56 protein-coding genes, 1 tRNA gene and 1 pseudogene (1 of these 58 cut by a window edge) are annotated in these 56,272 nt (G+C 67.9%); 18 read left to right on the top strand and 40 right to left on the bottom strand.

Annotated elements, in window-relative coordinates:
* Together HNR40_RS45860 and HNR40_RS45855 are read right to left on the bottom strand one after the other, a co-directional pair.
* Positions 1 to 581, bottom strand: partial view of a PIG-L deacetylase family protein gene (locus HNR40_RS45860; protein WP_184973218.1) — the 5' portion only. It extends 112 nt beyond the left edge of the window; 581 of the gene's 693 nt are visible here — the first part of the coding sequence; its start codon is at positions 579 to 581; its stop codon lies beyond the left edge, outside the window.
* Positions 578 to 1,519 (bottom strand): GNAT family N-acetyltransferase, encoded by a 942-nt coding sequence (locus HNR40_RS45855; protein ID WP_184973216.1) that lies wholly within the window; start codon positions 1,517 to 1,519, stop codon positions 578 to 580. Before HNR40_RS45855 ends, HNR40_RS45860 begins: the two co-directional genes overlap by 4 nt.
* A gap of 173 nt (positions 1,520 to 1,692) precedes the next feature.
* On the opposite strand from HNR40_RS45855, the gene HNR40_RS45850 reads away from it, so the two are divergent.
* Positions 1,693 to 2,574, top strand: coding sequence for a hypothetical protein (locus HNR40_RS45850; protein WP_184973214.1), 882 nt, complete (start codon positions 1,693 to 1,695; stop codon positions 2,572 to 2,574).
* Positions 2,575 to 2,586: 12 nt separating this feature from the next.
* Here the strand turns inward: HNR40_RS45850 and HNR40_RS45845 are convergent, their stop codons facing one another.
* Entirely contained in the window at positions 2,587 to 3,339 is a 753-nt protein-coding gene (locus HNR40_RS45845; protein ID WP_184973212.1) for an SDR family oxidoreductase, read from the bottom strand.
* An 18-nt stretch (positions 3,340 to 3,357) separates the two neighbouring features.
* On the opposite strand from HNR40_RS45845, the gene HNR40_RS45840 reads away from it, so the two are divergent.
* Together HNR40_RS45840 and HNR40_RS45835 are read left to right on the top strand one after the other, a co-directional pair.
* Positions 3,358 to 3,891, top strand: a complete 534-nt coding sequence (locus HNR40_RS45840) for a hypothetical protein (protein ID WP_184973210.1) — start codon at positions 3,358 to 3,360, stop codon at positions 3,889 to 3,891.
* A gap of 9 nt (positions 3,892 to 3,900) precedes the next feature.
* On the top strand, positions 3,901 to 4,662 hold the full coding sequence (locus HNR40_RS45835; protein ID WP_184973208.1) for a sulfite exporter TauE/SafE family protein: 762 nt from the start codon (positions 3,901 to 3,903) through the stop codon (positions 4,660 to 4,662).
* Here the strand turns inward: HNR40_RS45835 and HNR40_RS45830 are convergent.
* The 7 genes from HNR40_RS45830 to HNR40_RS45800 form a co-directional block, all read right to left on the bottom strand.
* The gene (locus tag HNR40_RS45830) at positions 4,659 to 5,987 is read right to left on the bottom strand and encodes a dipeptidase (protein ID WP_184973206.1); all 1,329 of its coding nucleotides are present in this window, start codon (positions 5,985 to 5,987) and stop codon (positions 4,659 to 4,661) included. The two genes, HNR40_RS45835 and HNR40_RS45830, sit on opposite strands and share 4 nt — an antisense overlap.
* Positions 5,988 to 5,991: 4 nt before the next feature.
* Positions 5,992 to 6,429: a hypothetical protein gene (locus tag HNR40_RS45825; RefSeq protein WP_184973205.1), complete on the bottom strand. Its 438-nt coding sequence runs from the start codon at positions 6,427 to 6,429 to the stop codon at positions 5,992 to 5,994.
* 10 nt (positions 6,430 to 6,439) lie between these two features.
* Positions 6,440 to 7,903: a glutamate/gamma-aminobutyrate antiporter GadC gene (gene gadC, locus HNR40_RS45820; RefSeq protein ID WP_184973203.1), complete on the bottom strand. Its 1,464-nt coding sequence runs from the start codon at positions 7,901 to 7,903 to the stop codon at positions 6,440 to 6,442.
* A gap of 51 nt (positions 7,904 to 7,954) precedes the next feature.
* Positions 7,955 to 8,425: a P-loop nucleotide/nucleoside kinase family protein gene (locus HNR40_RS45815; protein ID WP_221341639.1), complete on the bottom strand. Its 471-nt coding sequence runs from the start codon at positions 8,423 to 8,425 to the stop codon at positions 7,955 to 7,957.
* Between the two features lie 19 nt (positions 8,426 to 8,444).
* Positions 8,445 to 8,894, bottom strand: coding sequence for a HEPN domain-containing protein (locus HNR40_RS45810; RefSeq protein WP_246510593.1), 450 nt, complete (start codon positions 8,892 to 8,894; stop codon positions 8,445 to 8,447).
* Entirely contained in the window at positions 8,894 to 9,466 is a 573-nt protein-coding gene (locus tag HNR40_RS45805) for a helix-turn-helix domain-containing protein (protein ID WP_221341638.1), read from the bottom strand. The genes HNR40_RS45810 and HNR40_RS45805 overlap by 1 nt, the downstream gene beginning before the upstream one ends.
* A 294-nt stretch (positions 9,467 to 9,760) precedes the next feature.
* Complete coding sequence (locus tag HNR40_RS45800) at positions 9,761 to 10,213, bottom strand: MarR family winged helix-turn-helix transcriptional regulator (RefSeq protein ID WP_184973196.1); 453 nt, start codon at positions 10,211 to 10,213, stop codon at positions 9,761 to 9,763.
* Positions 10,214 to 10,276: 63 nt separating this feature from the next.
* On the opposite strand from HNR40_RS45800, the gene HNR40_RS45795 reads away from it, so the two are divergent.
* Entirely contained in the window at positions 10,277 to 10,645 is a 369-nt protein-coding gene (locus HNR40_RS45795) for a VOC family protein (protein ID WP_184973194.1), read from the top strand.
* 673 nt (positions 10,646 to 11,318) lie between these two features.
* Here the strand turns inward: HNR40_RS45795 and HNR40_RS45790 are convergent.
* Positions 11,319 to 14,021: a tetratricopeptide repeat protein gene (locus tag HNR40_RS45790; RefSeq protein ID WP_184973193.1), complete on the bottom strand. Its 2,703-nt coding sequence runs from the start codon at positions 14,019 to 14,021 to the stop codon at positions 11,319 to 11,321.
* Between the two features lie 590 nt (positions 14,022 to 14,611).
* Between HNR40_RS45790 and cutA the strand changes: the two genes are divergently transcribed.
* A complete protein-coding gene (gene cutA, locus HNR40_RS45785; RefSeq protein WP_184973191.1) occupies positions 14,612 to 14,881 on the top strand; it encodes a divalent cation tolerance protein CutA in 270 nt (89 codons plus the stop codon).
* An 11-nt stretch (positions 14,882 to 14,892) separates the two neighbouring features.
* On the opposite strand, the gene HNR40_RS45780 is transcribed toward cutA, so the two are convergent.
* Positions 14,893 to 15,597, bottom strand: a complete 705-nt coding sequence (locus HNR40_RS45780; RefSeq protein WP_221341637.1) for a haloacid dehalogenase-like hydrolase — start codon at positions 15,595 to 15,597, stop codon at positions 14,893 to 14,895.
* 142 nt (positions 15,598 to 15,739) lie between these two features.
* Here HNR40_RS45780 and HNR40_RS45775 point away from each other — a divergent pair, with 142 nt between their 5' ends.
* From HNR40_RS45775 to HNR40_RS45760, 4 genes are all read left to right on the top strand, one after another.
* The gene (locus tag HNR40_RS45775; RefSeq protein WP_184973187.1) at positions 15,740 to 16,948 is read left to right on the top strand and encodes a helix-turn-helix domain-containing protein; all 1,209 of its coding nucleotides are present in this window, start codon (positions 15,740 to 15,742) and stop codon (positions 16,946 to 16,948) included.
* 107 nt (positions 16,949 to 17,055) lie between these two features.
* Entirely contained in the window at positions 17,056 to 17,571 is a 516-nt protein-coding gene (locus HNR40_RS45770) for an ATP-binding protein (protein WP_184973186.1), read from the top strand.
* A complete protein-coding gene (locus HNR40_RS45765; protein WP_184973184.1) occupies positions 17,564 to 17,860 on the top strand; it encodes a hypothetical protein in 297 nt (98 codons plus the stop codon). Before HNR40_RS45770 ends, HNR40_RS45765 begins: the two co-directional genes overlap by 8 nt.
* Positions 17,861 to 17,961: 101 nt before the next feature.
* A complete protein-coding gene (locus HNR40_RS45760) occupies positions 17,962 to 18,177 on the top strand; it encodes a hypothetical protein (protein ID WP_184973182.1) in 216 nt (71 codons plus the stop codon).
* Positions 18,178 to 18,405: 228 nt separating this feature from the next.
* On the opposite strand, the gene HNR40_RS45755 is transcribed toward HNR40_RS45760, so the two are convergent.
* The gene (locus tag HNR40_RS45755; RefSeq protein WP_246510589.1) at positions 18,406 to 19,161 is read right to left on the bottom strand and encodes a GntR family transcriptional regulator; all 756 of its coding nucleotides are present in this window, start codon (positions 19,159 to 19,161) and stop codon (positions 18,406 to 18,408) included.
* Positions 19,162 to 19,330: 169 nt separating this feature from the next.
* On the opposite strand from HNR40_RS45755, the gene HNR40_RS45750 reads away from it, so the two are divergent.
* From HNR40_RS45750 to HNR40_RS58035, 7 genes and pseudogenes are all read left to right on the top strand, one after another.
* Positions 19,331 to 19,681 carry a hypothetical protein gene (locus HNR40_RS45750; protein WP_184973178.1) on the top strand — a complete coding sequence of 117 codons (351 nt, stop codon included), beginning with the start codon at positions 19,331 to 19,333 and terminating at the stop codon, positions 19,679 to 19,681.
* 7 nt (positions 19,682 to 19,688) lie between these two features.
* Positions 19,689 to 19,901 (top strand): hypothetical protein, encoded by a 213-nt coding sequence (locus HNR40_RS45745; protein ID WP_184973177.1) that lies wholly within the window; start codon positions 19,689 to 19,691, stop codon positions 19,899 to 19,901.
* Between the two features lie 164 nt (positions 19,902 to 20,065).
* Entirely contained in the window at positions 20,066 to 20,254 is a 189-nt protein-coding gene (locus tag HNR40_RS45740) for a hypothetical protein (RefSeq protein ID WP_184973175.1), read from the top strand.
* A 19-nt stretch (positions 20,255 to 20,273) separates the two neighbouring features.
* A complete protein-coding gene (locus HNR40_RS45735) occupies positions 20,274 to 20,615 on the top strand; it encodes a hypothetical protein (protein ID WP_184973173.1) in 342 nt (113 codons plus the stop codon).
* Between the two features lie 38 nt (positions 20,616 to 20,653).
* Positions 20,654 to 22,399, top strand: coding sequence for a cell division protein FtsK (locus HNR40_RS45730; protein ID WP_246510570.1), 1,746 nt, complete (start codon positions 20,654 to 20,656; stop codon positions 22,397 to 22,399).
* A gap of 336 nt (positions 22,400 to 22,735) precedes the next feature.
* Positions 22,736 to 23,062, top strand: a complete 327-nt coding sequence (locus HNR40_RS45725; protein ID WP_184973169.1) for a helix-turn-helix domain-containing protein — start codon at positions 22,736 to 22,738, stop codon at positions 23,060 to 23,062.
* Positions 23,059 to 24,069, top strand: a pseudogene (locus HNR40_RS58035) (recombinase family protein); the annotation flags it as partial. The gene HNR40_RS45725 and the pseudogene HNR40_RS58035, both read left to right, overlap by 4 nt.
* A 258-nt stretch (positions 24,070 to 24,327) precedes the next feature.
* Here the strand turns inward: HNR40_RS58035 and HNR40_RS45710 are convergent.
* The 3 genes from HNR40_RS45710 to HNR40_RS58200 all read right to left on the bottom strand — a co-directional run bounded on the left by HNR40_RS45710 (position 24,328) and on the right by HNR40_RS58200 (position 25,912).
* Positions 24,328 to 24,627: a hypothetical protein gene (locus HNR40_RS45710; RefSeq protein ID WP_184973167.1), complete on the bottom strand. Its 300-nt coding sequence runs from the start codon at positions 24,625 to 24,627 to the stop codon at positions 24,328 to 24,330.
* A gap of 58 nt (positions 24,628 to 24,685) precedes the next feature.
* Positions 24,686 to 24,758 (bottom strand) — tRNA-Ala (locus HNR40_RS45705).
* Positions 24,759 to 24,823: 65 nt separating this feature from the next.
* Positions 24,824 to 25,912 carry a GntR family transcriptional regulator gene (locus HNR40_RS58200; protein WP_512699321.1) on the bottom strand — a complete coding sequence of 363 codons (1,089 nt, stop codon included), beginning with the start codon at positions 25,910 to 25,912 and terminating at the stop codon, positions 24,824 to 24,826.
* 324 nt (positions 25,913 to 26,236) lie between these two features.
* On the opposite strand from HNR40_RS58200, the gene HNR40_RS45695 reads away from it, so the two are divergent.
* The gene (locus HNR40_RS45695; RefSeq protein ID WP_184973163.1) at positions 26,237 to 26,764 is read left to right on the top strand and encodes an FAD-dependent monooxygenase; all 528 of its coding nucleotides are present in this window, start codon (positions 26,237 to 26,239) and stop codon (positions 26,762 to 26,764) included.
* Here the strand turns inward: HNR40_RS45695 and HNR40_RS45690 are convergent.
* From HNR40_RS45690 to nadD, 4 genes are read right to left on the bottom strand one after another with little or no spacing between them, the layout of a single operon-like run.
* The gene (locus HNR40_RS45690) at positions 26,761 to 27,381 is read right to left on the bottom strand and encodes a histidine phosphatase family protein (protein ID WP_184973161.1); all 621 of its coding nucleotides are present in this window, start codon (positions 27,379 to 27,381) and stop codon (positions 26,761 to 26,763) included. The genes HNR40_RS45695 and HNR40_RS45690 overlap by 4 nt on opposite strands.
* Positions 27,378 to 27,773 (bottom strand): ribosome silencing factor, encoded by a 396-nt coding sequence (rsfS, locus tag HNR40_RS45685; RefSeq protein ID WP_184973159.1) that lies wholly within the window; start codon positions 27,771 to 27,773, stop codon positions 27,378 to 27,380. The genes HNR40_RS45690 and rsfS overlap by 4 nt, the downstream gene beginning before the upstream one ends.
* A gap of 38 nt (positions 27,774 to 27,811) precedes the next feature.
* Entirely contained in the window at positions 27,812 to 29,683 is a 1,872-nt protein-coding gene (locus HNR40_RS45680) for an ABC transporter ATP-binding protein (protein WP_184973157.1), read from the bottom strand.
* 25 nt (positions 29,684 to 29,708) lie between these two features.
* Positions 29,709 to 30,323: a nicotinate-nucleotide adenylyltransferase gene (gene nadD, locus HNR40_RS45675; RefSeq protein ID WP_184973155.1), complete on the bottom strand. Its 615-nt coding sequence runs from the start codon at positions 30,321 to 30,323 to the stop codon at positions 29,709 to 29,711.
* 87 nt (positions 30,324 to 30,410) lie between these two features.
* On the opposite strand from nadD, the gene HNR40_RS45670 reads away from it, so the two are divergent.
* Positions 30,411 to 31,433 (top strand): M48 family metallopeptidase, encoded by a 1,023-nt coding sequence (locus HNR40_RS45670; protein ID WP_184973153.1) that lies wholly within the window; start codon positions 30,411 to 30,413, stop codon positions 31,431 to 31,433.
* Positions 31,434 to 31,585: 152 nt separating this feature from the next.
* Here the strand turns inward: HNR40_RS45670 and HNR40_RS45665 are convergent, their stop codons facing one another.
* The 20 genes from HNR40_RS45665 to HNR40_RS45570 all read right to left on the bottom strand — a co-directional run bounded on the left by HNR40_RS45665 (position 31,586) and on the right by HNR40_RS45570 (position 55,702).
* Entirely contained in the window at positions 31,586 to 33,409 is a 1,824-nt protein-coding gene (locus tag HNR40_RS45665; protein ID WP_184973151.1) for a serine/threonine-protein kinase, read from the bottom strand.
* Positions 33,410 to 33,491: 82 nt separating this feature from the next.
* On the bottom strand, positions 33,492 to 33,743 hold the full coding sequence (locus HNR40_RS45660; protein WP_184973150.1) for a hypothetical protein: 252 nt from the start codon (positions 33,741 to 33,743) through the stop codon (positions 33,492 to 33,494).
* Positions 33,744 to 33,769: 26 nt separating this feature from the next.
* Positions 33,770 to 35,068, bottom strand: coding sequence for a glutamate-5-semialdehyde dehydrogenase (locus tag HNR40_RS45655; protein WP_281395835.1), 1,299 nt, complete (start codon positions 35,066 to 35,068; stop codon positions 33,770 to 33,772).
* A gap of 4 nt (positions 35,069 to 35,072) precedes the next feature.
* Complete coding sequence (proB, locus tag HNR40_RS45650; protein WP_184973146.1) at positions 35,073 to 36,191, bottom strand: glutamate 5-kinase; 1,119 nt, start codon at positions 36,189 to 36,191, stop codon at positions 35,073 to 35,075.
* Positions 36,192 to 36,671: 480 nt separating this feature from the next.
* On the bottom strand, positions 36,672 to 38,024 hold the full coding sequence (gene obgE, locus HNR40_RS45645) for a GTPase ObgE (protein ID WP_184973144.1): 1,353 nt from the start codon (positions 38,022 to 38,024) through the stop codon (positions 36,672 to 36,674).
* Positions 38,025 to 38,483: 459 nt separating this feature from the next.
* Positions 38,484 to 38,741, bottom strand: a complete 258-nt coding sequence (gene rpmA / locus HNR40_RS45640) for a 50S ribosomal protein L27 (protein ID WP_184973142.1) — start codon at positions 38,739 to 38,741, stop codon at positions 38,484 to 38,486.
* 19 nt (positions 38,742 to 38,760) lie between these two features.
* Positions 38,761 to 39,063 (bottom strand): 50S ribosomal protein L21, encoded by a 303-nt coding sequence (gene rplU / locus HNR40_RS45635; protein WP_184973140.1) that lies wholly within the window; start codon positions 39,061 to 39,063, stop codon positions 38,761 to 38,763.
* Between the two features lie 231 nt (positions 39,064 to 39,294).
* On the bottom strand, positions 39,295 to 42,066 hold the full coding sequence (locus HNR40_RS45630) for an Rne/Rng family ribonuclease (protein ID WP_184973138.1): 2,772 nt from the start codon (positions 42,064 to 42,066) through the stop codon (positions 39,295 to 39,297).
* A gap of 141 nt (positions 42,067 to 42,207) precedes the next feature.
* Complete coding sequence (locus HNR40_RS45625) at positions 42,208 to 42,972, bottom strand: TIGR03936 family radical SAM-associated protein (protein ID WP_184973136.1); 765 nt, start codon at positions 42,970 to 42,972, stop codon at positions 42,208 to 42,210.
* A gap of 311 nt (positions 42,973 to 43,283) precedes the next feature.
* Complete coding sequence (locus HNR40_RS45620; RefSeq protein ID WP_184973134.1) at positions 43,284 to 45,194, bottom strand: TIGR03960 family B12-binding radical SAM protein; 1,911 nt, start codon at positions 45,192 to 45,194, stop codon at positions 43,284 to 43,286.
* A gap of 20 nt (positions 45,195 to 45,214) precedes the next feature.
* Positions 45,215 to 45,394 (bottom strand): hypothetical protein, encoded by a 180-nt coding sequence (locus HNR40_RS45615; protein ID WP_184973132.1) that lies wholly within the window; start codon positions 45,392 to 45,394, stop codon positions 45,215 to 45,217.
* Between the two features lie 4 nt (positions 45,395 to 45,398).
* A complete protein-coding gene (rodA, locus tag HNR40_RS45610; RefSeq protein WP_184973131.1) occupies positions 45,399 to 46,565 on the bottom strand; it encodes a rod shape-determining protein RodA in 1,167 nt (388 codons plus the stop codon).
* Positions 46,562 to 48,604 (bottom strand): penicillin-binding protein 2, encoded by a 2,043-nt coding sequence (gene mrdA / locus HNR40_RS45605; RefSeq protein WP_184973129.1) that lies wholly within the window; start codon positions 48,602 to 48,604, stop codon positions 46,562 to 46,564. The genes rodA and mrdA overlap by 4 nt, the downstream gene beginning before the upstream one ends.
* Positions 48,601 to 49,065, bottom strand: a complete 465-nt coding sequence (mreD, locus tag HNR40_RS45600) for a rod shape-determining protein MreD (RefSeq protein WP_184973127.1) — start codon at positions 49,063 to 49,065, stop codon at positions 48,601 to 48,603. Before mreD ends, mrdA begins: the two co-directional genes overlap by 4 nt.
* Positions 49,062 to 49,940: a rod shape-determining protein MreC gene (gene mreC / locus HNR40_RS45595; protein ID WP_184973125.1), complete on the bottom strand. Its 879-nt coding sequence runs from the start codon at positions 49,938 to 49,940 to the stop codon at positions 49,062 to 49,064. Before mreC ends, mreD begins: the two co-directional genes overlap by 4 nt.
* Entirely contained in the window at positions 49,940 to 50,971 is a 1,032-nt protein-coding gene (locus tag HNR40_RS45590) for a rod shape-determining protein (RefSeq protein WP_184973123.1), read from the bottom strand. Before HNR40_RS45590 ends, mreC begins: the two co-directional genes overlap by 1 nt.
* A 593-nt stretch (positions 50,972 to 51,564) precedes the next feature.
* Positions 51,565 to 51,975, bottom strand: coding sequence for a nucleoside-diphosphate kinase (gene ndk, locus HNR40_RS45585; RefSeq protein WP_184973121.1), 411 nt, complete (start codon positions 51,973 to 51,975; stop codon positions 51,565 to 51,567).
* A 145-nt stretch (positions 51,976 to 52,120) separates the two neighbouring features.
* On the bottom strand, positions 52,121 to 53,968 hold the full coding sequence (locus HNR40_RS45580) for an ICP22 family protein (RefSeq protein ID WP_184973119.1): 1,848 nt from the start codon (positions 53,966 to 53,968) through the stop codon (positions 52,121 to 52,123).
* 11 nt (positions 53,969 to 53,979) lie between these two features.
* Complete coding sequence (locus tag HNR40_RS45575; RefSeq protein WP_312896778.1) at positions 53,980 to 54,321, bottom strand: DUF4233 domain-containing protein; 342 nt, start codon at positions 54,319 to 54,321, stop codon at positions 53,980 to 53,982.
* A 61-nt stretch (positions 54,322 to 54,382) separates the two neighbouring features.
* Positions 54,383 to 55,702 carry a bifunctional folylpolyglutamate synthase/dihydrofolate synthase gene (locus tag HNR40_RS45570; protein ID WP_184973117.1) on the bottom strand — a complete coding sequence of 440 codons (1,320 nt, stop codon included), beginning with the start codon at positions 55,700 to 55,702 and terminating at the stop codon, positions 54,383 to 54,385.
* Positions 55,703 to 56,272: the final 570 nt, after the last annotated feature.

Below are 56,272 nucleotides of genomic sequence, written 5' to 3'. Positions count from 1 at the left end.
TCGACGTACGGGAAGCCGTAGGTCTCCCCGCGGGCGTAGGCGTAGCCGGTGATCGCCCGCGACCAGATCTCGTAGGCCTCCTCGGCGATCTCGACGAACACGTCGGGCCGGAAGCCCTCGGCGTCCTCCCGGTTGTCGGCGTAGTAGAGCTGCGCGGCCCAGTGCGCGGGCAGGTCGCGCTCCAGCGTCTTCAGCCCGCCGTAGAAGCGGGCGTCCTCGACGACGCGGTGGGTGCGGGCGTGGTCCTTGTGGATCGAGGCGCTCCAGTGGGTGAGGAGCACGTCCGGCTTCAGCTCTCTGATCAGGTCGCCGACGCGCAGCTTGACGTCCTCGTCCTCGGGCAGCAGCCCGTCCTCGTAGTCGAGGAACCTGGCCCGCGCGCCGATCGCGTCCGCGAACGCCTCCGCCTCCTCGCGCTTCTGCGCCGCGTAGTCGGGCACGGCCATCCGAGGGTGCCCGCGCTCGCCGAGCGTGAGGTGCAGGAGCGTCGCCTGGTGCCCCTCAAGGACATGCTGCGCGAGTACGGCTCCCGCCGTCAGGTCCATGTCGCCGGCATGCGCGCCGACGGCCAGGATGTTCACGTGCTCCACCTCATGACGTGGAAGCGCCTGGTCACCTCGTAGCCCGCCTTGGTGTAGAGCACACCTGCGGGGCTGGCCTCGCCGGTCCACAGGAACCACGAGGAGTGCAGGCCCTCGGCGCGCTTGGCGGTCATCGTGAGGTGGAGCAGGATCTTGCCGAGGCCGGTGCCGCGCTCGCCCGGGTCGACGCCGAAGGGGCCGAAGCGCTCGGGGATGCCGCGGTAGGCGGCATAGAGCGCAAAGCCCACCAGCTTTTCCCGCTTTTTCGCGATAATCATGCGTTCGACGGATTTATGGTGGCGGATCGCCTCGCCCCAGTCGGGGTTGAAGACGTCGGCCGCGAAGCGGATCAGCTCCGGCAGCTCGCCGGCGGTGGGGTGGCGGAAGCCGTACCCCTCGCTCTCGCGCTTCTCGCGCAGGGCGTGCACCTCGGGCGGGGTCGCGTAGCCGACGAGCGTGCGGTCCATCGCGACCGGCGAGTAGAGCGTGGTGAAGCCCATCGCGCCGAGCAGCGCGAACGCGCGCGGGTAGAGCTCGGCGTCGACGCCGGGCAGGACGTAGTTGGGGGTGTAGGAGGCGAAGTCGACGCGGGTGCGCCCCTGACCGCGCAGGAACGCGAGCGCCTCGCCGACCAACCGCCGGCCGAGCCCGGAGCCCCGGTGACCGGGGGCCACGAAGAAGAACGGGATCCACCCGGTCTCCGGCTCCAGGTCGGTGCCGGGCGCGAGGGGCGTCCGGCGGCGTACCGCATAGGCGCAGCCCACCACCCGGCCGTCCGCGACGGCGACGCGCAGCCCGTCGGGGTCGAAGTTGGGGTCGAGCAGGACGCAGTCGCGAAACCACGTCGCGGTCGTCGGGTCGGCGGGCAGGCTCTGGTTCCAGCAGTCGATCAGTGAGGGCTCATCCCCCGCGACGAACGCGCGGACTGTGACCGTCATGAACAAGAGCTTTCCGACTGGTAAGCGCTCTGGTCAATAAGTTCGGGAAGAAATTTTCTCTGTGCCCGAACCTCTAGAAACTTTCCTTCGTCTCCGGTAAGTATGGAACGTTGCCCGACTGATTAGGCATGACAACCGACACACGCGGCGCGAAGGCGTCTAGCGTCAGGTGTATGGACCCAGACGAACCTGACATCCTGGGAACCCCCGGCTACGACTTCCGCGCCCACCAACTCTGGCGCTGGACCGACTCCCCGTGCGACGCCGCGATCCGCGCCGCACTCGACACCGGCCTCACCTCGGGCCGGCTGAGCCTGGACGACTTCTACTTACTCATCACCTTCGCCCGCCGCTGCACTCTCGCCGCGGCGAGGACCGCCGACCCCAGCCACGTGCGGTACGCCTACGCCGCCCTGGCCACCCTCGACCTGAAACGCGTCGACTGGCGCGACGGAACCTGGGCGGCGCACCTCGCCACCTGGGCCGCCCAGCGCCTCGGCCTGGACGCCCCCGCGCTGGCCGCCGCGGCCGCCGAGCACGCCCACCCCGAGACCGGCGAGGTGCTGGTGAGCTCCACGACCCAGCACGTCGACATCAGCGCCGACTGGGGCTACGTGCCCTGGGAGACGCCCGGCGGCCTCGTCCTGCTCAGCACCGAGCACGAGCCGTACTCCCCCGACGCCGACCTGGCCGCGGTGGGCATCGCCATGGCCATCGAACTGGAGAACGCCGGCTACCTGGTCGGCGAGGTCACGGTCGCCAGCGACCTGCCCGCCGTCTGGGTGGACGACCGCGAGAAGCTCACCAAGAAGCTCGCGGGCTGCGCCTACCTGCGCGGGGAGCAGTCGGGCGTCGACGACGGCGTCCTCGTCTTCTTCGCCGAGGCGCGCGGCCCGTCGCGGGCCAGGGCGATCGTGTCGGCCGCCGGCGCCTACGAGCGCGCGCTGGCCTTCGCCGAAGGGAAGGTCGCCACCATCCTCATCGCCCAGCCAGGCCACGACCTGCCGCTCATCCACTTCGAACCGGCGCTCAGAAGGGCCCTCGAAAGCGCGTGACGTCGTGTGACCTCAACCTCGGCCGACGAACGGCATCGTGGTCGCCATCACGGTCATGAACTGCACGTTCGCCGCCAATGGCAGCCCCGCCATGTAGAGGACGGCGCTCACCACGTGTTCCACGTCCATGCGTGGCTCGGGCGCCGTCGTCCCGTCCGCCTGCAGCACGCCCTGCGCCATCCTGGCCGTCAGCTCGGTGGCGGCGTTGCCGATGTCGATCTGCGAGCACACGATGTCGTACGGCCGGCCGTCCAGCGACAACGCCTTGGTCAGCCCGGTGATCGCATGCTTGGTGGCGGTGTAGGGCGCGCTGAACGGCCGCGGCGCGTGCGCCGAGATCGACCCGTTGTTGATGATCCGCCCACCCCGCGGACCCTGCCGCCGCATGATCCCGAACGCCTCCCTGGCACACAGGAAGGAGCCGGTGAGGTTGGTGTCCACCGCCGTACGCCACTGCTCGACGTCGAGCTCGTCCACGGGCACCGCGGGCGTACCGGTGCCTGCGTTGTTGAACAGCAGGTCCACCCGCCCGAACCGGTCCAGCACGGCCCCGAACAGCGCCGCCACCGACCCCTCGTCCCGCACGTCAGTGGGAACGACCAGCCACCCGCCGCCGTCCGGCGAACCCGCGGTCTCCCGCAGCCTTTCCTTCCGCCGCCCCGCGACGACGACCGCGTAACCGGCCCCGCGCAGCCCCCTGGCGACGGCCCGCCCGATCCCGGACCCGGCCCCGGTGACGACGGCGACCTTGGATGCCTCGATCATGCCCGGCAAACTACCATCATGACCTGGGACGAGTACCTCTACAGGAACCACACCCCCGAGCAGTTGAGCGCATGGGCGAACAGCCTGGCCTACTTCCACTTCTGCCGCGCCTACGGCGGCCACAACAACGACGGCGACCGCCTGCTGGCCGCCCTGAGCACCGAGGACCCGGCCGAGGTCCTGACCGCGCTGGGCCTGCCGGTCAAGCGCATCCCGCCCGGCACCCCGCTGGCCGTGCCCGGCCAGGGCTACACCGTCCAGGAGTACGCCCAGTTCCGGAACCCGGTTCCCGGCCACCCCGACCTCGACCAGCCCGGCTGGGTGACGCTGGCCGGCCACCCGGCCCACATCTGGGCGACGGCCACCACCCTCACCATCAGCGTCCACGACGCCGACGACGTCTACGAGGTCAGCGAGTCCGCGGTGGCCGCCGCCCGTGAGATGGAAAAACTCCTCGCCCCGCTGTCCGCCCACGTCATCGACCCTCCCCAGAACGACCGCAACTGCATCTGCGTCCATGCTTCGACCACGGGTGAACTGTCGGGTTCCTAGGCTGCTCGTGTGACATTTGGGGAAATGCTGGCCGTGTTCGTCGCCGGCGTCGGGGCGGGGGCCATCAACACCGTCGTCGGCTCCGGGACACTGATCACGTTCCCGGTGCTGCTGGCCACCGGCCTGCCCCCGGTCACCGCCACCGTCTCCAACGCGCTCGGCCTGATCCCCGGCTCGATCAGCGGCGCCATCGGCTACCGCGCGGAGCTGCGCGGGCAGCGGCGGCGCATCCTGCGGATGAGCGTGGGCGCGCTGCTGGGCGGCGTCACCGGGGCGGCGCTGCTGCTGGTGTTGCCGGCCGCCGCGTTCGAGACGATCGTGCCCGTCCTGGTGGGCCTCGCGCTCGTGCTGATCGTCCTGCAGCCCTGGATCGCCAAGGCGGTACGGCACCGCCGCGGGCGAAGCGGCGACCCCGACGGCGGCCCGGTGCTGCTGACGGGACTGACGCTGGCCAGCGTGTACGGCGGCTACTTCGCCGCCGCCCAGGGGATCATCTACATGTCCCTGATGGGCATGCTCCTCGACGAGGACATCCAGCGGCTCAACGCCCTCAGGAACGTCCTGGTCGCCGTGGTCAACACCGTGGCGGCGCTCTTCTTCCTCCTCGCCGCCGACTTCGACTGGACCGCCGTGGGACTGCTGGCGGCGGGTTCGGCGATCGGCGGCCGGGCGGGCTCGGCGCTGGGCCGCCGGCTCAGCCCCGCGGTGCTGCGGACCCTGGTCGTGGCCGTCGGCACCGTGGCTCTCGTCCAGCTGCTGGCACGCGCCTAGTACCTCTGCAGGAAGAGCGCCTCGGTGAGTGCCATGCGGGCGATCTCGTCCGGGTCCACGCTCTCGTTGGGCGCGTGCATGAGCGTGAGCGGCTCTTCCACGCCCATGAGGATGATCTCCGCGTCCGGGTAGGTGTCATGGAAGACGTTGCACAGCGGGATGGATCCGCCCTGGCCGAGGCTGGCGGACTCGACCCCGTAGGCGTCCTTCATCGCGCCGCGCAGCGCGGTGTAGGCGGGCCCGCCGGTCTCGGCCAGGAACGGCTGGCCGGAGGCCTCCCGCTCCACCGTCACGTGCACACCCCACGGAGCGGCCGCCTCCAGGTGCGCGATCAGCGCGTCCTGGGCCCGCACCGCGTCCATGCCGGGCGGCACCCGCAGGTTGAGCCGGGCCCTGGCGTGCGGCTGGATGGCCGAGGCCGAGCCGACCACGGGCGGGCAGTCGATGCCGAGCACGGTCAGCGCGGGCCGCGCCCACAGCATGTCCGAGACGGTCCCGTCGCCGAGCAGCGTCTCGCCGTTCAGGACGTGCGCGTCAGCGGCGAACTGCCCGGCCGGGTACTCCGCGCCGCTCCACGTCTGCGTGTTGTCCAGCCCGTTGACGGTCGTGTTGCCCTGCGCGTCGCGCAGGGACGAGAGCATGTGGATGAGCGCGGCCAGCGCGTCCGGAGCGGCGCCGCCGAACATCCCGGAGTGCATCTCGCTGCTGAGCGCCTTGACCGAGACGACCACGTTGGCCAGGCCGCGCAGGCTGACGGTCAGCGCGGGCCGGCCGACGGCCGCGCCGCCGGTGTCGCAGACCAGGATCGCGTCGGCGCGCAGCAGGTCGGCGTTCTTGGGGACGAAGTCCTCCAGCCCGCCGGTCCCCTGCTCCTCCGAGCCCTCCACGATGAGCTTCAGGTTGACCGGCACGTCGTCGCCGAGGGCGCGCAGCGCGGTCAGGTGCATGAGGATGTTGCCCTTGCAGTCGGCCGCGCCCCTGCCGTACCAGCGGCCGTCGCGCTCGGTCAGCTCCCAGACCGGGCTGTTCCAGGCGTCCTCGTCCAGGGGCGGCTGGACGTCGTAGTGGGCGTACAGCAGCACGGTCTTGGCGCCGGGCGGGCCGGGGCGCTCACCGTACACGGCCTTGCTGCCGTCGGCGGTCTCGACCAGGCGCGCATCGCTGAACCCGACCTGGGCGAAGGCGTCGAGCACCCACTGGGCGGCCTTCTCGCACTCCTCGGGCGGGAACTGCCGCGCGTCGGCCACCGACCGGAACGCCACCAGCTCCGCCAGATCCTTCTTCGCCCGCGGCATCAGCGCGGCGACGCGCTCACGCAACTCCATCGGATCACCCTTCCAAGTGGAGCCCGGCCAGCGCCTGGGCGAACTGTTCCTGCTTGTCCGGGCAATACACCTTCACCACCAGCCCCGCGCCCTCGATCAGGCGCTGCGGGGCGATGACCGGCCGCTGTCCGGGCCCGGCGGCGCCGGTGGTGAGCGCGGCGACCTTGGCGACCGTGCCGGCGGGGTCGGCGCACAGCTGACCGCCCTTGGTGCCCAGCGCCTTGGTCAGCACGTCGGGATCGACCGGACTCAGCCCCGCCGCGACAAGCTGCTCGTTGAGCTGCTTGGCCTTGCTCTGCGCTGTGGCCGTGGCGTTGGCCGTGCGGGTGCCCCACATGATGGCCATGATGATCAGCACCACCACCACGAGCAGACCGGTCGCGGTGTAGGTGATCCACCGGCTGCGCCGCTGCCCGTCGCTGACGCGCGCGTGTGCCCCCATGACGTTCCCCTCACTCGCCCTCTGCGGCGGCCCGCTCGGGGTCGCGCCAGGAGGGCCTGCTGAGCTTGATGAGCAGGTATGGCACCGCCAGCCCGACCAGGATCAGCCCGCCGCCCACGATCAGGACGTAGACCAGCGGGTTCCCGGAGCCGAACTGCGACGGCGGCACGAAACCGATGATCATCGCGGCGGCCGAGGCCAGGAAGCCGACCACGCAGAGCAGGCCCAGGGCCGGGGCGCGGAAGCCGCGTGGGTGGTCGGGCTGGGTTTTGCGCAGCCGTACCGCCGCCACGAACATCAGCAGATAGACGATCAGGTAGATCTGCGTGGTGATCACCGACAGGATCCAGTAGGCGCTGGAGACGTCCGGGATGAACGCGTACAGCAGCGCGATGACCGTCGTGACGACGCCCTGGGCGACGAGGATGTTCTGCTGGATGCCGTGCTTGTTGAGCTTCTGCAGCGACGGCGGCAGCCAGCCCTCCTCGCGGCTGATCATCAGCACGCCCTTGGACGGCCCGGCCAGCCAGGTGAGCATGCCGCCCAGCGACGCCGCGATGATCATCAACCCGAAGACCGGCGTCAGCCACTGCACGCTGAAATGGGCGAACATGGTGTCGAACGCCTGCATCACCCCGGCCGTCAGGCTCGTGCTGTCGGCCGGGACCACCCAGCTGATCGCCAGCGCGGGCAGAATGAAGATCAGCAGCACCAGACCGACCGCGAGGAACATCGACCGGGGGAAATCCCTGGCCGGGTTCTTGAGGCTGGAGACGTGGACCGCGTTCATCTCCATGCCCGAGTACGACAGGAAGTTGTTGACGATCAGCACCAGGCTGGCGATCCCCGCCCACGGCGGCAGGATGTGCGCCGCGTCCATGGGCGCGGCAGACGGGTTGCCCTGGCCGAGAAAGACCATCCCGAGCAGGATCAGCACCGTCCCCGGGATGAGCGTGCCGATCACCAGCCCCGCGCTGGACAACCCCGCCACGGTCTTCGTCCCCTGACTGGAGACCCAGACGCCCGCCCAGTAGACGACCACGATCACGATCGCGGTGTAGAGCCCGCTGCCGGCCAGTTCGGGGTTGATGACGTAGGCGAAGGTGCTGGCCACGAAGGCGAGCAGCGTCGGGTAGTAGAAGATCGTCATCGCGAACTGGCACCACACGGCCAGGAACCCCAGGGGCTTCGACAGTCCCTGGCTGACCCAGTTGTAGACCCCGCCGCTCCAGCCGGAGGCGAGCTCGGCCGAGACCATGGCCGTGGGCAGCAGGAACACGATCGCCGGAACCACGTAGAGAAAGATCGCCGCCAGCCCGTACACGGCCATGCTGGGCGATGAGCGCAGGCTGGCGACCGAGCTCGTGATCATGAACGCCAGCGCGACCCACGAGATCCACGCGGTGGCGGGCTTGGCCGCGACCGCCGCCTTCGGCACCGCCCCCGAGTCCCCCGGAACATCGACAGAGCTCATTCGACTACCCCCACCGTGACATAACCATCACAATGGGTAACCAAACGCCGTTCAGCCCGGCGGCGCGTCGAAGAGGGCGTGTTCGTCCTGGTCAGGGGCCTCGATCTGCCCGGCCCACTGCTCGATCATCGCCCTGGTGACGACGGCGGTGTCCGGCGTTCCCGTGCCGTTACGAACCTCCAGGCGCCGCCACAGCTCATCGAGCGGCACGTCCAGATACCGCAGCTCAACCGCGGCCCCGATCGCACGGGCCCGGAGCCGGACCTCGTCCCTTTCCTCGCGGGCCCAGAACCCGAACTCCAGGATCACCGTCTGGCCCAGGCTCAGCAGCTCGTACGCGTGCTCCCGGAGAACGGCCTCCAGCCGCTCCCGCGCGCTCTCGTCGAAGAGGTCGATGCCCAGCTTCGCCAGCCACTCATCCGGACACAGGCGAACTCCCGGCGATTCGGCGGCCAGCTTCTTGGCGAGCGTCGTCTTTCCCGAACCCGGCAGCCCGCACAACACGATCAGCCGCGCCTTCATCTCGCCTCCTCGCATCGCATCAGTAGAGAGACAGGCTGGGAAGGAGCTTGCGTGCCGCTTCGATCAGCTTGTCCGCCGTGGTGGTCGCCGCCTCGGCCTCGTCCTGTGCGACGTCGTCGCCGGGCCGTACCGGATATTCGATCTCGTTACGGCGACGCCGCAGCGCGCCGAAGTCCCTGAAGGCATGGCCGAACTGAGCCCGCAGCACTTCCTCCACCACGTAGTGCCCGCCCGCGGTGGTGGGACGGAGGCCCTGATGCGCCAGCACAGCCGTGCAAGCATGCCGCGCCGCGTCATAGGCGAGGATGAACGCGCTGTCCGGGTCGTCGGTGATCCCGTGCGCCGTCCGTAAGGTGCGCCGGGCGCGTTCCACCCAGTCGGTGCCGTCCGCGGCGGAACCCGTGACCTTCTGCAGCCGCCCCTCGGCGAGAAGCCGCTCCACCACCGCCTCCCCCTGGCTCCAGCGCATCACTCCCCCTCCCCGGCCAGTTCCCGAACCCAGACCAGCGGCGCGGACCGAACTTGATCGACCAGCGGATCAGCCGCCTTTTCCCAGCGCTCACGCGTCATCAGAACCGGATTGACCGGAATCCCCAGCCCGCCTTCCACTCGCTCGGCGGCCTCATACACATCGGCCCGCGAAATGCCGCCCACCACCAGGACGTCGATGTCGTTCGGCGGCGGGCCCGGCTCACCGAGATACCGGCTCGCCCAGGACCCGAAGACGGCCACCCCGTCCACGCCCGACAGGTTGGAGAATTCGCGCTCGACGAGAAGGTGCGGCCCGAACGCCAGCGTCAGCAGCTCGGTGAGCGGCCGGGCATAGCGGCCCGGGACCATGGCCCTAATCAGATGAGCCCGCCCGACCCTGCGACCACTTAGCAGTCCGGCTTCCAGCAGGCGCCCCACTTCCCGCTGCATCGTGGTCAGCGGCACCCCGACCTTCTCGGCGAGTTCGGTCACGGTGAACTCGCGGTCGGGGTGAAGGTAGAGCAGGGTGAGCAGGTCCGCCTGATGCCGCGACCGGAAGATCGGCAGCAACTTGGGCGACTCACTACGCATAGATGAAAGTTATCACCCATCTATGCGTAGCGTCATGACCTCAGCCCCAGGCGGCGACACTGAAGGCCCACGCCGCCGACACACGCCACCACGCACACGCCCACCGGAGGCGCGCCCTCCGGCCACGCGACACCCTTGAGGATCGGGCCCTTGACCGCCTGGCCGCTCCCATGTTGCCCGTATGGAGGGTGTAGCCGGGCCTGTCGGTTTCAACGGATTTCCCGCTCGGCCGCCTTCCCGTCCGGGCACGGCGAGACGTACGCCGGGAACGAGCTAGGCACCGTCCTCGCCGTCGCGCAGAGAATGGATCATGCTCTTCAGAATCCGGAACGCGGCAGATTGCTCGGCCTCGGTCATGCCGGCCAGCATTCTGACCTCGACGGACCGGACCGCCGCGGTCGCCTTCTCCAGGCTCCGTCGGCCGCGAGGCGTGAGCCGCGCGGGAAGAACCTTCCCGACGGGCGCCTCAGCGGGCCTGGTCACGTAACCCTCTCGTTCCAGGGCCTGGAGCAGCACGTTCATCGTCTGCCGGGTCACGAACGCTCCCCGGGCGAGCTCGGAGTTCGACAAGCCCGGTCGCTGAGCCAGGAGCTCAAGACAGGAGTAGTGCGTCACGCTCATCCCGAGCGGCCGCAGCACCTCCTCCATGGCTGCGCGCAGCGCGCTCGACGCCTCTTTCAGCAGGTAGCCCAGTGACGTCTCCAGGTCGACACCGCTTTGACTCATGTCAGTATTCTGACATAGATTGACCCGTGTCAGAAACCTGACACGACTAGAAGGAGCCCCATCATGCCCGCCACCGGCCCCGACTTCATCTCGCTCCAGGCGCGCGACCTCAACGCTTCACAGGCGTTCTACGAGCAGTATCTCGGCCTCGTCCGCTCACCGGCCGGACCTCCGCACGCCGTCGTCTTCGAGACGAAGCCGATCGCGTTCGCAATCCGCGACATCGTTCCCGGCACCGATCTCGCATCCGTCGCCCAGCCCGGCATCGGCGCCGCGATCTGGCTCCACGCCACAGACGTCCAGGCCATCCACGACGCTCTCGCCGCCGACGGCCACACCATCGTCTCCGCACCGATCGACGGCCCCTTCGGCCGGACATTCACCTTCGCCGACCCCGACGGCTACCACATCACTCTCCACGACCGCACCTGACAAGCCCCTCGGACAATCACCGGCCCCCGAAGACCGCGGTCGTGCCCAAGGCTCGAGAACCCGGGTGACTCCGCGCACCGAAGGCGCGCACGATCGTAGCGCCCGAGTGGAGCGAGGACCGTTGACCTGGGCTCCAACCGGCCTACCACCCAGCCGGGTAACAGGTAGGTGCTCAAGAACCCCCGCGGAGCGAGGACCGCTGGTCAGGGTGGGATCCAACTGACCAACCACTTAGCTGGGCAACGGGTGGGCTTGAGGGGGACAGCCCGAGCGCAGCGAGGACGCCAGAGGTCGGGGCCATACCGCGACTGGAAGGACGCGCGAAGCACCATGCCCTTGGCCCGGGAAGGCGCCCGACCGGAGGGACGCCTGGAACCCACACGCGCGAAGCGCGCTGATGTGAAAGACCTTGCTTGTGGACCTAATCACCGCTTACTCGAACACAGAGCCGCAACTGATCGGGCTCCGTCACGTGATCGAGCGCTTGGGGGCCGATCACCTCAGGAAAGATCATCGGGATGGTCTCACCCGTTGACTGGCAACAACTCATGCCATTGGGGTAGCCAGGTCCAACAATCGGAAGCAACGAGTGGTTGGCTCTTTCACATCAGGCGCACCGAAGTCCCGAGCGCCGGCTATGACCCGATGCATAACATCCAGACGGAACCACATTCTACTGTGCACCACAGCACCGCTTGAACTTCTTTCGTGATCCACACGAACAAGGTGCATTACGACTCAGTATTCCATAATTAGCTTGATGCGCCTCCGCAACAATCCATGCCAGCAAAGCGATACCTTCACGAGTGTCCGAGTGATTTTCACCTAGATGATCCATGCACGCGGCAACCATCTCACAAGCCTCCAGTTCGGCACGTGCATACAGTCGCATGCCAGCCATGGCTCCAATCTGAGTACGTCGAGCCAGCAGAGCAAAAGGATGCCACTCGCTCAATACCCGAGAGAACCGATCGATGACATCGTCAAGCACATCTACCGCTTCTTCGAACCTACCTCGCTTCACAAACATAACTGCAAGATTGTTACGGCTTGTCAGCGTATCTGGATGATCCATACCCAGCGCTGCCGCACGAAGCTCAATTGTTTCACGAATCTCCGCCTCAGCCTCACTGTGTCGTCCCATATCGTCCAGAAGATTCGCCAAATTGTTTCGACTTGCCAGCGTGTCAGGATGGCTAGTGCCGAGATAAACTGCGGAGAGCTCAACAGCTTTCCTGCTCATTTCCTCGGCCTCCGAAAAATCTCCCGACTCCCGCAAGCAGCTAGCAAGATTGCTCAGAGAAGTTAGCGTCTCAGGGTGAACCTTCCCCAACACCCTCTCCCGCACTTCGAGGATTTCTCGTAGTTCCACCGTCGCGTCCTCCACCAAGCCCCTTGCATGCAGGGTGCATGCACGCGTGTCACGAGCCGTCAGCGTATCGGGATGATCATCACCAAGCAGTCCTGCCAGGTGTTCAACCAGCCGATCTACCTCAGACTGAGCCGCCTCGAATTCCCCCAACGCGTGAAGTATGTTAACTCGATGCTTTCTTCCATGAATTAGCTCTGGCGAATCTTCATCAAGCTCCTCACTCGCATTAAGGCTCAGCTTGGAGATTTCGTCGAAGGCTTCTCTTGGTCGACCGCTCCTATTTAGGACAACAGCAAGATCAATACGACATGCAACTGTTTGAGGATGGCTATCGCCAAGCAACCTAAGAGAAGCTTCTAGATTCTTTCTGACATCTGCCTCAATTTGAATGGGATTATCCGCTAAGGCTGACAACGAAGCGGCGTTCCTGAGAAAAGTCAGAGCCCTTTGATCACAACTTATAAAAAGCCGGGTGGCCGCGTCCTTAACATTTTGCATCTCGGCCATGCTCTCGCTACGGCGCCCAAGGTCCCACAAGACAGCCGCAAGGTTATTCCGCACCATGAGACTATCTTCGTCGTCCACACCATCTAGCGGCAGAGTGAAGTCCAACGCCAGCAGGATAAGTTCGAGCGCGCTTGCGTAGCTTCCTTGAACGCGCTCAAATACTGCAGCATTATTCAGAATAACACCGATAGACCGGTCGAAGTCGTCATCACCCGGAAGCACCTGATCAGCAAGGCATCTAATATGTGGCATGAGTGCATACATTATCGCTCTATCAGATTCATTGGACTCCATGTTCTTAGGGATCTTCCTTCTAAGCCAGAGCAGGGCGATTGTTGCTAGAGATCGCGATTCTGCGCCAGAATCAACCGAAACGAGAAGGACTGCTCGCAGCAGTCGATGTAGAACTATGGAGTCGTCTCGCAGTTCGATCAAGCTATATGAGGACAGAATTCCAAGAACCTCGTCAAGATCAACGACATCACTGGGCGCAAGCGAGGCTCGCGGAATAGATGTTGGCGCGTAATGCGCGAGAACGTTCAAGACAGTAACAGCCATACGGTTTCGCGCAGGCAGTTGCCTGAGAGTAATTTTCCAGAGACGTGCGATAGTGTCGCGCGGCGCCCTCTCCTCGCTGTGTGATCTGTAAGTCCGCCGAGGATCTTCTTTTAGCAATTCAAGATAGCGAGATATACTAATTTGCGACTGATTGATATATGCAGTCGCTTGGTCCAAAGCCAAAGGAAGAAAGCCGAGTTCCTCCACAAGTTCAGATACCGTGGCCCCGCTCCCGACCAGACCGGGCTCTACGATTCCTTCCACTAGGGTCACGGAGTCTGTTGGGCTTAGAACCTCAAGCTGTAGCTTACGGATCCCGTTCGGCCAGCTAACATTCCGGCGGGTTGTGATAATCAGATGTCCGTTTGAAAGCTGCGCGAGATAGGGCCTAACGCTAGCCAGATTCTCAACGTTATCCAACACAAGGAGCCAGTCAGAATTTATCTGAAGCCAGGAGACTGCCCATTCTGCTGCCGCTTCGACGTCTCCCAATAGGCTTATCGCGGGATAGATTCGTCTTGCAAGGGCCGCGAGCCCTTCCCTAATCTCCTGCTTACTGTCCGAGACTATCCACCAGACAACCCTGTACTCTGCCCGACACCGCTCGATGTGATGTAGGACAAGCTCCGATTTTCCCACGCCACCTAAGCCACATATCACATGAGTGCAGGGCTCAAATCGCCCGTCATTCGCTGGCATCACTCGCAGACACTCCAGCATTTCCGCCCGACCGACGAAGGTCTTTGTCGGCAGGCGTGGCAGGTTGCTAACTGCATGCACATCGTTGAAGTGCGATGGCCGAAGTAGTCCATCCACGCCAAATACAATATTGGTGGCATTATCTCCAGTTGAAGCTATACCGGAGACAGCATAGGCCGATATCGACCTCTCTCCTGCAGCATTGATTTCACGTGCGACATCTTTCCGATTGTTGTCCATAAGCAAATCTCATTACGGTAGGCCAACTTCGCGTCTGACATAGATAGACAGCTGCAAGCGAGGCATCGCCTGCGCACGCCTGGCACTGCACCGAATACTTCCCGATTGGGCCCTTGTATCCGGCAAAGACAACCAGTCGGGCAACAACCTGCCCACGCGTGTACCGCCAGATCACATGATGGGCCAAGTGGCACGCCATCGCTCTATATTTCGCAAATCTGTCGGGCGGATCTTGACGAGCCTGACAAGGCCCTGGGTTCCAATACTCATCTCAACGAATTTGAGTGTCGCAAGCCGGTATTTATTCGCCTATGCGACGAATTTTGGCCAGGCCGTTTCCGTATGCAGGGCTGGCACAGTCCGTACAACCCACGGCTTGATACGCGAACTTTGTCTGCTGAGTTCGCGAGTCGATTGCGGAAGAGAGGTCGTCTGAAGCCCAGGCCAGCCTTAAGAGCCGCAGGCATGGATCCTTTTGGACAGCTCCAACGGACAGCCTGAGCATCCTGTTGATCAATCAGCAACCCCCGAAGCCAGCACGGCGTAGCATCACACCTGCAGAGCACCCAAATCGACCCGCAGGATGGCTGATGGCGGACCAAGTCCAGATCCTCACCACGGCCGAAAGCCGTGAGGACGCATACGCGCTCGCTCAGAACCTCATTCATGACCAGCTAGCGACAAGTGCCCAGGTCGCCGGTCCGATTGTGTCGATCTTCATGCAAGGCAGCGCCATGGTAGAAGCGCAGCAATGGCAACTCGTCTTGCGGACAACCGCTGCTCAGGTGAGTGCGGTGCGGGAGATCGTCTCCGCATCGGAGTTTGTCGTGGTTCCGGTTCTCGATGGAGATGCTGAGTAGGTCCAGGTCACTCAGTCAACGTGGCCAGTCGAGGTACCGCGAACTTCAATCGCCCTAGCCAGTGCCATGCCATCAGTCAGATCTGGCATGACGGTTTCGGCGCCGGCATCTTTCAGATCTGTCGCTGTGCTCTTCCCTGAGGCGACAGCGATCACATGGGCTCCGCCCTCGCGCCCTGCCGTCACATCTTGCGGCGTATCCCCGATCAGAATCGTCGTATCGCGCGTGAACCTGCGGCCAAGCTTGCGTTCGGCCCGTTCCTGGGCGATGGGCACCAGCTTGGCTCGGACCGGATCGTCCTCACCATAACTTCCGATCTCAAGATCGACGAGATGGTCCAGGTCGAAGATGCGGAGCTTGGCCTCTGCTGAGAGCCTGGTATTCCCCGTGAGGACCGATTGAACAACACCTGCCAGCCGACCCACCGATTGAAGTGCGGTCACTGCACCGGGCAGCACGCGTCCTCGTAGCCGCATCTCATGCGCCCGCTCCTCATATCCGCGGGCCTGGAGTTCGATGAAGTGCCGGAAATACTCATCCGAGCGTGGAATCTCGTGCAGGTCGAGGGTTTCGCCGAAGATGACCAGTTCGGTCCGGCCGCTGGGGTCGGCCATGTCCTTCATGGGGACGCCGGTCGTCTGCTCGAAGGCTGCGGCGAACACCTCGCGCCCGACTCCTCCTGTCTCGATCAGGGTGTGATCGATGTCCCAGAGCACGAGCCGGTGAGTGGTCACAGATCCGCCCTTCCCCTGACGAGATTGCGCATGCCAAGACTCTCACGGGATTCGGCGTTCCGGCCTACGGTGGAGAGCGGTGGTTCGCGGGCACGCTGGTGACGATGGATGTGCAGGAGGCCCCGTGGGTTCGGTGGAGATCCCTATCGGTGAGCGGGTTCGCTTTTACCGCACTGCCCGCAACAAGAAGCAAGCCGTGGTCGCCGGCCTGGCGGGTATAAGTGAGAACTATCTGAGCCAGATCGAGCGCGGGGTTCGCACGCCGACGATCGCCTTGCTTCACCAGCTCGCCCGTGTGTTGGATGTGCCTGTCGCGGTGCTGATCGGTGAGCCTTCTCTTGAAGGCGACAGTGTGCTTCACCCGGTCGCGGGTCAACTGCAACGCGTGCTGACCACCTATGACGTTCCCCTCGACGAGAGTCCCGATCTGCCCGCGCTCAGAGCGCGGGTCGAGAGTGCTTGGGGGCTGTGGCAGGGGTCCACGAATCGCTTCACTGAAGTGAGCACGCTCGTCCCGGACCTCACGCGCGATGTCCAGGGCGCCGTTCGCGCGCTCCGGTCCTCGACGGACGCCAGCTCGCGGAGGGAGGCGTATCGGATCTCGGCCGATCTGTACTACCTGCTGAGAACCTTCACCAAGCGCGTTGGGCGGACGGATCTGTCGCTCATGGTCGCCGACCGCGCCGTGACCGCCGCGGAGAACGCGGATGACCCGCTGAGAGTCGCCGCTGCCAAGTGGAACCTTGGCCAGATTCTCCTGTCCCAGGGAGAGGCTGAGGGCGCCGAGGACGTGGCCATGCGGTCCATCGAGGAACTGCGTCGTGAGGTGCCCGAGCGCCATCCTGACCAGGCCGCTCTTGAGGGCGCGTTGTGGCTCGTCGCCGCCATTGCCTCCGGTCGTCGCCACGATCATTGGACCGCGCGGGAACGCATCCAAGGGTCGGCTACCGAGGCCGCTGGTGACGCCGGTGAGGGCAACGTCTTTTGGACTGTGTTCGGGCCGCTGAACGTCGGCCTGCACCTGGTCAGTGTCGAGATGGAGGCCGGCGAAGTAGCCGAGGCGCTGCACATCGCGGACCAGCTCGACGTGAACCACTCCCCTTCGCTGGAACGCCGGATGACGTTCGCGCTGGAAGTCGCCCGTTGCTACGACCAGCGACAGGAGGACGCCGCGGTCATCCTCCACCTCATGAACGCCGAGGCGAGCGGCCCGGAGGACCTGCGCTACAACACCCTGGCTCGCGATCTCGTGCGGTCTCTGCTCAAGCGCGCACGGCCCACGTTCCAGCCTCAGGTACGCGCTCTCGCCCGCCGGGTCGGCCTCCTCGACTGACCCGCGCTACCTGCTAACCCGCGCTCACAGCGCGGGTGGCCACCTCCATCCCCACCTAGTGTCGAGCGCACTCGACACCGGGTGAAGGGAAGGAGGTGAAGGACCAGATGGGACACAAGTTCAGGGTCGTCGACGACCGTCAGGCACTGCCGTACTCGCAACTACCGGACGACTACCGGACGCGCGCCTATCTGCTGCCCCTCACCTCCGAGTCGTCGCACACAGCGCGGCACTGCATATCGGATCTGCTCCTCCTCTGGCGCCTTCCAGACCTTGTTGAACCCGCGGCATTGATCACCGCCGAACTGGTCAGCAACGCGGTCCGCCACGCCATCGGATGGAGCGACGAAGCCTTACCGGTACGGCTCCTGGCCATCTATGCGGCGCGTACCCTGCGCATCGAGGTACGCGATCCGGACGCGCGCAATCTTCCGGTCCTGCGCGTGCCCGAGGAACTGGCCACGTTCGGGTACGGCATGCAGCTCGTACACGGCTATGCCGACCGGTACGGCGTACGCGTCACTGATGCCGGCAAGGCCGTGTGGTGCGAGATCGACCGCCGCAGCGACGCTCCCTTCTCCCGCTCCGATCTGACGACGGAAAGGGGCGGTTCTCATGGGTGAGCTTTCTGAGGCGCGCTGGGCAGAGGGAGATCCGGCCTTTCTGCTGGAAGACGGAGTCGGCTACGTCCGCGAGTGGGCACGAGCACAGCATTCCGTGGCCAGCGTCAAGGAGGCGCTCACGGCCATCGGCTCTCCGGACGCCATGCCGTACCTGCGAGCGGACGTCAACGAGTTCGGCGCCGGATTCGTCGAGCTAGGCCGAGTGACGCCCCAGACTGCCGCATTGATCGCACAGGCCCTCGCCGAGATGGCCGCGCGTCGGTCGGTTGACGACGAGTGCGCGGCCTGAGCAGGGGCGTTGCCGTGAATAGCCCTGTGGGAAACGCTACTGAGATCCTGGCCGTGAGGGCGCTTGGGCAAGCTTTGGAGCGCGAGGGGATCACCGCCGAAGTGCATGCAGGCTATGGGCTGGCGCTCGCCTTCATCGACACCGGTCTGGTCGTGTGGTGCAACGGCCATCGCTTCTGGTGGCGCACCGGATGGAACGACAGATTCCACCGCGCCGTCTACGCCTGGCATCCGGCCATCGACCCGCCAAGAGCCGCTCGACGCGTCGCTCGTCAGTACGCCCTGGCCCGCACCAAGCCGCAGAGCAGGGCCAAATGAGTCATCGGAACATCAGAACCGCCCAACGAGTTGCCGACCAGCTTGAAGCACTCGCATGGGCGCACACCCGTGAATCAGCGAGCATGACCAGAGTCGAGTTTCTCGACTACTTCGGCCTGGACGTATCCGAGGCCCGGACTCTGTACGGCATGTATCTCAGAGCGTGCGCATACGCTCGCCTGCGGCAATGCGAAGAGCAGCCCACTCCACCACTGATCCAGGGACGCGTCATCGACTCCGTGGTTTCGACGCGGTGATGGTGTAGACGGCCTCTAGCGCGTCCCCACACACCACCACCTCTTCCAGTGCGACCGGTCGCTTGTCCAGAGTCGCGACGCGAGTGATGTGAAGGACCGGCGTTCCCGGCATGGCCTTCAACGTCTCTGCCTCATCCGGCAGCGGCATACGTGCCCGCACATACTCTTGCCAGCTCAGACGGCCACGCGGGTCGAAATAGCCGTAGACCTCTGACGGAGCTGGAAGCGCGGGGTCGTCGGCCCATGGGGTGTCCTGAGCGACACTGAACGGCACGCTGAGCCGGCGCATGCGCGCCACCCCATCGGCTCTCTCCAGCGCCATCCGCACGAGCATCGGTTCCCCCGGAGGGATGGCGAGGAGTTCGGCTTGCGGAAGTGCGGAGTTGATGCGCAGGTGAGACGGCGAATCCACTTCTCGCCAGGACTCTTGGTCACTGTCTACGTAGCCGCCCGTTGCTGTTCGGGTGAGGCCGCGGTGGTCGGCTCGGGCCGGGCGCGCGGAGGGCGAGCGGACGAATGTTCCCTTCGGGCGTTGCACCTCGACCAAGCCCGCGGCCTTCAGCTCGTTGATGGCGTTGCGGATCGTCGGGCGGGAGAGGCCGAACTCTTCGGCTAGCTGCTGTTCGGATGGGAGAGCCTGTCCAGCGGGGAAGGTGCCGTCGAGGATGCGTTCCCGGAGGTATTCGGCGACCTGCTTCCACCGGGAGACCGGCGCTTTGATCTCCATCACGAGTGGCTCCTACCTGGGGCTTCGCGGCGCCCCGGAGAAATTCTGCGGTTTGGGTCCCTGAACCCGTTGACACAACGTACTACGTTAGCCGTACAGTTGTAAACGTTCAACGTACTACGTTGGCCTAATCGGGTCGGCGCTCCGCTCGCGAAGGGAGCTGATCCCCATGAACGACACTCAGAACACGGCACACCGCGCTCAGCTCATCGCGGATCTGCGCCAGTTCGCCAGGTATCTGGAAGAGCACCCCGCGTTGCCCGTCTCGCAGCACGGCGTCGTGAGCCTCAGCTTCAACCCGATCTTCGACACAAACGCCGAGGCAATCGCCGAGGTCGAGCGGGTCGCGGCGCTGCACGGCCTGCCGGTGCGCAGGCGCTCCGGCCAGCACTTCGCCACCCTCGTGCTCGGCAGCGTCGAGTACACGATCGTGGCCATCGAGCAGGAGGCCGAGGACGCCTACGACGCCCACCAGTCCTACCGCTCCAACTTCCGCCTCCACTACGGCTCGGGGGCGTGAGCCGTACATGGACATCCCTCTCTTAATCATCCTCGCTGCCCTGGTCCTGGCCGTCGCCACGTTCGTGCTGTTCCTGATCGTGGTGATCGCCATCCGCGCCGAGGACGGCCGTCGCCGCCTCGACAGCGAACAGGCGAGTCACGCCGAGCGGATCACACGACGTCTGGTCGGCGCCTACACGTCCGTACCGTCCGCCCGGAGAGGAGGTGACTGCCCTTGAAACCCCTTCCCCGATCGCTCGTTGGCGAATGTCCGTGCGGCGCTGCCGTACTCCCCGGAAACCGCTCGTGCGTGAAGTGCCGCGCCCGCTACCGCTGGCGTCGGCGTAGGGCCCATCACGACAGCATCTGAGCCCGTCCAGACCAAGAAGGGAGGTGATGTGCCGTGTCGGTATCCGTTCCGCTGGTCCTGCTCATGGGCGTAGCCGTGTTCATTGCCCTGCGGCATCTCGGGCTACGCCTGTGGCAGGCCATCGTCTGCACGCTGTTCGGGTTCCTGCTGGCCGCAACCGCGCTGGCTCCCGACATCCGCCACGTACTCAATGGCCTGCTGGACCTGGCCACCAACCGATGACCCAAGGAGGCGATCGCCTATGACCCACCGACACCCCTATCCGCACGCTGATCTTCAGGAGGTTCTCTCCCGCAACCACACCGCCGTCCACCTCGTGAGCACGCTCGCGCGAGCCAACCCCGCCAACGCATCCATCTGGGAGCACCTGACCACCGCCCTCAGCGACGCCCGCACACTGGCCGACGACCTCGGCCGACTTCGCACCGAACTGGACGGCGTCCGCTACGAGCGCGCCAACCTAATCGCCGCAGCAGAGGCAACACTCGCCGCTCATCGTGAGGGCGAACACGACCCGCTGTGGTACCTCCGAGACGAACTCGCCCACCAGTCCCTTCTGCGCGGGGCGGGTGAGGCCAAATGAGCCACCGCCGCTATCAGCTACGCAGAAACGCTCGCCGTATGCGGCGATACGGCATCCAACCTGTCGCCTCCATCACCGATGACCTCGACATCGCTCCCCTGCTCATCACCAGCGTGGGCCGGTTGCTGTGGCGCTACCGTTCCGAACTGGCTCCGGTGACGATGCTCGCGCTGCTCATCGGGACAGGGACGATCCTGCACAGCTCTTATCGGCTTTGGTGGCCTACCGTCGCGGGGATCACGGCTCTCGTAGCGGGCGTGCTGCTCTACGCGGGCCGATGGGTCAACCTCACTCGCCCGATCGAACGGGCCTACGCCGCCACCGCCACGGCGTTCGCCGGCGGATGGCTCACCACCTCCACCGCTCACGGGCCGTTCACCAAGCCGTTGCCACTCGTGCTGGCGATCGGATGCGTGGTGCTGGCCGCGCCCTGGTGGGCACATCGCCGGCGCCGTGCCCGCGTACGCGTCGAACGCACCTTGGCCGCATGGCCCGACATCGCCCAAGCCGCAGGTCTGGCAGGCTCCCGCGTGCAGTCCGCGATCGTGGACCTGTGGGGCTACCGCTTCCGTCTCGGGCTCGGACTGGGGCAAACCGTGGAAGACGCCGTCGCCGCCGTACCCCGCCTCGAATCCGCGCTCGGCTCCACCCGCGGCGGGGTCCGCGTGCAGCCCGTGGCCAGCAAGAAGGCCAACCGCGCCGACGTACGCGTGATCGAAACCGACCCACACGCCAACGCCATCACCTGGCCAGGCCCATCGATCACCTTCATCACCCAACCCGCCAAGCTGGGACTCTTCGAAGACGGCGCACCCGTCCGAGTCCCCCTGCTACGGCGACACGGCCTGTTCGGCGGAGTGTCGGGAGCCGGCAAGTCCGGAGGCGTGAACGTCCTGCTCGGAGAGCTGACGGCCTGCCCTGACGTGATTCTGTGGGGCATCGACCTCAAGCGCGGCATGGAACTCCAACCGTGGGCCTCATGCATCGATCGGTTGGCGACGACCCCGCAGGAGGCAGAAGCGCTCCTGCGAGATGCGGTGATCGTTCTGGACGGACGCGCCGACGATCTCGCCCAACGGGGCAAACGCGTCTGGGACCCCTCCCCCGCCCGTCCGGCACTCGTGATCATCATCGACGAGTACGCCGAGCTGGCCAGCGAGGCGCCTCAAGCGATTGACCATGCCGATTCGATCGCACGCCGGGGACGCGCCGTCGCCGTGCAACTCGTGGCCGCCACGCAACGCCCGTCCAAGGACGCCATGGGCAAGAGCGCGGTCCGCTCACAGATGGACATCCGGGTGTGCTTCCGAGTTCGCGAAGCCCGAGACGCGGACCTGATCCTCGGACAGGGCATGGTCAAGACCGGATGGCACGCCCACAAGCTCGACGCTCCCGGCAAGTTCCTGATCTCCTCACCCGACCACGACATCCCCCGCCGAGCCCGCACCTACCTCCTCGACGACCACGGGGTGCACACCACCACAGAACGCCACTCCACCCACCGCCCCTCCCTCGATGCCGTCTCTGTTCAAGCCCTCGAACGCGCGGCTGAAATGCCCATCACAGAAGACGCACCGCCCCCTTCTCGGGAAGCCGAGAAGGTTCTCATGGCCGCCCTCCGGCAAGCTCCCGCAGAAGGCGTCCGGATCAACGATCTGATGCGCGCGACACGGATGCGCCGTACCTGGGTCTATCAGCGACTCCAGGACCTGGCCCGAACGCAGCAAGCCGAACAGGTCAGCCGGGGGTTCTGGCGAGCCACTCCCGAGAAGCACGCTCAGTAATCATCCACGTCCGCCGTCCACGTCCGTCCGCGCGTCTGCGCGTAGATATGCGCGACAGACGCGCGGACGGACGAACGGCGGACAATCACAATCCGTAGTTTCGACCACAGATCACAACAACGACGAAAGGACCGCCCTTGGCCCGAACCTGAGGAGGTGGTGAGCCCTGGCACGCATCCGCGTTCACGGCCGGCAACGCCGGAACATCGACATCGATCTCCTGACGCAAGCACTCGCCGCGATCATCGAGGACCTCGAAACCAAGCCACACAGAGCCGCTCCAAAATCGGATCAGAAGGCGTATGGTGGAGATCCACCCATGCCACGGAGCACCGCATGACCGAGAGCTTGGGCCGCTACCTCGAAGCCGCCCGCGTTCAAGCCGGACACAGCCTGCGCCACCTGGCCCGTGTCACCGGCCTGTCGTTCTCCTCTCTCTACCGCATCCTGAATGACGAAGTAGAGCGCCCTTCAGCCGCCAACCTCGCGGCTCTCGCTCGTGCCCTCGACCTTCCGGTCTCTGAGGTCTTCACCCGTGCGGGCATCACCGGACTTGCCGATCTCGACACCCTCCTGCGTGCCGAGTACGGCCTGTCCGACCAGGCCATCGCCGAGATACACGCGATCATCGACGCCGACCGACAGAAGGGAGAGCAGCCATGACCCCGAAACCAGCCCCTCCCAAGCGCGGCCTTCTCTACCTGCGCGTTTCCTCGCGCGGCCAAATGGACACCGACTACGACCCCGAGGGGAACTCCGTCCCCGCGCAACGCACCGCAGGCCACCGCAAGGCCGCGGAACTCGGCATCGAGATCGTCGACGAGTACGTCGAGGAACCCCGCACCGCCACCACCACCGACAACCGCCCCGCGTTCCGAACGATGATGGCGCGGATCAAGGCCCGCAAGGACGTGGACTGCATCATTGTCTACGCCCGCTCCCGCATGCACCGCAACACCATCGACTCGGCGATCACCAAGCGCGACCTACGCGCCGCGGGCGTGCACCTCATCTCCGTCATGGACTACACCGAAGACAATGCGGTCGGTGACCTGGTCGGCAACGTGATCGACGCCGTGAACGAGTACCAGTCCAAAGCCCAGGGCGCGGACATCGCCTACAAGATGGGCCAGAAGGTCATCAACGGCGGCAGCATCGGACGCGCCCCCATCGGATACCTCAACGTGCGCGAACGCCATGAAGGCCGCGAGATCCGCACGATCGCCCTCGACCCCAACCGCGCCCCCTTGGTCCAAATGGCGTTCGAGCTGTACGCCACCGGCCGACACGGCTTCGAGGACATCGCCGACGCCCTCACCGACGCAGGCTTCCGCATGAAGCCCACCAAGAGACACCCCACAGGCGCCCTGATCTCCATCCACAAGATCGGAGACATGCTCCGAGACCGCTACTACCTGGGCTTCGTCACTCACCAGGGCATCGAGTACCGAGGCAGACACGAACCCTTGATCAGCGAGGAACTCTTCCACCGCGTACAAGAGGTCCTGTTCGTCCAACGCGGCGCCGGCACCCGAGCCCGCAAGCACCACCACTACCTCAAGGGCTCCCTTTGGTGCCATCGCTGCAAGGCCAGGCTCATCCTCTCGCCGGGTAGGAGCAAGACGGGGACGGTCTATTTCTACTTCATGTGCCGCGGCCGTCAGCAACGCGCCTGCGACCTGCCGTACCTCCCCGTCCTCGACGTCGAGAAGGCCATCGAAGCCCACTACGCCACGATCACGCTGCCCGCGAGCCTGCGCGAACGCATCACCGCCGGCCTCGACGCAACCATGGCCGGCAACGCCGTAACCAGCAAAGCGCTTGCCCGCGAGATCAAGAAACACCTGGCCGACCTCGACCGTCAGGAAGACACCTACCTCGACCTTGTCAGCGACCCCGACTGGCCGAAAGAGAAGATCGCCAAGCGCCTACGCGGCATCCGTGACGAACGATCCCGATTGGAAGCACAACTCAGCCGCGCCCAACAGCCCGATCTCGACATGGGCCGCACCGCCCTGGAGACCGTTCTCGACCTCCTCACACGCCCACACGACCTCTACACGCTCGCAGACGAAGCCAACCGCCGTCTCCTGAACCAGGCATTCTTCCAACGCCTCTACCTCGACACCGAGGGCGTAGCAAGCGACGACCCAACGGCACCCTTCGCGCCCTTGCTCCACGTCCAACGCAAAAACGGCGGTGTCCCGAAGGACACCGCCGTCGATCAAACCTCCGCGCTACTCGCCACCGCCCTCGAAGGTGGGTGTTCGAGTAACACATCTTGGGTGGAGCTATGGGGATTCGAACCCCAGACCTCTTCCATGCCATGGAAGCGCGCTACCAACTGCGCCATAGCCCCTGGTCACCGCTTCGAGTCTGCTCGTTGCGGCGCTCGGAGAGCATATCGGGATCCTGTCGTTTCGCCTAATCGGCCTTTGCCAGTGCCTCCAGGGCGTCCAACTGGCGTCTCAGGCCGAACTCGAACAGGGTGTCCAGGTCCAGGTTCAGCTGCTGGTCGCGGAGGACTGCGGCCAGGGTCGGGTGGGTTGGCAGCAGCTTTCTCAGGGCCGCTTCTCTGGTGGTCATCCACTCGTCGTCGCTCATTCCGGTGTCCTGTACGGCCTGCGCCTCCGGCTCAAGGTTGGCCGCCAAGCCTCTGATGAACGCCGCCAGGGACACCGTCACGTGCAGCATGGTGTTCGGGTCCAGCCCCAGTCCCGACACCGCGCGCATGATCCACTCGGTGTGGGCCAGTCCGGCGGCCCCCACGTGCGGCCTGGTCAGCGGGTAGGCGTAGGCCAGCCATGGATGTCTCCGGTGTACGCCCCACTGCAGCCTGAGCGACAGTTCGATCTGCTTCTGCCAGCCATCCGGCACACGGGCGGGAAGCCGGGCCTCGCCGTACACCTGATCGACCATCTCGTGCACGAGCTCGCCCCTGCCCCGCACGTGCCGGTACAGGGCCACCGTGGACATCCCGAGCACCGTCGCCACCCGGCGCATCGACACGGCCGCCAGCCCCTCGTCGTCGGCGAGGTCTATGGCGGCGCGCAGGACCTGCGCCATGGTCAGCTCCCGGGCCGCAGCACGATCCCCCCGCTCACGGGCCGTATGGCGATCCGCCCGCTCACCGGCCGTATGGCGATCCGCCCGCTCACGGGCCGTATCGCGATCCGCCCGCTCACCGGCCGTAGCACGATCTGCCCGCCCCACCGACGCCCCACCCCCACCCGCCCCGTCCCCAGCCGAGCCAGCGCGCGTACCGGGCAGACCATCCCGCCGAGCCGACCAAGCCACCACAGTCCCCACCCCGGGAACCACCCGCACCAACCCCTCCTCCCGCAGAGCGGCCAGCACCTTGGAAGCGGTGGCCATGGCCACGCCCCACTCGCGGGTGATCTGCCGCGTGGACGGGACGAGCTCCCCTTCCCCCAACTCCCCCGAAACAATCCGAACCCGCAGCTGCTCCACAATGTCCTGAAAAATCACTGCACTAGTGCACCCTTCGCGCATCTCCCAGGTCAACCGGAGACTACGGCGTACACCCGAAGCGAAGGAATCCCATGGACGTGCTCATCTCAGGGGCGGGAATAGCCGGCCCCGCCCTCGCCTACTGGCTCACCGGAGACGGCCACCAGGTCACCATGGTGGAACGAGCCCCGGCCCCACGCACAGGCGGGCAGGCAGTGGACTTCCGCGGCCGCCCCCAACTGAAGGTCCTGGAAGAAATGGGCCTCATGCAACCCATCAAGGCAGCTCTGGGGCAAGGTCCCCACCAGGCACCTGGGCATGTACGGCGCGATCTTCGAGACAGAGCGAACCCACCCAGCCCCAGTCATGTACACAGTCCCAGGCCGCTGCATCACCCTCAACGGCACCAGAGCAGCCCTCGACTTCGCCTCCCCCGAGATCGACATCATCGACGAACGCGCCGCGGTCGAGTCGGCCTTCCAAGGAATCGGCTGGAAAGTCCCGGACCTCCTGAAGCAGATGCGCCAGGCAAAGGACTTCTACTTCAGCCAGGCCATCCAGATCCAGTCCCCCACCTACAGCCAGGGCCGCACAGTCCTGCTGGGCGACGCGGCCCACGCCCCCGGCCCAGGCGGCATGGGCACCGGCCTGGCGGTGGTGGGCGCGTACATCCTGGCGAACGAACTGAGGAAGAACCCACCAGAAACAGCACTGACCACGTACGAAACCAGAATGCGCCCCTACGTGGAGATCTGCCAGAAGCAGGCAAGAGGCGCCGACAAGTTCCTGGTCCCCTCGAAACGTTCCCACATCTGGATGCGCAACCAGATCTTCCGCCTCGTGCCGCCCAGACTCCTGAACACGAGCAAGGCGGCCGAGGCGATCAGTCTCTAGGTTTCGATGTCGTCACTGTTCACGGGCTCCGGCAGCGTTCCGGCGTTGTGCTCCAGCAGGCGCCAGCCCTTGCGCCCCTCTTCCAGCACCGACCAGCTGCAGTTGCCGAGGCCGCCGAGCGTGTGCCAGAGCTCCTCCGGCAGGCCCAGCAGCTCGCAGATGCCGAGCCGCAGCGCCGCGCCGTGGGAGGCGATGACGAGCAGGCCGTCGTCGTCGAGCTGGGCCGCCCACCGGCGCATCGCGGCGACCACCCGGGCCGCGACCTCGGTGACCGGCTCGCCGTCCGGTGCCTCCCAGGCGATGTATTCCTCGGGCCAGCGGGCCCGGATCTCTTCCCTGGTCAGCCCTTCCCAGGCGCCGCCGCCGCGTTCGCGCAGATCTTTGTCGACGGCGACGTCGAGCTTGACGATCCGCGCGAGCGCCAACGCGGTGTCGTGGGCCCGGCTCAGGTCGGAGGAGACGATGAGGGTGGGCTTCAGCGAGGCCAGCAGCGACGCCGCCCTCACGGCCTGGGCCTGCCCGGTCTCGTCGAGTGCGATGTCGGTGTGGCCCTGGAAGCGGTGCTCAACGTTCCAGAGGGTCTGGCCGTGCCTCAGGCAGACGATGCGTCTACTCAAGAGCGGGCCCGCTGGATGTTGGCGTGCGTCACGCTCTCCGGCAGGCCGATCGCCGGGCAGTCCTTCCACAGGCGCTCCAGCGCGTAGAAGGTGCGGTCCTCCTCGTGCTGGACGTGCACGACGAGGTCGATGTAGTCGAGGAGCACCCAGCGCCCCTCGCGCTCACCTTCGCGGCGTACCGGCTTGATGTCGGCCTCGATGCGCAGCCTGTCTTCGATCTCGTCGACGATGGCGCGGACCTGACGGTCGTTGGTGGCGGAGCAGAGCAGGAAGGCGTCGGTGATGACGAGCTGCTCGCTCACGTCGTAGGCGAGGATGTCATCGGCCAGCTTGTCCGCCGCGGCCTCCGCGGCGATCTTGACGAGCTGGACGGCTCTGTCGGATGCGGTCACGATGCGGGTCAGTCCTCCTCTATCGGCTACCTATGAGATTACCCTTCCTCGGTGTAGGCCCTCGACTGCAGAGTGAACATCTCGGCGTAGATGCCAGAACGTTCCATGAGCGAGACGTGGGTCCCCTCCTCCACTACTTTCCCGTGTTCCAGCACGTAAATGCGGTCGGCCCAGCGCACGCTGGCCAGCCGGTGGGTGATCATCAGCACGGTCCGCTGCACGGCGTGGCGCCGGATGCTCTCGAAGATGGCGTGTTCCGACCGCGCGTCGAGGGAGGCGGTGGGCTCGTCGCAGATGAGCAGCGGCGCGTCGCGGTACAGGCCGCGTGCGACCGCGATGCGCTGCCACTGCCCGCCCGACAGCTCCGTCCCGCCCTTGTAGCTGGGGTCGAGCATGGTCTCCAGCCCGTACGGCAGGCGTTCCACGACCGCGTCGGCCCCCGAGGCGGTCAGCGCGGCGTCCAGCGACTCGCCCGAGTCGTGCCGCCCGATCGCGATGTTCTGCCCGGCGGTCAGCGGCCAGTGGGTGAAGTCCTGGGCGATGACCGCGATCCGTTCGCGCAGGGCTGACCGGTCGATCCGGCGCTCGTCGACGCCGCCCCAGGTGACGGTCCCCGCGTCGGGCAGGTAGAGCCCGCCGATGACCTTGGCCAGCGTGGTCTTGCCCGAGCCGTTCTCCCCGACCAGCGCGACGATCTCACCGGGCTCGATCCTGATGGAGACCCCGGTCAGCGCGGGCGTGTCGGCGGCCGGGTAGGTGAAGTCGATGCCCTCGACGCGGACGCGGTCGGGCTCGGCGGGCGGGGCGGTGTTGCCGGAGACTTCGGCGCGGGCCTCGGCGTCGGCGCAGAAGTGGACGTAGTCCTCGTAGAACAGGCCCGCCTCGTAGGCCCGGTTGACGCCGTGGAGCGCCTGCGAGGTGGCGCTTCCGGCCCGCTGGATGGCCAGTACGGCGGTCGCCGCCACGGCCAGGTGCACCTGCCCGGTCCACAACAGCAGGCCGAGCGCCCCGTAGACGAGGCCGGTGGCCAGGCCGCCGAACAGGCTGCCCCAGATCCCGGCGACCTGCTGGCGGCGTACGGCGCGCAGCTCGTAGCGGGTGACCCAGCGGTAGATGCGGGCGAACTCGGCCAGCAGGTACGAACGCATCGTGTAGGAGCGGATCTCGGCGGCGGCGGGCCGTTCGGTCATGAGGTCCTGCAGCGTGCCCTGCCTGCGCCTGGCGGCGGCGATCCCGGCGGTGACCTGGTAGTTGACCCGGGCGACGCGGACCGACGCCCACGTGCTGGGCACCGCCGAGAGCAGGATGAGCGGCAGCAGTACCGGATGGAGGACCCCCAGAGCGCCCGAGATCGCCCCGAGGCCGATGAAGCCCGAAAGGGTGGACATCACCGCCCACAACAACATCGACGGCCCGCGCACCGCCGTCATCGAGGTCCGCTGCATCTGGTCGTGGAAGACCGGGTCGTCGAAGGCGACGAGTTCCACTCCGGTGGTCAGCCGGACCATCCGGTTGTGGACGGTCTGCATGAGCAGCGGATCGAGCCGGTCCCGCGCCCACTGGCCGGCCTCGCGGAAGGCGGAGCGCAGCACGGCCGCGCCGACCACCGCCGCGATGCCGGGTACCGCGGCGGCCAGCCGCTCCGGCGTCGGCACGGCGGAGAACAGCTGCGTGAGCACGTCGGTCGTGGCCAGCAGGCCGATCGCGGTGAAGATCTCCGACACCAGCGTGGAGCCCATCATGACGACGGTGTCCACCCGGCTGGTACGCCAGCTGAGCACCAGCACGTCGCGGATCAGCGCGGGCAGCCGCCGCAGCATGGTGAACAGCCCGGACGCGGTGACCTCCGCGTCGTGCGCCCACCAGGCTTCCTCTTTGAGCTCCAGTCCGTCGAGGGAATCGTCTGCCATATCCCCATGATCGCTTTAAATCCGCTTATCCCGCCCCATAGAGATTGCGCTTGCCGATGTACTGCACGATCCCGTCCGGCACCAGGTACCAGATCGGCTCGCCCTTCTCCACGCGCTGCCTGCACTCCGAGGAGGAGATCGCCAGCGCCGGGATCTCCAGCAACGTCACCTTGCCCGCGGGCAGCCCCGGGTCGTGCAGCGTGTGCCCCGGCCGCGTACAGCCGACGAAGTGCGCGAGATCGAACAACTCGTCGGCGTCCTGCCAGCCGAGGATCGCCTCCAGCGCGTCGGCGCCGGTGATGAAGAACAAATCGGAGTCCGGCCCGTAGATCTCCGAGATGTCACGCAGGGTGTCGATGGTGTAGGTCGGCCCGGGCCGATCCACGTCCACCCGCGAGACCGAAAAACGCGGGTTCGACGCCGTCGCGATGACCGTCATGAGATAGCGGTCCTCGGGCGCGCTGACCTCACGCGTGGACTTCTGGTACGGCCGGCCCGTAGGCACGAACACCACCTCGTCGAGGTCGAAATGGTGGGCCACTTCGCTCGCGGCGACCAGGTGGCCGTGATGGATGGGATCGAACGTCCCGCCCATCACCCCCACACGGCGCTTCCCCTGCACCATGGGCGCATTCATCATGATTGGGACCTTACGCGCCAGCCGTACACCGCCTCATAGCCACCCCCTTACCAAGGAACCGCGCATCACTCCCGCAGCCGACGTAGCATGCCGGGCATGACGACCACCCCGGATCGCAACCGCATCCAACTACCCGGCATCTCGTCTCGTGCCTACGAACACCCCGCAGACCGGTCCGCTCTGGTCGCTCTGCGTAAGCTGAGTGGGTTCGACACCGTTCTCAAGCAGATGTCCGGCCTCGTAAGCGAGCGGCGGCTCCGCCTCATGTATCTCGCCTCGGCCGTACGGGTGAGCGAGACCCAGTTCCGCTCCCTGCACGACATGGGGCGCGACGCCGCGTACATCCTGGATCTGCACCGGATCCCCGAGATCTACGTGCAACAGGACCCCGCCGTCAACGCCAAGGCCATCGGCTTCGACGACCCGTTCATCGTCGTGACGACCGGTCTGCTCAACCTCATGAACGAGGAGGAGCAGCGCTTCGTCATCGGCCACGAGACCTCGCACATCCTGTCGGGCCACGCGGTCTACCGCACCATGCTCGACATCCTCACCACGCTCGCCACGCGCGTGGCCTGGATCCCGCTCGGCTACATCGGCCTGCGCGCGATCGTCGCGGGGCTCGAGGAGTGGTACCGCAAGTCGGAGCTGTCCTCCGACCGCGGCGGCCTGCTCACCGGCCAGGACCCGGACGCGGCCAAGCGCGCGCTGATGAAGCTCGCCGGCGGCGACTACACCCACGAGATGAACATCGAGGCCTTCCTCGCCCAGTACCAGGAGTACGACACCGCGGGCGACCTGCGCGACGGCTTCCTGAAGGTGCTCAACCTGCTCGGCACCACCCACCCGTTCGCCGTGGTGCGCGTGGCCGAACTGGACAAGTGGCAGCGCACCGGCGAGTACGACCGCATCATCGGCGGCGACTACCCGCGCCGCGAGGACGACGCCGACGCCCGCGTCACCGACGAGATCAAGGCCGCCGCGGAGTCCTACCGCCGGTCCTGGTCGGAGTCCCAGGACCCGTTCATCGGCGTCCTGCGCGACGTCGCCGAGGGCGCCGTCAACGCCGGAGAGCGCATCTTCAACCGCTTCTCCCGCAGGGACAACTGAATCAAAGGGCTTTTCCTCCCTTACGGCGCAGCCACCCTCACGCCACCCGCCGCCGCCGGCGGGCGCCGATCGTGGGGGTCGCTTCTCACGTCGGACGGGGTACCCGCCGTCACGGCCATCCGTGCACCGTGACAGAGGTACCCCTCCGCATCTCAGAGCAGCAGCTCGATCGCCTTGACCGCGGCAGCGCACAACGCCACGAACCCGCCCAGCACCGCCAGGGCGCGTAGGCCTTCCCGGCGCAGATTCGGCAGCCGGGCGCCGATCCGCTCGATCTCGCGCCCGGTGATTCCCCCGCACAACACCCCGAACACCACGGCCGCGACCGTCACCGGCGCCGCCTGCTGCCACCAGTCGGAGGCGATCTCGCCGCCACCGGTCACCCAGAGCGCGCCACCGGCGACGAGGGCGACCGGGGCGCCCGGCCACACCACCGCGGTGACGGCCGCCCCGATCAGCGCGAACGGGAACAACACGGCTCGCAGCAGCACCCGGACCCGCTTGCCGGCCCGGTTCCGCACCATCCAGTGGCTCATCCACAACGTCCTGGTCAGCACCACGAGCGCGGTCGTGATCCCGATCGAGGCGATCGGATAGACCACCGACACCACCACACACGGCACCGCCAGCACCGCGAGCAGCAGCAACGCGGTGTTGCCCGCAGGCAACGTGGTCGCCTCCCGGCCGCGCACGCGCCGCTCGCCCGTCTTGGCCCGGACCCTCGGCACCGGCGTCTTGGGGTTGTCACCGGTCTTGGTCCGGGTACGAGGCGGCGCCTCCTCCTTGGACCGCGCCCGCACCAGTTCCTCTTTGGCCCGCCCGCGCGCGAGATCCTCCTTGGAGGTGCGTCCCCGGCCCGGATCCTCCTTCGCCGCACGGCTCCGCACCGCGGCGTCGTCCTTGACGGCCCGGCTCCGCGCCGGCTCGTCCTTGGCGGCGCGGCCGCGCGGCACCGGTGTGCCCGGATCGTCCTTGCCGCGTCCTCTGGGCACCGGCGTGTTCGGCTCGTCCTTGCCCCTGCCCCGCGGCTGCCGTGCCCGAGGTGGCGGGGTCGCGACGTCCTCGCCCACCCGCCCGCGCCCGGACTCCTCCTTGGCCTTCGCCCGCACCCGTCCCCTGGGCGGCGGCACCTCCGGCGTGATCTTGCGCCCGTCCTCCCGCTCGACCGCCGGCACGTCGGCGGCGGTCGCCCGCGCCAGCCGGGAGAGCCGGTCGGTCAGCAGCGCCGCGGTCGGCCGCTTGGCGGGCTCACGGTGCAACGCCGCCCGCACCAGCGGCAGCAACTCCACCGGCACACCCTTGAGGTCGGCCTGCCCGTTCAGCACCGCGTACATCTGCGCCTCGGCCGTCCCCCGCCCGAACGTCGGCCGCCCGGTCGCCGCGAACGCCACCGTCGCCGCCCACGCGTGCACGTCGGCGGGCGACTCGACCTGCTCGTCGGCGAAGATCTCCGGCGCGGTGTAGCCGGGGGTGCCGAGGAAGGTGCCGGTCATGGTCAGCCGGGTCGCGTCGAGCACCTGCGCGATGCCGAAGTCGATGAGCACCGGCCCGCGCTCGCTCATCAGGATGTTGGCCGGCTTGAGATCGCGGTGGATCACCCCGGCCGCGTGCGTGATCGCCAGCGCGGTGGCGATGCCGTGCGCCAGTTCGACCAGGCCGCCGACGTCGAGGGGGCCGCTCCGCCGTACCAGCTCAAGGAGGGTAGCGCCCTCGATGTGCTCCATCACGAGGTACGGCCGCGCGCAGTCGAGATCGGCGTCGAACACCTTGGCCACATAGGGGCTCTCGACCCGGCGCAGCGCACGCACCTCACGTTCCAGGCGAATGCGGGCGGACTCATCCTCGACCAGATCCCGGAGAACCTTGATCGCGACCCGTTCGCCACGACGCGTGCCGGCGAGGTAGACCTCGCCCATGCCGCCCCTGCCGAGCCGTTCGAGAAGGGTGTACGGCCCGACCTTGCCGAGCTTGCTCACCGTCCCTCCCCGCTCGGCGCACCCATAAGGGGCACAACCCTAGCGGGGTGTGCCCCGATAGCGCCCGAGGCGCGCCGAGTGTTTATCGCTTGGTCTTGTCGCGGAAGCTCTTGTCGCCAAAGCTCTTGTCGCGGAAGCTCTTGTCACCCAAGCCCGTGTCGCCAAAGCCCGTGTCGCCAAAAATGTCGTCGAGCTCCGTCCGGGGTTCCTTCGACAGGTCCCTGCGCCCCTTGCGGCGCCAGTTGACGTGCCCGCGGCTCTCCAGCCACAGCAGCAGGCGGTCGGCCCCGAACAGCACGGCGCCGGCGAAGACCAGGGCGATCACAATCTCCATGCGCCCCAGTCAAGTCAACGTCACTCTCAGTTGCCACCTTGACACGCTGAGATAACCGTGCCTTCCGACGTGCGGAGATGTCCCTCGCCCGTGTAAATCCACTTAGTTGACGTCAATTCCGGCAGCCCCATCGGGCCGCGCGCGTGCAGCTTCTGGGTGGAGATCCCGATCTCCGCGCCGAACCCGAACTCGCCCCCGTCGGTGAACCTGGTCGAGGCGTTGACCGCCACGGCCGCCGAGTCGACGAGCGCCACGAACCGGCGGGCGGCCCGCTGCGACCGGGTGACGATCGCGTCGGTGTGGCCGGAGCCGTACTTCCTGATGTGCGCCACCGCGTCCTCCAGCGAGTCGACGACGGCGGCGGCGATGTCCAGCGAGAGGTACTCGGCGTAGAAGTCGTCCTCGGTCGCGGCCACCACACCGGGATGGGCGGCCACCCGCTCGTCTCCGTGGACGGTCACGCCCTCCTCCGCCAGCCGCGCCAGCGCCTTGGGCAGGAACTCCGCCGCCACGCCGGCGTGCACGAGGAACGTCTCGGCCGCGTTGCAGACCGACGGCCGCTGCGCCTTGGAGTTGACCAGGATGTCGAGCGCCAGATCCAGATCGGCCTCGGCGTCGACATAGACATGGCAGTTGCCGACCCCGGTCTCGATCACCGGCACCGTCGACTCCTCGACCACCGAATTGATCAGGGACGCGCCGCCCCGCGGGATCAGCACGTCGACCAGCCCGCGCGCCCGCATGAGCTCCTTGACCGACTCACGCGTCTGCCCCGGCACCAACTGCACCGCGCCCGACGGCACCTCGGTGCCCTCCAGCGCCTCCTGCATGATCCGCACCAGCTCGGTGTTGGAGTCATAAGCGCTCGACGATCCACGCAGCAGTACGGCGTTGCCGCTCTTGAGGCAGAGCGCCGCGGCGTCCACGGTCACGTTGGGACGGCCCTCGTAGATGATGCCGATCACGCCCAGCGGCACCCGGAGCTGGCGTAGTTCGAGGCCGTTGGGCAGCGTGCTGCCGCGCAGCACCTCGCCGACCGGATCGGGCAGGTCGGCCACCTGCCGGACGGCCTCGGCGATGGCCTCCACCCGCTTCACGTCCAGCCGCAGCCGGTCGATCATCGCCTCGGAGGTGCCCTGCTCGCGGGCGCGCTCCACGTCCTTGGCATTGGCCTCGACGATCTGCGCGGCCTGCGCGGCCAGCGCGTCGGCGATCGCGCGCAACGCCCGGTCCTTCGGCGCCCGCGGCAGCGGGGCCAGCTCGGCGGCGGCCTCTCGTGCCGCATGGGCCACCTTCAGGAACTCTTCGGACATCGCACGCTCCATTCGCTTACTGGTGAGCCTCCAGTATGACGATGTCGTCGCGATGAATCAGCTCGCGTTCATATTCCGGACCGAGCTCGCTGCCCAGATCCCGCGTCGAACGCCCCAGCAGTCCCGGGATCTCCACGGCGTCGAAGTTCACCAGCCCCCGGGCCACCACCCGCCCGAGCGGCCCGCACAGATCAACCGGATCACCGGCGGAGAAATCACCCTCGACGGAGGTCACCCCTGCGGGAAGCAGCGACTTGCGCCGCGTGACGACCGCCTCCACGGCGCCGTCGTCCAGGTGCAGCCGCCCGCGACCGGTCGTGGCGTGGGCCAGCCACAGCAGCCGGGTGCCGGGATGCCGTCCGCCCGGGTGAAAGTACGTGCCCACGTCGGCCCCGGCCAGCGCCTGCGCGGCATGGGCAGCGGCGGTCAGCACCACCGGGATGCCCGCACCGGTCGCGATCTTGGCAGCCTGAACCTTGGTGATCATCCCGCCGGTCCCGACGGCCGCGCCGTTCCTGCCCAGCTCGACGCCCACCAGATCCTCCGGCCCGCGAATCTCCGCCAGCCGCCGCGAACCCGCCCGGCTCGGCGGCCCGTCATAGAGCGCGTCCACATCGGACAGCAGGACAAGCGCATCCGCCCTGGTCAGATGGGCCACAAGGGCAGCCAGCCGATCGTTGTCGCCGAACCGGATCTCGTCGGTGGCCACGGTGTCGTTCTCGTTGACCACCGGCATGATACCCAGCTCAAGCAGCCGGTTCAGGGTGCGCTGGGCGTTGACGTGGTGCGAGCGCCGCATCATGTCATCGGCCGTCAGCAACACCTGCCCCACCCGCAGCCCGTAACGCGCGAAAGACGAGGTATACCGGGCGACCAGCACCCCCTGCCCGACAGACGCGGCGGCCTGCTGAGTGGCGAGATCCCGCGGTCGCACGGCCAGCCCCAGCGGCCCGAGCCCGGCGGCGATGGCCCCCGACGACACGAGCACGATCTGCGCCCCCACCCCCCGCCGCGCCGCCAGCACGTCGACGAGCGCGTCGACCCGGTCGACGTCGATGGTGCCCTGCGGGGTGGTCAGCGACGAAGAACCGACCTTGACGACAACTTTGGAAGCGGAACTGATCCGATCTCGCACGCCACGACCCTATCCGAGCCACCAACCGACCGCCCGCGAGTATCAAAGCCCCCACCCAGCCGTGACAACCACCGCTCGCCTAGCGGAACGACAGCATCCTCCCGGGTTGGAGGGCTGGTCCGGGTGATTGCCGGACCACCGGGCTTGTTGCGCGCGCGACAAGCCCTCTGCGGGCCCGGGCAACCCGGCTTTGGCACGGGCGACAGCCCTACTGCCAACCAGGCAACCGGGGTCTTGCGCGGGCGACAGCCCTACCGCCAACCAGGCAACCGGGGTCTTGCGCGGGCGACAGCCCTACCGCCAACCAGGCAGCCCGGCTCTGCGCGGGCGGCAGCCCCCGTCGGCCGGGTAACCGGGGCTTGTAGCGGTGAGTGCCCTGTCCGACTGCCGGCCGCCGCCCCGACACCCGGCCCGCGTCGGCGGGCGGGGGTGGGGGCGGCTTGCCGTAACGAATAGAAGGCTTGTAACAGACAGAAGAACTCAGACGAGACGAGAGTCGGAGCCACGAGGCCCCTGGCGTGCGGATTCGGCGGACAGAGTCGGCTGCCAGTCGAAGACGTAGCCGCCCTCCATGGGGCCGATGATGACCTCGGCGCCCATGACCGCCCCCGCCTTGGCCAGGGCTTCTTCGACGCCGAGCCGCTCCAGCCGGTCGGCGAGGTAGCCGACGGCCTCGTCGTTGGTGAAGTCGGTCTGGCGGATCCAGCGCTCCGGCTTCTCGCCGGTGACCTGGAACTGGTTCTCGCTGACCTTACGCACGCTGAACCCGGTCTCGCCGAGTTGCTTGGGCCGGATGACCAGCCGGGTGGGCTCCTCGATCGGCTTCTGGGCGCGGGCCGCGGCGACCCACTCGCCCATCGCGAACGTCAGCTCGCGCAGGCCGTCGTGCGTGGCCGCCGAGATGACGAAGACGCGCAGGCCCTTGGCTTCGAACTCGGCGCGTACCATCTCGGCCAGTTCGCGCGCGTCCGGCACGTCGGCCTTGTTGAGCACGACCAGGCGGGGCCGGTCCTCCAGCTTGCCGTAGGCGGCCAGTTCGGCCTCGATGACCTCGTAGTCGGTGATCGGGTCGCGTCCCGGCTCCAGGGTGGCGCAGTCGATGACGTGGACGAGCATGTCGCACCGCTCCACGTGCCGCAAAAACTCGTGCCCGAGCCCCTTGCCCTGCGAGGCCCCGGGAATGAGCCCGGGTACGTCGGCGACGGTGAAGATGGTCTCCCCCGCCGTGACCACGCCGAGGTTGGGGATCAGCGTCGTGAACGGATAGTCCGCGATCTTGGGCCGGGCGGCGGACAAGGCCGCGATCAGCGACGACTTCCCCGCGCTGGGGAACCCGACAAGCGCGACGTCCGCGACGCTCTTGAGCTCCAGCATCACGTCCAGCCCGTCACCGGGCTCCCCGAGCAGCGCGAACCCGGGCGCCTTCCGCTTGGTGCTGGCCAGCGCCGCGTTCCCAAGCCCGCCGTGCCCGCCCTCGGCGATCACATACCGGGTTCCGGCCCCCACCAGGTCAACCAGCACCTCACCGGTGTCGGCATCCTTGACGACAGTCCCGTTGGGCACGGTGAGCACGACGTCGCCGCCGTTGGCCCCGTCCCGGTTGGACCCCTGCCCCTGCTTGCCGTTGTCCGCCTTACGATGCGGCCGCCGATGGTACTCAAGCAGCGTGGCGGTGTTGGGATCGACCTCCAGGATCACATCCCCGCCCCGCCCGCCGTTGCCCCCGTCGGGGCCGCCGAGCGGCTTGAACTTCTCCCGGTGGATGGAGGCGCAGCCGTTCCCTCCGTCACCGGCCCTGACATGCAGAACCACTTGGTCCACGAAGTCCGGCATTACCGCCCCTTACTCCCACGTGCTCCCGAACGGAACACAAACCCATCTTCCCAGCTCAATCCACGCCCCACCCGCCCAGCCACCCCAAGACCACGGCACAGCGGCATCGAGCGCCACGAGGTCCAAGACCCTGCCCCGCCACACGCCGCGAGACTGGCACGAGTCAGGTTGTCCGGCGCCGCGCGGCGAGAAGCCGTGCGGCGGAACCCGGCGCCGCAGGTACGGCGTCAAGCCGAGCCACGGTCCCCGCCCAACACACCGCCGTTACGGCGGGCACCACGTCCGACGTGAGAAGCGATCCCCACGACCGGCGCGAGCCCACGACGGCGGGTGGCGGGAGGCTGGCCTGCCGTAACCCAAAAGCACAAAACTAGCCAAAAGCACAAAAAAGAGGCCGAAAAAGCCCAAAGGGGCGGGTCAAAGTGACCCACCCCTCTAGGAACGTCAGTCGGCGTAGATTTACTCCGCGACCGGAACGATGCTCACCGCACGACGCCCGCGCTTGCGCCCGAACTGCACGTGCCCCGCGGCCAGCGCGAACAGCGTGTCATCGCCGCCACGCCCGACGTTGTCGCCAGGGTGGAAGTGGGTGCCGCGCTGGCGGACGATGATCTCGCCCGCGTTGACCAGCTGGCCGCCGAACCGCTTGACGCCGAGCCGCTGTGCGTTGGAGTCACGGCCGTTCCGGGTGGACGACGCGCCCTTCTTGTGTGCCATCTCGCAAAACTCCCGTGACTCAGGCCTGGTTGATGCCGGTGATCTTCACCTGGGTGTACCGCTGACGGTGACCCTGGCGCTTCTTGTAACCGGTCTTGTTCTTGTACTTGAGGATGCGGATCTTGGGGCCCTTGGTCTCGCCGAGAATCTCGGCGCTGACCGTGAACTTGCCCGCCTCCGTGGTCACATCGCCGTCGTTGACGACGAGCACCGTCGGCAGCGAAACCGAAGAGCCGACCTCGCCGGCGACCTTGTCCACCTCGAGGACGTCACCGACGGAGACCTTCTGCTGCCTGCCGCCGCAACGAACGATCGCGTACACCGCGGAACCCTTCTACTGTCTGCTTGTGGTCACCGATCACATCGGTTACCACCGAATGCTGCGCCCAGCACTCGGAACCTGTCGGGAAAACCGACGATCCGAGAGGCGCGCGAACAGGGCGCGCCGCTGGACGCACCGATTGACTAGGGTACCGGATGAGCGGTGCCCTGGTCGAACCGGACGGATCGACGGACTGTCAACCGAGGAGCGCTCCCTGGCGGGAGCGCCTGGCTACTCGGCCGACTTGGCTCGGCGGGAGCGTCGCCGCCCCCTGCCAGAAGTCTGGTTCGCCTGGTCATCCTCGGATGGGACGTCGTCAAGCGCACCGGTCACAGTATCACGGTTCCCGGCCCCGGAAGCCGCGGAGACCTTGTCGGCGACGGCCTTCTCGACCGCCATCTTGCCCTGCGTGCCCCGCGGCTCCGGCTTGGCCTCGACCGGCTCCGTGGAGACGATCAGGCCGCGGCCGTTGCAGCAGTCGCACGGCGTCGAGAACGCCTCCAGCAGCCCCTGGCCGACCCGCTTACGCGTCATCTGCACCAGGCCCAGCGAGGTGACCTCGGCCACCTGGTGCTTGGTGCGGTCGCGGGCCAGGCACTCCAGCAGCCGGCGCAGCACCAGGTCGCGGTTGGACTCCAGGACCATGTCGATGAAGTCGATCACGATGATGCCGCCGATGTCGCGCAGCCGCAGCTGGCGCACGATCTCCTCGGCCGCCTCCAGGTTGTTCCTGGTGACCGTCTCCTCCAGGTTGCCGCCCTGGCCGGTGAACTTGCCGGTGTTGACGTCGACGACGGTCATCGCCTCGGTGCGGTCGATGACCAGCGAGCCGCCGCTGGGCAGCCACACCTTGCGCTCCAGCGCCTTGCCCAGCTGCTCGTCGATCCGGTAGGACTCGAAGACGTCCGTCTCCTCCTCCCACCGGTTCAGGCGGTCGGCCAGGTGCGGGGCGACGTACTTGACGTACTCGTCGACCGTCTCCCACGCCTCCTCGCCCTGGACCACGAGCGAGGTGAAGTCCTCGTTGAAGACGTCGCGCACGACGCGGATCGTCAGGTCGGGCTCGGCCGACAGCAGCTCCGGCGGGCTCGCGGACTTGGCCTTCTTCTGGATGGCCTCCCACTGCGCCGACAGCCGGGACACGTCGCGGGCGAGCTCGTCCTCGGAGGCGCCCTCGGCGGCCGTGCGCACGATGACGCCGGCGTTCTCCGGCATGACCTTCTTGAGGATGCTCTTGAGCCGCGTGCGCTCCTTGTCGGGCAGCTTGCGGCTGATGCCGGTCATCGAACCGTCCGGGACGTACACGAGGTAACGACCGGGAAGGCTGATCTGCGACGTCAGCCGGGCGCCCTTGTGGCCGATCGGGTCCTTGGTGACCTGCACCAGCACCGACTGGCCGGACTTCAGCGCCGCCTCGATGCGCTTGGGCTGGCCCTCCAGCCCGGCGGTGTCGAAGTTGACCTCGCCGGCGTAGAGGACGGCGTTGCGGCCCTTGCCGATGTCGACGAAGGCGGCCTCCATCGACGGCAGCACGTTCTGGACCTTGCCCAGGTAGACGTTGCCGACGTAGGACTGGCTGGCCTCGCGGTTGACGTAGTGCTCGACCAGGATGCCGTCCTCGAGCACGGCGATCTGGGTGCGGTCGCCCTGGCGGCGCACCACCATCATCCGGTCGACGGACTCGCGCCTGGCGAGGAACTCGGACTCGGTGATGATCGGCGGACGCCGGCGGCCGAGCTCGCGGCCCTCGCGGCGGCGCTGCTTCTTGGCCTCAAGGCGGGTGGAGCCGCGCACGCTCTGCACGCCGTCGCTGGAGGTGTCGAGCGCGGCGGCCCGGCCGGAGCGCGGCGCGCGGATGCGCACCACAGTGTTCGGCGGGTCGTCGCTGGCCGGCTCGGGCGTCTCGTCGGAGCCGCGGCGACGGCGCCTGCGGCGGCGGCGCGAGCTGGAGGTCTCCTCGTCCTGGGAGTCGTCCTCGCCCTGCTCCTCGTCGTCGTCCTGCTCGTCGTCGGAGTCGTCGGAGTCGTCGCGCTCACGGGACTTGCCCCGTCCGCGGCCGCCACGGCGGCGGCGACGGCGACGGCCGCCGCTCTCGTCCTCGTTGTCGGCATCGCCGTCGGTGTCGAGCTCCGCGTCGGTGTCGGCGTCGGTGAGCTCCTCGACCACCTCGGCCACGACGGGCTCAGGCTCGGGACGGCGGGGCGCCACCGGCTGCGCCTGTGTCGGGTCGGGCGCCTGGAACAGCGGGGCGAAGATCGCCGCCGGCCGCTCGAAGGACGCGCCGCCCTGCTCCATGCGCCGCGCGGTCAGCCCGAACGGGTCGGCCAGCAGGTTGGGCTGGTCCTCGTCGAGATCCTCGCCCGCGGGCTCGTCGTCGAGCGGCTCGACCTCGGGCAGCTCGTCCAGCACCTCGGCCGCGACCTCGGCGACGGGCGCGACCTCGGCCACGACCGTCTCGACCGCGGTCTCGACCGGGCTCTCCGGCTCCTCCTCGGCCTTCTTGCGTGTACGCCGCGTCCGCTTGACCGGTGCGGCGGCCTCCTCCTCGACCGGCTCGGCCTTGGCCTTGGCGGTGCGCCGCGTCCGCTTGACCGGCGCCTCTTCCGCGGGAGCGCTCCCGAGGGCGGCAGCCGTAGCGGCCGGAAGCTCCTCGACCTCGGGCGGCGGCCCGGCGGCCCGGCGCGAAACCCGCTTGGGCTTCTCGTCGGCGGCCGGCTCCTCGCCTTCTTCCTCGGCCTTCTTGGTACGGCGGCGCGTCGTCGTCGCCGTGGACCGGCTCCTGGCAGCCCTCTTGGGCTGCTCGACGGCCTCGGCCACGGCCTCCTCGGCCGGGCTGGTCACCTGGCCGGCGGGCACCGTCAGCACGGATGGCGCGGCCTCCTCCGGCAGCTCCGGAGGCGGCCCGGCCGGCCGGGCTGCCCGGCGCGGCTTGGTTGTGGGCTGATCTTCAGTTGTCTCCCCGTCGGGGCCGTTGGCCCCGCCGTTGGGCTCGTTCTCGAGCATGCGGGCGCTCTCCCGTCAGCTCCCGGGCGCGTCGCCGCGCCGCGCAGGAGCCCTCGTGTCTCGTTGTCCGCCCCCGCCCCGTATGGGGTGTTGGCGCCAAGTCCTGTCAGCGGATACGCCTGGCGGGCCGCCAGGCGGTTCCTATCCGGCGGCGTGCTCGCCCGCCGGTCCCGCTTCGCCGCCGCGCGTGATGTCGCGGTCAAGGTCGAACGGGTCGGCAGGCCCACCGGACGCGTCCAGCGGCCCCTGCGCCAGCCTGGTTACCTCGGGGGGAACCGGCGGCGCGAAGTCGGCCACAAGGCGCAATCCTGTGAGCACGTCGTCGGGTCGAACGGCAGGAGTCATGTGCCGAACAACCATGCGCAGTATGACACACGACTGTCCGGGCACCTGAGCTGCGGTTCTCTCCGTTCCCTCGGAGATCTCAAGCATCAGCACCGCCTCCCGCGCGTCGAAACGGCGGGGGCCCTTCTTCGTGAGGCGCTCCACCTCGACGGTGCCGGCGGCGAGGAACTTCTCCACCGCCACGCCGGCCAGCTCGCGATCCGCGCCGGGCAACCGCAGCTCCCACGTCGAGACCTCCAGGCGATCGGCCAGGCCACCGGAGCGTGCTTCGACCACTTCGAGCACGTCGAGACCGGGTGGCAGCGAAGCGTCCAGGTCGGCGCGGATCCGTCCGGGATCGCACGGCTCCGTGACACCGATCTCAAGGTATTCGGCCTCGCTGGCGACGCCGGTCGGCGCCGCGCCCGCGTAGGAGATCTTGGGGTGGGGCGAGAAGCCCGCGCTGAAGGCAACCGGAATGCCGGCACGGCGAACCGCCCTCTCGACGGCCCGCGAGATGTCGCGGTGGCTGGTGAAGCGCAGGCGGCCGCGCTTGGCGTAGCGGACGCGAAGCCGCTGCACCGTGGGCGCGGGCGGTGGCCCGTCGGGAACAGGTTTCAGAGCGTTGCGTCCTTCCCGTGTCAGAGTTTCCTCCTCACAGGATAAGCCGCCGCGCGCGGAGACTGTACGCGCTGTTCTCTATGCGCGCCGATGTTGGTAGCTCTCCGTTATGGCTTTCGTCCAGAGTTACGGCGAAGCCATCCCCACGCCACCCGCCGACGTGCGCGGGCGCCGATCATGGGGATCGCTTCCCACGTCGGACATGCAGCCCGCCGTCACGGCGAAACCTTGACCAAATCCGTGGCCCGTCCGGTCGCCCGCGCGTGTCGCGTTCACACCACGGTGAGCGGCAGAAGTTTCTTTCCGGTCGGCCCGATCTGGATCTCGGTTCCCATCGTCGGGCAGACGCCGCAGTCGTAGCACGGCGTCCAGCGGCAGTCCTCGACCTCGGTCTCGTTGACCGCCTCCTGCCAGTCCTGCCACAGCCACTCGCGGTCGAGCCCGGCGTCGAGGTGGTCCCACGGCAGGACCTCGTTCTCCTCGCGCTCGCGGGTCGTATACCAGCTGACGTCCACGCCCGCCTTGGCGGCGGCGGCCATCCACCGGTCGTAGGAGAAGTGCTCGCTCCACCCGTCGAAGCGCCCGCCGTCCTCCCAGACGGCCCTGATGACGGCGCCGACCCGGCGGTCGCCACGCGAGAGCAGGCCCTCGACGATGGACGGCTTGCCGTCGTGGTAGCGGAAGCCGATCGCCCGACCGTACTGGCGGTCGTTTCTGACGACGTCGCGCAGCTCCTTGAGCCGCCGGTCGACGGTCTCGTGGTCGGCCTGGGCGGCCCACTGGAACGGCGTGTGCGGCTTGGGCACGAAGCCGCCGATGGAGACGGTGCAGCGGATGTCGCGCGAGCCGGTGGCCTCGCGACCGGCCTGGATCACCTTCTTGGCCAGGTCGGCGATGCCGAGCACGTCCTCGTCCTGCTCGGTGGGCAGCCCGCACATGAAGTAGAGCTTGACCTGCCGCCAGCCCTGCGAGTAGGCGGTGGTGACGGTGCGGATGAGGTCTTCCTCGGTGACCATCTTGTTGATCACCTTGCGCATGCGCTCGGAGCCGCCCTCAGGAGCGAAGGTCAGCCCGGAGCGGCGGCCGTTGCGGGAGAACTCGTTGGCCAGGTCGATGTTGAAGGCGTCGACGCGGGTGGAGGGCAGCGACAGCGAGGTGTTGGTGCCCTCGTAGCGGTCGGCCAGGCCCTTGGCGACCTCGCCGATCTCGGAGTGGTCGGCCGACGACAGCGACAGCAGGCCGACCTCGTTGAAGCCGGACTCCTTGACGCCGTTGTCGACCATGGCGCCGATCGTGGTGATCGAGCGCTCGCGGACCGGACGGGTGATCATGCCGGCCTGGCAGAAGCGGCAGCCGCGCGTGCAGCCGCGGAAGATCTCCACGCTGAACCGCTCGTGGACCGTCTCGGCCAGCGGGACCAGCGGCTTCTTCGGGTAGGGCCACTCGTCGAGGTCCATGACGGTGTGCTTGTGGACGCGCCAGGGCACCTCGGGCCGGTTGGGCGCGACCCGCTTGATGCGGCCGTCGGGGTGGTAGTCCACGTCGTAGAACCTGGGCACGTACACGCCGCCGGACTCGGCCAGGCGCATCAGCAGCTCGTCGCGGCCGCCGGGACTGCCCTCCTGCTTCCACTCGCGGATGACCTCGCTGACGGCGATGGCGATCTGCTCGCCGTCGCCCAGCACGGCCGCGTCGAGGAAGTCGGCGACCGGCTCGGGGTTGAAGGCGGCGTGCCCGCCGGCCAGCACGATCGGGTCGTCCTCGCCGCGCTCTGCCGCCAGCAGCGGAATGCCGGCCAGGTCGAGCGCGGTCAGCATGTTGGTGTAGCCGAGCTCGGTGGAGAAGGAGACGCCGAGCACGTCGAAGGCGCGCACCGGGCGGTGGCCGTCGACGGTGAACTGCGGCACGCCGTGCTCGCGCATCAGCGCCTCAAGGTCGGGCCACACCGAGTAGGTGCGCTCGGCCAGGGTCTGGGGCAGCTCGTTGAGAATCTCGTAGAGGATGGCCACGCCCTGGTTGGGCAGCCCCACCTCATAGGCGTCCGGATACATCAGCGCCCAGCGGACGTCCGCCTCGTCCCAGTCCTTGACCGTCGAGTTGAGCTCACCGCCGACATACTGGATCGGCTTCTGCACTCTGGGCAGCAGCGCTTCCAGGCGTGGGAAAATCGACTCGACAGACATGGGTCCAAGCCTATCCGCGCTCAGACGGTGGCAGGTCCCTGGATGTCGATGTCGTTCCCGCTCATGACGAGGACCCGGTGGTTCTCGTAACAGGTCAGCTCGACAGCGATGACGCCGCTGGCGAGATTGTGCACGGCGACGACGTGGCTGGCGGGGAGCAGGAAGCGGTCCTCGCACTCGTCGCAGTAGGCCACGAACATACTTCTAATTAAACGCCTGTTCCCTGATCCTTATCGCCTGTAGCAGCCCAATTGCGATGAGATTTGCGAACGTCGCGGTGCCGCCGTAGGAGACGAAGGGCAGCGGGAGCCCGGTGATGGGCATGATGCCGACGGTCATCCCGATGTTGACGAAGGTCTGGAAGGCCAGCCAGCACACGATCGTGCCGGCGACCAGCGTCCCGAAACGGTCCTCGCACTGCCGGGCGATCTTCAGCCCGCGGATCAGCACCACGCCGAGCAGCGCCACCACGGTCACCGAGCCGAGGAAGCCGAACTCCTCGCCGGCCACGGTGAAGATGAAGTCGGTGTGCTGCTCGGGCACGAAGCGCCCGGTCGTCTGCCCGCCGTCCAGCAGCCCCTTGCCGTACAACTGGCCGGAGCCGATCGCGATCAGCGCCTGCGTGGAGTTGTAGCCGACGCCGCGCGGGTCCACGCTCGGGTCGAGAAAGGCGGTGAACCGCGCCACCTGGTACGGCTCCAGCAGATCCAGCGCCCACACCGCCACCGCGCCCGCCAGCGAGGTCAGCACGAGCAGGATCATCCACCGCTTGCGCACCCCGGCGATCACCAGCCCGCCCACGGTGATCACCGCCAGCACCAGCGTGGTGCCGAGGTCCGGCTGGAGCATCACAAGACCCATCGAGATCGCCGCCATGACCAGCACGAACACCATGTCCAGCGCCCGCGGCCGATCGGTGCCCTCGGCCGGCTGGGCCAGCAGCATCGACAACATCAGCACCAGCCCGAGCTTGGCGAACTCCGACGGCTGCACCGCGAACCCGCCGCCCAGCATGATCCACGAGTGCGACCCGTTGACCGTGGTGCCGAGCGGCGTGACCACCAGGGCCAGCCCGACGAGCGTCACCAGGTAAACGACCGGCGCGTACGCGCGCAGCAGCCGGTGGTCGATCATCGCCACCGCCCCGCACAGCGCGGCGCCGATGGCCAGGTTCAGCACGTGCTTCTTGACCAGCCCGGTCGAGCCCGGCGCCCACGTGCGCGTGGACGACCACACCAGCAGCGTGCCGATCACGCACAACGCCGCGACCGAGACCAGCAGCACGCCGTCGAGCCGCCACACGGTCGACTGCGCGCCCACGGCGCGGGTGGTGAACGAGCGCCGCCTGGCCAGCAGCGTGCGGTCCGTCATCGGGTGACCGTCCCGTCCCGCGCGATCATCGGCAGCTTGGAGACGGGTTTCCCGTCCGGCAGCGCGGCCGGCTGTTTGATCCCGTAAATGCCCTCATAGATCTCCCGTACGGCCGGCGCCGCCGTGGACCCGCCCATCCCGCCCTGCGAGACCATGGCGACCACCACGAACCGGGGCTTCTCCGTGGGCGCGAACGAGGCGAACCAGGAGGTGTCCTCCTTGCCCCACACCTCCGCGGTGCCGGTCTTGCCGCCGATGCGTACCTGGTCCATGGGGAACCCGCTGAAGGCCCCGGCCGCGGTGCCGTCGGAGGCGACCTGGCTGAGCGCGTTCTTGATGTAGGCGCGCTCCTTCTCGCTGATCGGCAGCTTGCCGGTGACCGGCGGGTCGATGCGCTGGACCAGCGTGCCGTCCGGCCGTACCCTCGCCCAGGCCACCCGCGGACTGCGCAGCTTGCCGTCGCTGACCAGCGCGGCGTAGGCGGCGGCGAGCTGCAGCGGCGTGACCAGCACGTCGCCCTGCCCGATGGAGAAGTTGGCGGCGTCGCCGGGACGCAGCAGGTAGCCCTCGACGCAGTTCTCGTAGGCCAGGCGCTTGAGGAAGGCGGCCCGTGAGGCGCTCTTCACCTCAGGGTAGCCGGTGCGCGAGCGCTTGCAGTTGTCGGCGCTGGTCTGGCCCCAGAGGTCCTTCTTCCAGTCGCGGTCGGGGATGCGCCCGGCCGACTCGCCCGGCAGGTCGATCCCGGTGGGCCTGCCGAAGCCGAAGGCCCTGGCGGTGTTCTCGAAGGGCTGGCGTGGCGGCTTCTTCGGGTGCAGCCCGCCGTCCCTGAGCCACTGCTCGTAGGAGGACTTGTAGAAGATCGTGTCGCAGGACTTGACCAGCGCGGTGTGCAGGCTCAGCGTGCCCAGCCCGATGCCGCGGAAGTTGTTGAACGGCCGGTCGCCCACCATGAACGACCCCGGGCAGCCATAGGTCCCGTTCAGCGGGTAGCCGGAGCGCAGCATCGCCGCCACCGAGGAGACCTTGAACGTCGAGCCGGGCGCGAACGTCCCCTTGATCGCCCGCGATACCAGCGGCCGCCCCGCCTTGTCCGACAGCAGGTCCTGGTACTCCTTCTCGGAGATCCCGCCGGTCCAGATCGCCGGGTTGTAGCCGGGCGCGCTGGCCAGCGCCACCACCCGCCCGGTACGCGCGTCGAGCACCACCCCGGCCGCGCCGTCCGCCTTCGGCGCCCGCTTCATCGCCCCGTCGAGAGCCTTCTCCACGATGGCCTGCACGCGCCCGTCGATGCTGGTGATCAACGTGTCCCCGGAGACCGGCGCCACCTGCTGCTCCACCCCGATGACCTTGCCGAGCCTGTCGACCTGAACCCGCCGCAGCCCCGGCTTGCCCCGCAGCGCCTCGTCGTAGACGGACTCCAGCCCGTCCCGCCCCACCAGATCGACGCCCGAGAAGGCCGCCTTGAGCCCGTCGCGCTTCTCCAGCTCCTCCTGCGTGACCGGCTGCAGATACCCGACGAGCTGCGCCGCCCCCCTGCCGTGCGGATACTCCCTGACCGCCTGCACCTCGGCGGTCACCCCGGGAAACTCCTCCTGCCGCTCCAGAATCTGCAGCGCCTCACGCGTGGTGACCGTCTCGTCGATCGGAATCGGCTGGTACGGCGAGCCCGGCCAGCACGGCCTGGTCACCCCGGGACCGCACGACCGGATCCGCTTCTCCAGCAGCTTGACCGGCCTGCCCAGCACGTCGGCCAGCTTCTCCAGCACCTCCTGCCCGCCCCGCGGCATGCGGGTGAGCGAGGTCCGGTCCACGGAGACGACCAGCGCGGTGCGGTTGCGCACCAGCGGCTGCCCGGCGGCGTCCAGGATCTGCCCCCGCACCGACGGCACCACCACGCCGCGTGTCCTGGTCTCGGCCGCCGCCGAGACGTACTCGATCCCGCGTACCACCTGGACCTGCCACAGGCGCACGGCCAGCACCGCGATCAGCGTGACGACCAGCACGTTCAGCACGACCAGCCGGGTTCTCATCCTGTTCATACCGCATACCTCGGCTGCTTCCCCCGGGTCACCGCCCAGATCACCACCGGCGCCGCGACCAGCGTGTAGACCACCGTGACCGGCGCCTTGACGGCCACCGCCGCCAGCGTCACCCCCTGCTCGCCGACCAGCCCGCCGACCACCGCCGCGAGCAGCGGCGCGGCCAGGATGCAGGCCACCACCGTCGGCACCACGCCGCCCAGCCCGCGCCCCGCCAGGAACCCGACGACCGTGAGCACGAACGCGTACTCCCCCGCCACGTGCGCCGTCGGCGGCACCACATCAACCAGCAGCCCCGAGCAGAACCCGATCGCCGCCCCCATCGCGGGCCCGCGCATCATGGCCACTCCGACCACCGCCAGCAGCACCAGGTCGGGCATCCCGCCGCCGGGCAGCGGCAGCCGGTTGACCAGGATGAGCTGCAGCAGCACCGCCACCACGACGACCAGGGCCGGAATCATCGCGCGCTCGCCCTCGCCGGCAGGACCGCGTCGCGCGGGTCCCGCTTGGGCGCCTGGACCACCACCCCGACCACGTCCAGCGCGGTCAGATCGGCATACGGACGCGCGTACGCGATGCGCGTCAGCTCACCCGGCGTCGCCTCGACCCGCTCGATCACCCCGACGGGCACCCCCGGCACGTACGGCATGCCGCGCTGCGACCCGAAGCTGACCAGCCGGGCGCCCCGGTTGATCGGCGCGGTCGAGTCGAGCAGCCGGAAGCGCACCAGCCGCCCGTTCTCCCCCACACCGTGCACGACGCCGATCTCGTTGCCGCCCTCCATCCGCGCGCCCGTGGCCGAGGCGGGATCGCTGAGCAGCACCACCGTGGAGGTGGTCGCCGCCGCCCTGATCACCCTGCCGACCAGTCCGTCGGCGTTGAGCACGGTCATCTCGGCGCGTACGCCGTCGTCGGTGCCGGCGTCGATCTCCACGGCCTCCTCGAACCCCGGCTGCCCGCGCCTGGCGACGACATTGGCGGTGACCACCTTGTAGCCGCCCGTCCCGGCCAGCCCCAGCATCCGCCTGAGCTCCGCCGAGCGCGTGGCGTCGAGCCGCCCGGCCGCGATCTGGGCGCGCAGGCGCGCGTTGTCGGCCTTGAGCCGCTCGATGTCCGCCTGGGCACCCGGGGCGTTGGCGAGAGCCCCGAAGAACCCGGTCACCGGGCTGGCCAGCGTGGTAGCGGCCTGCTCAGCGGTGCCGAAGGCCCAGGATCCCGCCGACCTGAGCGCCGTGAACGGCGAACCGTCCCCGGTGCGGTGGTCGACCGTCACCAGCACGAGCGCCGCCGTCAGCAGCAGACCTAGGATGAGCCGGGCGCGGCGCGTGTCCTTCATCAGTGCCGCGACTCCGGAACGAGCACCTGCTGGAGCGCCTCGAACTCCTCGACGCACTTGCCGGAGCCGAGCGCGACCGAGTCGAGCGCGTTCTCCACCAGATGGACGGGCATGCCGGTCTCCGCCTTGATCCGCTCGTCCATCCCCTTGAGCAGGGCCCCGCCGCCGGTGAGCGCGATGCCGCGATCCATGAGATCGCCGGACAGCTCGGGCGGGCACTTGTCGAGCGTCGTCTTCACCGCGTCCACGATCGCGTTGACCGGCTCCTCGGTGGCCTTCCTGATCTCCTCCGCCGACACCACGATCGTCTTCGGCAACCCGCTCACCAGATCGCGCCCCCGGATCTCCGCATGGCACTCGTCCGAGGTGGGGCACGCCGACCCGATCGCCATCTTGATCTCCTCGGCGGTGCGCTCACCGAGCATCAGCGAGAACTCCTTCTTCGCGAAGGTGATCACCGCCTGGTCGAGCTCGTCACCGCCCACCCTGATCGACTGGCTGGTCACGACCCCGCCCATCGAGATGATGGCCACCTCGGTCGTGCCGCCGCCGATGTCGACGACCATGTTCCCCGTCGGCTCATGAACCGGCAGCCCGGCGCCGATCGCGGCGGCCATGGGCTCCTCGACGATGTAGACCTTCCGCGCCCCCGCCTGATAGCCCGCCTCTTTCACCGCCCGCTGCTCGACCCCGGTGATGCCGCTGGGCACCGCGATGATGATGCGCGGCTTGGCGAAGTGGCGGCGCTTGTGCACGCGCTGGATGAAGTAGCGCAGCATGCGCTCGGTGACGTCGAAGTCGGCGATCACGCCGTCCTTGAGCGGGCGCACCGCGACGATGTTGCCGGGCGTCCGCCCGATCATGCGCTTGGCCTCGATGCCCACCGCGACGATCTTGCCGGTAGCCGTGTTGATGGCCACGACGGACGGCTCGTTGAGCACGATGCCTCGGCCACGCACGTAGACCAACGTGTTGGCGGTGCCGAGGTCGACCGCCATGTCGCGGCCGAGAAAGGCGAGCTTGCTGCCCATGGGGAACGGAGCCTTCCGTAACGTCCTTCACTGATGACTACGGATCGCATTCGAATCGTAACGTGACGTACCCACCAGTGAGCACGATGAGCACCACCGTCCCAGAAAAATCTTGCGTACCTCCGGTATCGCCCTCTTTACCCCATCAGCCCTCGATCACCCCCACCCCAAGCCCGCCATAGCCAGCTATAACCCCCTTTTGACACCCCCTCCCCACAACCCTGAGAGCTGGCGCCTGGGGTGTGCGCTCAGCCCTGCCCTGTCCACGCCCCAGGAGCGCTTTCAGGCGCCGCGCGGCGGGACGTGATGGGCAGGGGACCCGGCGCCCCTCTGCGGCGCTCAGCCAGGCCACGGCGTCCGGCCAGGCGTACCTTGTGGCGGCGAGCAGCCCGTCCGACTGCCGGCCGCTCGGAAGAGGCCGCCGGCCCACGACGGCGGTCGGCGGTAGGGCGGCTTGCCGTAACCCCAAAGCAGCCCGATAGCCACAACCCCACGCCTAAGCAGAAGGCCCCCGGAAAGACGAAAGCGCCCGCACAGACAAAGCCGTGCGGGCGCAAACGAGCCGGGACCCGAAACAGGGCCCCGAGCAAGAATTAGAAGCGGTCCGGGAAGAAGATCTTGATCTCCCGGGCGGCCGAGTCCGGCGAGTCGGAGCCGTGGACGACGTTCTCGCCGATCTCCAGCGCGTGGTCGCCGCGGATCGTGCCAGGAGCGGACTTGACCGGGTCGGTCAGCCCGGCCAGCGCCCGGAACGCCTCGACCGCACGCGGCCCCTCCAGCACCAGCGCCACGAGCGGCGCCGAGGTGATGAACTCCACCAGCTCGCCGAAGAACGGCCGCTCGGAGTGCTCGGCGTAGTGGGCCTTGGCGGTGTCGACGTCGAGCGTGCGCAGGTCCATGGCGACGACCTTGAGGCCCTTGCGCTCCACGCGGGCGATCACGTCACCGATGAGGCCACGCTTCACCCCGTCAGGCTTGATCAGGACAAGAGTGCGCTCGGACACGTGAGGTTCTCCTTTGAACGGATTTGTGGGGGCGAGAATCAGCTTTCGCTCCGCCAGTCCGCACCACGAGACGGTATCCGTCCTCGCGTGGCGGCGACGCGGCACAGCTTACCGTCCCACGGCGGTTCCCCTGCTCTCGCGGCACTCAGGGCCGCTCATTGTCCTCGGGCGACTGCGCGGGCGGCGGCACGGCGGGCGACGGCCCATCGTGCTCACCGGCCACCCGAGCGGGATCGGCCGTCTCCGGCGAGTCCCCGTTGACCGGCGTGGGCAGCACGACACGAGGGATCTCCCCAGTGGGCCGATCCCCCTCATCCAGCACACCCTCATCCTCCAGAGCCTCCACGACGTCAGCCGGCGCATCCCCGACGCCGCCCGAGTCGCCTCGCTCCTCCTCAGCAGCACCCTCGTCACCCGGCTCCGCCCCAGCGGCGTCCGCCTCGCCCCGCTCCGCCCCGGTCTCTTCCGGGCCCGCCTCAGCGGCATCCGCGCCCGCCACCACGAAAGCCCTAACGTCCGACCGCACCTCAACCTTTGAGACCTCGCCAGAAGCCTCCGGACCATCCGGTACGGCACCGCCCGCCGAAGCCCCGTCGCCCTCCTCAACAGCCCCGCCCGACCGCCGGGCCAGCAAAGCACCCAGCACGATCACCGCCACCGTCAGGAACCCGCCGATCAGCGCCCACGTGTGCAACGCCTCGACGAACGCGTCCACGATCCCCTGGGCCGACCGCTGCCCGCGCAGCATCATGACCTGAACGCCGGTCCCGAGCAGGTACCCGGACAGCACCCCGGGAAAGCACAACGCCAGCCCGAACAGCGCCACACCCACACTCGTCTGCCGGAGCGCCGCGGTGAGCGCCACCGCGGCGCCGACGGCCATGAAGGTGAACGGCACCACCAGCACCGTCCCGTCCGCCGCCGGCACCATCAGCCGCACCGCGGCCAGCCCCAGCACGACCAGCAGCAACCCGGCGGGCGCCAGCCACCGCACAGCGGACCCGCCGAACAACGCCACTGCGGCCCCGGCCACGACCGTCAGCACCGCCGCCACCACGAACGGCAGCCACAGCCCCTTCAGCCCGGGCCCGCCGAGCCCGCCCATCTCCACATAAGTCACCTGCGCCACGGTCGGCAGCAGCACGACCCCGATCGCGACGAACGTGTAGGCCAGCGTCCGGCTCTCACTGGTGCCGATCGTCGCCAGGGCCAGCAGCGCCGCGATGGACAGCACGGCGACCAGCACCACCAGCCCGGCCTTCCAGTCCTGGCTGGCCGTACTGATGGCGAGAACCGCGATGCCCGCGGCGGGAACCGCCGCCAGCAGCAACCGGCTACGTTCCCTGGCCCGAGGCGTCGGCGACGCGCTCTCCCCCTGCAGCAACCACACCAGCAGGTACGCCGCAGCGAGAGCCAGCGCGATCCCGGTCAGCAGCGGGTACGGCTGAAGCGTGACCTGCCAGCGGTCGACCTGGTGCAGCGGCCACAGCGCGAGCGCCTGGGCTGCCAGGAGGCTGACGGCCAGCATGCCGGCCCACACGGCGCGTATCACCGGCGGACGTCCCCAGGCGGCCACCAGCGTGGCGGGGAGCAGCACGCCGGCGCCGACACCGTGGAGCACGCGCAGCGCGCCCACCATGAACGTGGTGCCCGCATAGCCGCCGGCCGCGTCGGCCACGGCCAGCAGGGCGAGCCCGGCGACCAGCACGTACGTGACCCGCAGGCGGCGCAGCACCACGGCGGCCAGCGGGACGGTCAGCATCATCGCCGGAAGGGCGAGCCCGTGCGCGCGCATCAGCCCGACCCGGTCGATCTCCGCCGGCAGCAGATCGGCGACGACGGAGACGGTGTTGGGGATCGCGATGATCGCCAGCGGCAGCGCCGCCACGATGAGCAGCCCGAGCACGAGATCGAGCAACCACGGGAACTTCGCGCCTGCGGTGGGCCCGGCGGCAGCCGCGTTCGGGGACCGCTGGATTGGGGGGACGGCCATGTAGGCCGACTTTAGCGGGAAGTCACGCCCTCGACACGGCGAGCGACGAATATCGCGGTGATCCACAGAGCCGCGAAGATCGCGCCGAGGAAGAACATCATGGACACGAGGAACCCCGTGGCGATCGCCAAGACCTGCACCAGGCTACCGACCACGTACCCGACAGGCCGCTTGAGCAGCCCGATCGCCACGATGCACAGCACCGCCAGCCCCAGCCCGGCCACCATGGCCAGCGCCGGAGTGACACCACTCACCGTAATCGCCACGGGCGTAATCAGCCCGGCCATGATCGCTTCCATCCCGAGCACACTGGCACCCAGCCTGCGCATGCCCGGCGTCACGACGAAACTCACCTCAAACCCCTCTCACCCCACCACAGGGTACGGCCCCCGCCACCGGAAGCCGCAGGCCCGGTCACGAACCGTCCACCTTCAGCAGGTACCGCGCGTCACCAGCCGTGATCACCGAACCCGTGATCAGCACCCCGGTCCCGCTGAACTCACCCTCCGCGTCCGCGATCCCGATCCCGCGGTCGATGGCCTCGTCGAGCCGCTCCACCACATGCACCCGATCCGCACCGAAGTACCCCTCGGCCAGCTCCCCCAGCTCCTCCGGAGCCATGGACCGCGGCGAGGAGTTGCGGGTCACGATGATCTCGTCCAGCACCGGTTCCAGGAGGTCCAGGATCGTGGCGACGTCCTTGTCCCGCATGACCGCGACGACCCCGATCACCTTGGCGAAGTCGAACGCCTCGTGCAGCCCGTCAAGCGTGGCCTGCATGCCACCCGGATTGTGCGCCGCGTCGATGACAACAGTCGGATCCCGACGCACCACTTCAAGCCGCCCAGGAGACGTCACCTGAGCGAACGCCTGCCGTACGAGCTCGATGCCAAGCGGATCGTCCCCCGCCGTCAGCGCCTCAACAGCCGCCAGCGAGGTGACGGCGTTGCCGGCCTGATGAGCCCCATAAAGCGGAAGATACACATCTTCGTACATCCCCTTGAGCCCGCGCAGGGTGAGCAGCTGCCCGCCCATGGCGATCTCCCGGTTGAGCACCCCGAACTCGAGCCCCTCCCGCGCGACCACGGCCCCCACCTCAGCGGCCCGCCGCACCAACACCTCAGCCGCCTCAAGCTCCTGCTGCGCGAGCACAGTAGTGGAGCCCGCCTTGATAATCCCCGCCTTCTCCCCAGCGATGGACGGAATATCCGGCCCCAGCCGCTCGGTGTGGTCCAGCGAGATAGGCGTGATGATGTTCACCTGCCCGTCGACGACGTTGGTGGCATCCCACGTGCCACCCATCCCCGTCTCGACAACCGCCACATCCACCGGAGTGTCGGCAAACGCCGCGAACGCCATGGCCGTCAGCAACTCAAAGAACTGAATCCGCCGCCCCGTAGTGTCATTCAACTCCACATAGGGCGCGATCTCCTCATAAACCTCAGCGAACCGCTCCTCACTCAACGGCACGCCATCCACGCAGATCCGCTCACGCATCGACACCAGGTGCGGACTCGTGAACCTCCCCACCCGAAGGTTCCGCTCCCGCAACAGCGCCTCAACCATCCGCGCCGTGCTGGTCTTTCCGTTGGTGCCGGCAATGTGCACGACAGGGTACGCCCGCTGGGGCGAGCCGAGCAGATCCAAGAGAGCCGCGATCCGGTCCAGGGTCGGCTCGAACTTCCACTCGACGCCCCGCTCCAAGATCGCACGTTCAACCGCACGATAGTCCACCCCCCAACCCTACTGACCACCCCCACCCCCCAAACCACTGACCAGCCAACCACCCCCGCACCGCCACCGAAACGCCCACCACACCAACACAAGCCACGCACCGACACACAAAACCCGGACGCCGCACACGTTGCGCCGCTCACGTCCGCGGGGTCCTCGCCGTACCGGCGCCAGACAAGCGTGGTGTGCGCAGACAAGCGTGGGCGTGTGCGCGGGAAGGTGGAGCCCACCTGAGCCGCCGTATGGGCCGCCGTGCGCGTTGCGCCGTTCACGCCCGCCCGGGTCCTCACCGCACCGGCGCCACGAGCGTAGGTGTGTGCGAGGGTTGTACACCCCGCTTGGGCCGTGTGGTGGAGATGGGCCGTGCGGCAGAGGCACGTGTGTGGAGGCCGGCGCGCTGGCAGCAACATCACGTGCCTTGGCCCGCAACGCAAAAAGAGGGGCCGTCCCGCGCGATGGCCGGGGCAGCCCCTTCGGAACGCGAAAAAGGGGTCCGACCAGTGGTCGGACCCCTTCTCCATGAAATATTGTGCGGCGGTGACCTACTCTCCCACACCCTCCCGAGTGCAG

The sequence above is a fragment of the Nonomuraea endophytica genome (assembly GCF_014203235.1).
GTDB lineage: Bacteria > Actinomycetota > Actinomycetes > Streptosporangiales > Streptosporangiaceae > Nonomuraea > Nonomuraea endophytica.
This window is presented reverse-complemented; position numbering and strand designations above follow the sequence as displayed.

What these genes read in the sequence shown, in the direction of transcription:
- HNR40_RS45855 (WP_184973216.1), bottom strand. Translation starts at nt 1,519, where the DNA reads ATGACGGTCACAGTCCGCGCGTTCGTCGCGGGGGATGAGCCCTCACTG.
- HNR40_RS45850 (WP_184973214.1), top strand. Translation starts at nt 1,693, where the DNA reads ATGGACCCAGACGAACCTGACATCCTGGGAACCCCCGGCTACGACTTC.
- HNR40_RS45845 (WP_184973212.1), bottom strand. Translation starts at nt 3,339, where the DNA reads ATGATCGAGGCATCCAAGGTCGCCGTCGTCACCGGGGCCGGGTCCGGG.
- HNR40_RS45840 (WP_184973210.1), top strand. Translation starts at nt 3,358, where the DNA reads ATGACCTGGGACGAGTACCTCTACAGGAACCACACCCCCGAGCAGTTG.
- HNR40_RS45830 (WP_184973206.1), bottom strand. Translation starts at nt 5,987, where the DNA reads ATGGAGTTGCGTGAGCGCGTCGCCGCGCTGATGCCGCGGGCGAAGAAG.
- HNR40_RS45825 (WP_184973205.1), bottom strand. Translation starts at nt 6,429, where the DNA reads ATGGGGGCACACGCGCGCGTCAGCGACGGGCAGCGGCGCAGCCGGTGG.
- gadC (WP_184973203.1), bottom strand. Translation starts at nt 7,903, where the DNA reads ATGAGCTCTGTCGATGTTCCGGGGGACTCGGGGGCGGTGCCGAAGGCG.
- HNR40_RS45815 (WP_221341639.1), bottom strand. Translation starts at nt 8,425, where the DNA reads ATGAAGGCGCGGCTGATCGTGTTGTGCGGGCTGCCGGGTTCGGGAAAG.
- HNR40_RS45810 (WP_246510593.1), bottom strand. Translation starts at nt 8,894, where the DNA reads ATGCGCTGGAGCCAGGGGGAGGCGGTGGTGGAGCGGCTTCTCGCCGAG.
- HNR40_RS45800 (WP_184973196.1), bottom strand. Translation starts at nt 10,213, where the DNA reads ATGAGTCAAAGCGGTGTCGACCTGGAGACGTCACTGGGCTACCTGCTG.
- HNR40_RS45795 (WP_184973194.1), top strand. Translation starts at nt 10,277, where the DNA reads ATGCCCGCCACCGGCCCCGACTTCATCTCGCTCCAGGCGCGCGACCTC.
- HNR40_RS45790 (WP_184973193.1), bottom strand. Translation starts at nt 14,021, where the DNA reads ATGGACAACAATCGGAAAGATGTCGCACGTGAAATCAATGCTGCAGGA.
- cutA (WP_184973191.1), top strand. Translation starts at nt 14,612, where the DNA reads ATGGCGGACCAAGTCCAGATCCTCACCACGGCCGAAAGCCGTGAGGAC.
- HNR40_RS45770 (WP_184973186.1), top strand. Translation starts at nt 17,056, where the DNA reads ATGGGACACAAGTTCAGGGTCGTCGACGACCGTCAGGCACTGCCGTAC.
- HNR40_RS45765 (WP_184973184.1), top strand. Translation starts at nt 17,564, where the DNA reads ATGGGTGAGCTTTCTGAGGCGCGCTGGGCAGAGGGAGATCCGGCCTTT.
- HNR40_RS45755 (WP_246510589.1), bottom strand. Translation starts at nt 19,161, where the DNA reads ATGGAGATCAAAGCGCCGGTCTCCCGGTGGAAGCAGGTCGCCGAATAC.
- HNR40_RS45750 (WP_184973178.1), top strand. Translation starts at nt 19,331, where the DNA reads ATGAACGACACTCAGAACACGGCACACCGCGCTCAGCTCATCGCGGAT.
- HNR40_RS45745 (WP_184973177.1), top strand. Translation starts at nt 19,689, where the DNA reads ATGGACATCCCTCTCTTAATCATCCTCGCTGCCCTGGTCCTGGCCGTC.
- HNR40_RS45735 (WP_184973173.1), top strand. Translation starts at nt 20,274, where the DNA reads ATGACCCACCGACACCCCTATCCGCACGCTGATCTTCAGGAGGTTCTC.
- HNR40_RS45730 (WP_246510570.1), top strand. Translation starts at nt 20,654, where the DNA reads ATGCGGCGATACGGCATCCAACCTGTCGCCTCCATCACCGATGACCTC.
- HNR40_RS45725 (WP_184973169.1), top strand. Translation starts at nt 22,736, where the DNA reads ATGACCGAGAGCTTGGGCCGCTACCTCGAAGCCGCCCGCGTTCAAGCC.
- HNR40_RS58200 (WP_512699321.1), bottom strand. Translation starts at nt 25,912, where the DNA reads ATGCGCGAAGGGTGCACTAGTGCAGTGATTTTTCAGGACATTGTGGAG.
- HNR40_RS45695 (WP_184973163.1), top strand. Translation starts at nt 26,237, where the DNA reads ATGTACACAGTCCCAGGCCGCTGCATCACCCTCAACGGCACCAGAGCA.
- HNR40_RS45680 (WP_184973157.1), bottom strand. Translation starts at nt 29,683, where the DNA reads ATGGCAGACGATTCCCTCGACGGACTGGAGCTCAAAGAGGAAGCCTGG.
- nadD (WP_184973155.1), bottom strand. Translation starts at nt 30,323, where the DNA reads ATGATGAATGCGCCCATGGTGCAGGGGAAGCGCCGTGTGGGGGTGATG.
- HNR40_RS45670 (WP_184973153.1), top strand. Translation starts at nt 30,411, where the DNA reads ATGCCGGGCATGACGACCACCCCGGATCGCAACCGCATCCAACTACCC.
- HNR40_RS45660 (WP_184973150.1), bottom strand. Translation starts at nt 33,743, where the DNA reads ATGGAGATTGTGATCGCCCTGGTCTTCGCCGGCGCCGTGCTGTTCGGG.
- HNR40_RS45655 (WP_281395835.1), bottom strand. Translation starts at nt 35,068, where the DNA reads ATGGAGCGTGCGATGTCCGAAGAGTTCCTGAAGGTGGCCCATGCGGCA.
- obgE (WP_184973144.1), bottom strand. Translation starts at nt 38,024, where the DNA reads ATGCCGGACTTCGTGGACCAAGTGGTTCTGCATGTCAGGGCCGGTGAC.
- rpmA (WP_184973142.1), bottom strand. Translation starts at nt 38,741, where the DNA reads ATGGCACACAAGAAGGGCGCGTCGTCCACCCGGAACGGCCGTGACTCC.
- HNR40_RS45630 (WP_184973138.1), bottom strand. Translation starts at nt 42,066, where the DNA reads ATGCTCGAGAACGAGCCCAACGGCGGGGCCAACGGCCCCGACGGGGAG.
- HNR40_RS45620 (WP_184973134.1), bottom strand. Translation starts at nt 45,194, where the DNA reads ATGTCTGTCGAGTCGATTTTCCCACGCCTGGAAGCGCTGCTGCCCAGA.
- HNR40_RS45615 (WP_184973132.1), bottom strand. Translation starts at nt 45,394, where the DNA reads ATGTTCGTGGCCTACTGCGACGAGTGCGAGGACCGCTTCCTGCTCCCC.
- rodA (WP_184973131.1), bottom strand. Translation starts at nt 46,565, where the DNA reads ATGACGGACCGCACGCTGCTGGCCAGGCGGCGCTCGTTCACCACCCGC.
- mrdA (WP_184973129.1), bottom strand. Translation starts at nt 48,604, where the DNA reads ATGAACAGGATGAGAACCCGGCTGGTCGTGCTGAACGTGCTGGTCGTC.
- mreD (WP_184973127.1), bottom strand. Translation starts at nt 49,065, where the DNA reads ATGATTCCGGCCCTGGTCGTCGTGGTGGCGGTGCTGCTGCAGCTCATC.
- mreC (WP_184973125.1), bottom strand. Translation starts at nt 49,940, where the DNA reads ATGAAGGACACGCGCCGCGCCCGGCTCATCCTAGGTCTGCTGCTGACG.
- HNR40_RS45590 (WP_184973123.1), bottom strand. Translation starts at nt 50,971, where the DNA reads ATGGGCAGCAAGCTCGCCTTTCTCGGCCGCGACATGGCGGTCGACCTC.
- HNR40_RS45580 (WP_184973119.1), bottom strand. Translation starts at nt 53,968, where the DNA reads ATGGCCGTCCCCCCAATCCAGCGGTCCCCGAACGCGGCTGCCGCCGGG.